The following is a 57,671-nucleotide window of genomic DNA, read 5'->3' on the forward strand; positions in this document are numbered from 1 at the left end:
GTCCGCGTGGTTGTCCCACCCACCCAGCCCTTTGATTCCCCACGGGCTCCGCCCGCCCCTGCCATCACCGTGGTCACCCGAACGAGGCGGCAGCTTGATCCGCGTGGTTCTTCCACCCATGGAGACGAACTGCTTGAGGACGGGCATTCGATTCAGGTTGTGGGCTATGGGGTGCTGCGTTCTGTGGTGACCTGGTCTTGAGTGAGGAGTTTGGTGGGTGCGAGTTGGAGGGCGCGGATGCCTGCGCTCAGGACCAGGGGGACGGCTAGGGCTAGGGCCATTGATAGGACGGCGGCGCCTGAGTCGTTGACCAGCATGCCGACTACGCCGCTGACCAGGGCGCCCAGTAGGCCTGCCTTCAGCATGGGGGCTCGTTCGAATGCCACTGGGAGCACGCCGGCGGTGGCCGCGCCGGGGCGGAGCAGGGCGAAGATGAGGAAGGCGAAGGCGGCGATGACGACGGGCATCAGGTTGGGGCTGAGGAGTGTGTGCAGCATCGCTTCCAGTTTGCGGGTGATCACTGGCAGGAAGGTGCCGTCGATCACCTGGCCGACGAAACGGCCTAGGTGGGTCTGCGAGGCTGGGGGGCGGCGGTAGTCGAGGTAGGCGATGGCCATGACGATCACGCCGCCCGCGATGCAGAACGCGCCCAGTTTGATGATCGACACGCGCTTGCCGGCCACGATCAGCGTCGCCACAGCGATGCCGGGGACGAAGGCGATCACTCCGCCGAAGTCGCTGCCGACTCCAGGCCAGCCGTCCAGAATCATGGCGAAGATGCCGAGACTCGCCACCAGGACGACGGCCAGGGTTCGCCGTCCGTGTCGTACCAGTGTGTCGGCGGCGGCTGTGGCGACCAGCAGGACGGCGGTGGCGAGTAGCGCGAACGGGATGTTGCCGAGGCCGTAGTAGCGGGCGCCCACCACGCCGGTGTAGCCCATCACGCCGTTGAGCTGGAGGTGGGTCCCGGTCAGCAGGTCACCGAGCAGGATCGTGGCCGTCACGCCCGCGACAACCCCCAGCGGAAGAAGGACGTTCTCCGCCGAAGCCGAAGCCGAAGCCGAAGCCGAAGCCGAAGCCGAAGCCGAAGCCGAAGCCGAAGCCGAAGCCGACACCGAAGCCGAAGCCGAAGCCGAAGCCGACACCGAAGCCGAAGCCGAAGCCGACACCGGGACCGAAGCCGACACCGGGACCGAACTCGAGGACGGGCCCGACGTCGGGGCGGATGCGGAAATCCGAATCGGCTCAGATGCGGGAATCGCAGTTTGAGTGGGGCTGGGGCGGCGGGTTAGTAGTCGGGGCAGGGTGAGGGCGATGGTCGCGAGGGCTGCCGCGAACGTGATGATTCCGGCGGCCAGGGTCAGGGTGGGGGCTGCGGTGGCGGCCCAGGGTGTGAGGTTGATGAGGTAGGTCGCGGCGGGGATGGACGCGAGGGCGACCGCCGCGATCCGGACCGCGCCAAGGCCCTTGCGGCGGCGGAGCAGGAAGAAGGCGGAGGCGTAGAAGAGGACCTGCAGGACGGCCAGGCAGGTGAAGAAGATTCCGCCCATGTCGCGGATGGTCTGACCGGCGACGTCGGCGGTGCGGAGCCGCTCGACGGCCTTGTCCAGGGCGATCGGCTCGCCGGGGCGCCAGGCCTGGCCGATGGCCGTCGCCGGGATGTCGGCAGCGGTCCAGCCCGCGCTGAGGAGCAGGCTCGTGGTGAGGTCGGGCAGGATGACCATGTCGTCCCGGTGCGTCGAGGCCGCCCCCAGCAACCGCGTCGTGCCCGCCCCCGGCGGCTGCGTTGAGACCGTTTCCGGCAACGGCGTCGCGGTCGTCCCTGGCGGCTGTGTTGAGGCGCCCTCCGGCAATGGTGTCGCGGTCGTCCCTGGCGGCTGTGTTGAGGCGCCCTCCGGCAATGGTGTCGTGGCCGTTTCCGGCGGCACCGGGAGCAACCCGGGGGGCAGCATCGTGACCTGTGGCGACGGGATGCGCATCATGGCGACCCGCAGATGCGGTACGGAACCATGATCGGACAACCCGGCCACCAGCACCGTGAAGGACGATGGCAGCCCGGCCAGTACGGTCCCCACCTGGGTGTCGGCCGTGCGGACGGCGGCGCGTCTGGCCTCGGGGGAGAGCTTTTCCGCCGTCCTGGTGAGCTTTTCGCCGTCCAGGTAGGGCCGGACCAGGCTGTCCACGTCAACGGCGAGGAGCTCGCAGCGGGACCAGTCGGTGACTCGGTCCACGGACGGCTCGTAGAAGTCGACGGCGCCGTTCTCGTCGGAGAGGGCCAGGGCCGCGCCGGGTCCCACCGCCATCGTGCAGCGATCCAGGTGCCGGATGCGGCCGACGGTGCCCGCGGTCGGCACCCCGGCCACCAAGGCGAACCAGCCGAACTCGCGGAGCGCGGGTTCCCGCAGGCTGGTGTCGGGTTCCGGCGGCAGTCCGCAGCGGGAGCCCACCGCCGACCGTACGCCGGCCGAGACGGTCAGCCACCCGTCGTACGGGCAGGTGACGCTGCCCACAGTACGCACCGAGAGCGAGCCGACGGCGCTCTGCCCGGCGAGCCGCCACAGGTTCGGAGTGTCGGCGGCGTTGACGTCGCTCCACATCAGCCCGGGCACCCCGATCAGGGCGACCCGCCCGGCATTGACGGGATTCGCCCCGGCCGGTGCGGCCGTGAACGCCAGGCCGTACAAGATGACGGCCAGCCCGACCAGCGCGCGCCTCACCGAATGACCTCCCCGAACTCGTGAACGGCAAGGGGCACCGTAGGGGCAACCGACCCCCGCCGTCCAGGCGGCGCCGCGCGGGCGCCCGATGAGGTTAGGGAAGGGTGATTTTCACGGTTGCCGGAGCGCTCTCGTTGTGCAGGCGGTCGAGCGCGGTCACGTGGAAGAACCCGCCCGTTCTGAGCTGGTACGCGGGGCGGGCGCTCGCCGGGATGACCGCGACCAGATTGCGCCCGTCGGCGGTGGCGCAGCTGTCCTGCTGGGAGGTCCGGTAGACGGCGTAGGCCCGCGCGCCCGGCTGGGCCTGCCACACGAGCGCGCCGCCGACGGCCTTGAGATCCTCGGGCGCGGCCGGGGTGCTCTTCGGCAGCCCAGCGATCAGCGGCAGCAGCGCGGGACGGGCGTAGTGCTCCTCCTCCAGCCGATCCATCACCTTGAGCGGATTGCCCCGGACCTGCGACGCGCTGAAGTACACATCCCCCTTCACCTCCGGATATTTCCGGTTCAGTGCCAGATGCGCTGGCATCTCACCCGCCTTCGACCAGGCGCCCGCCGTCCCGACCTGATACAACGCCTGCCCGATGTAAAGATCGACCCCGGTCCCGCGCACGGCCTTCGCCCACCACGGCACGAGCACCTTGTAGTCGGCCACCGCCAGCCCCCGCGGCCAGTAGAGCTGCGGCGTCAGATAATCCACCGACCCCGCCTTGATCCACGCCTTCGGATCCGCATAAATCTGGTCATATGCGGACATGCCGCGCGTGTTCGATCCGCTCGGGTCATCGGACTTGTTGCGCCAGATCCCGAACGGGCTGATCCCGAACTTCACATACGGCTTGGTCGTGCGGACCGCCTTCGACACCTGCGCGACCAGCTTGTTGACGTTGCTCCGCCGCCAGTTCGCCAGCGACTTCCCATCCCCATATTTCCGGAAAGCCGCCGTGTCCGCGAACTTCGCCCCACCCCCCGGATACGGGTAGAAGTAGTCGTCGAAGTGCACCCCGTCCACGTCATACCGCCGCACCACATCCTTGATCACGCGCGTGACATGGTCCCGCACCTGCGGCAGCCCCGGATTGTAGTAAAGCCGCCCCTCATGCTTGACCGTCCACTCCGGATGCACCCGCGCCGGATGCCCCGCGGGCAGCTTCGCCGTCTTGTCGTCGTACGCCGCCCGATACGGGTTGAACCACGCGTGGAACTCCAGCCCCCGCTTGTGCGCCTCGTCCACCAGGAACGGCAGCGGATCCCACCCCGGATCCTTGCCCGGCGTCCCCGTCAGGAACTTCGACCACGGCTCCAGCGACGACCGGTAGACCGCGTCCGACGCGGGCCGCACCTGCAGGAAGACCGCGTTGAAGTTGCGCTTCACCGCCGTGTCCAGCAACTTCACATACTCGCTGCGCTGCCGGTCGGGGCTCAGCCCGGTCTTGGACGGCCAGTCCAGATTGTGCACGGTCGTGATCCACATGCCCCGCAACTGGCGCTTGCCGGCCTCGGCCGCGCACGTCGCCGGCGGCACGTTCTCGCCCGTGGCGGTCCCCGGCGTCAACGCGTACGCCACCGAGGCCGCGGACGCGGCGACGGTCGCGACGGCCAGAACCTGACCCACCTGACGTTTCACTGAGCTCACCAAGCCTCCTCGGAGAACGGCTCCTCAGTGTTGCATCGGCGCGGCCATGCTTTGGCCGGAAAAAAGAAATCGACTCGTGATGCGCATGTGACGAAAGGCACCTATGAGCATTGCCCGATCGCCGGCCGCGCGAAACGGCCGGCGTTCGGAAACCCCTTAATCCTCGGTGCTCGCGACTTTGTCCGCGAGATGGGACGGCAGCGGCTCATAACGGAGGAAACCGCGATGGAATGACCCGGTTCCATGCGACATCGACCGTAGATCTATCGCGTATCGCGTGATCTCCAGCTCGGGCACCTCGGCCCGCACCAGGGTGCGCCCGGTGCCCACCGCCTCGGTGCCGAGCACTCGCCCGCGCCGGGAGGACAGGTCCGACATGACGGCGCCCACGTACTCGTCGGCGACGAGCACCGACACCTCGTCCACCGGTTCGAGCAGCAGCGCCGGGACCTTCGCGGCGGCCTCCCGCAGGGCCAGCTGCCCGGCGATCTGGAACGCCATGTCGGAGGAGTCCACCGAGTGTGCCTTCCCGTCGTACAGGGTGACCCGGATGTCCACCATCGGATACCCGGCGACCACGCCGCGGTCCATCTGGGCCCGCACGCCCTTCTCCACCGACGGGATGAACTGGCGCGGCACCACGCCACCGACGATCTTGTCCACGAACTCGAACCCGCCGCCGGACGGCAGCGGCTCCACCTCGACATGGCAGACCGCGTACTGCCCGTGCCCGCCGGTCTGCTTCACGTTGCGGCCCATGCCCTGCGCCCGGCCGCCGAACGTCTCGCGCAGCGGCACCCGCAGCTCGATCTTCTCGACCTCCACGCCGTGCCGCTTGGCCAGCCGGTCCAGCAGCACGTCGGCGTGGGCCTCGCCCATGCACCACAGCACCAGCTGCCGTGTCTCCGGGTTGTTCTCCAGCCGCAACGTCGGGTCCTCGGCCACCAGCCGGGCCAGCGCCTGCGACATCTTGTCCTCGTCGGCCTTGGACTTGGCCCGGATCGCCACCGGCAGCAGCGGCTCCGGCATCTCCCAGGGCCGCATCAGCAGCGGCCGCTCCTTGTCCGAGAGCGTGTCGCCGGTCTCGGCGTGGGCCAGCTTGGCCACCACGCAGACGTCCCCGGCCACGCATTTGGCGATCGGCCGCTGGGTCTTGCCGAGCGGCGAGGTGAGCGCGCCGATCCGCTCGTCCAGGTCGTGCTCGCGATCCGGCACGTGCCCGGATACGTGCACGGTCATGTCCGGGCGCAGCGTCCCGGAGAACACCCGCACCAGGCTGATCCGCCCCACGTACGGATCGGAGGTTGTCTTCACCACCTCCGCCACCAGCGGCCCGTCCGGGTCGCAGGACGGGACGGCGACCGGCTTGCCGTCCAGCGTGGTGACCTCGGGCAGCCGGTGCTCCGGCGGGCACGGGAAGCCCTGCGTGATCACTTCCAGCAGCTCGAGCAGCCCCACCCCGGGCGCGACCGCCAGCACCGGGTGGAATCCGGCCCGCGCGACGGCCTTCTCCAGGTCGTCGATGAGCACCTTGGTGTCGATCTCCTCGCCGGAGAGGTAACGGTCCATGAGGGACTCGTCCTCGCTCTCCTGGATGATCCCCTCGATCAGCTCGCCGCGATACTGCTCGATCAGCTCCAGCTGCTCTGCGTCCGGCTCCCGTTCGGTACGGCTCCCGCCGCCATAGTCGAAGAAACGCTGCGACAGCAGCCCCAGCAGCCCGGTGCCGTTCACCGGCAGGTAGAGGGGGGCGACGCCGTCGCCGAAGGCGTCCTGGCAGGAGGCGAGCACCTCGTCGAAGTTGGCCCGCTGGTGATCGATCTTGGTGATGACGACCGCGCGGGGCATGCCGACGCCCGCGCATTCCTCCCAGAGCATCCGGGTGAGCCCGTCGATGCCCTCGGCGGCCGACACCACGAACAGCGCCGCGTCCGCCGCGCGCAGCCCGGCCCGCAGGTCGCCCACGAAGTCGGCGTACCCGGGCGTGTCCAGCAGGTTGATCTTGATTCCGTTGTGGACCACGGGAGCCAGGGACAGGTTGACCGAGCGCTGTTGCCGTACTTCGACCTCGTCGAAGTCGCTCACCGTGGTGCCGTCCTCGACCCGGCCGGCCCGCTGGATGGCGCCCGTCGCCGCCAGCAGCGCCTCCACCAGGGTCGTCTTGCCCGCTCCGGAGTGGCCGACCAGCACGACATTGCGCACCATGTCCGCCCGATCGGCCGTGGGTGCCCTGCCCGCGGCCCCTGATGTCCCTCCGCTAACTCTTTCCGCCACATCGCCTCCCGGGTCTGAGAAGGTCGCGAGCGGTCGTTCCAGCCCATACGCGCACGTCGCGGGCCGGAGCGGCCGCCCCCGGCCGCAGCTGCGCGCCCTTCCGCACCCCCGGTACTTCAGGCGCGTGTAACCCACCCTTTACCGATGTGCCCCAGATCACAAGACCCTTGCTGTGATTGTGGGTCCCCCCGGATGCCCTACGATCGGACCGCGATGCTGAACGTCCTACGCCCTGTGATCGCCCGAGTCATGACCCCGCTGGGCCGGGTGCTCGCCAAGCACGGCGTCTCGCCGAACGTGATCACCGCGATCGGGACCGCGGGAACCGTCGCCGCCGCGCTCTGGTTCTACCCGCGCGGGCAGCTGGTCTGGGGCACGCTGGTCATCACCTTCTTCGTCTTCGCCGACATGCTGGACGGCGTGCTCGCCCGGCTGACCGGCAGCGGCTCCACCTGGGGCGCGTTCCTCGACTCGACCCTGGACAGGCTCGGCGACGCCGGCATCTTCTCCGGGCTTATCATCTATTTTGTCCTGTTTGACCAGTTTATCCTCGCAGGGGTTGGGCTCTTCTGCCTGGTCTCGGGGGCGCTGGTGTCGTACGCGAAGGCGCGGGCCGAAGGGCTCGGGATGACCGCCAACGTGGGCATCGCCGAGCGCCCGGAACGGCTGCTGATCGTGCTGGTGGCGGTGTTCTGCGACGGGCTCGGGGTGCCGTATCTGCTGGCGGTGGCGCTCTGGGCGCTGGCGGCGGCCAGCGCGGTCACCGTCGGCCAGCGGATGGTCAACGTCTACCGACAGGCGGTCGCCCATGACGCTCACTGACCGGATCGTGGCCGCGGCGTACTCCGTCGGCTGGTCCCTGGTCAAACTCCTCCCCGAACCCCTCGCGGCCCGGCTGTTCCGGGCGATCGCCGACGTGATGTGGCGGCGGCGCGGCAAGTCCGTGCTCCGGCTGGAGTCCAACCTGGCCCGGGTGACCGGCCGGGACAAGACCGACCCCTACCTCCGGGAGCTGTCCAGGGCGGGCCTGCGCTCGTACTTCCGGTACTGGATGGAGGTCTTCCGCCTCCCCGCCATGGATCACCGGCGGATCGTGGAAAGCACCCACGTCACCGACGAGCACCACATCTTCGACGTGCTCGCGGCCGGGCGCGGCATCGTGATCGCGATCCCGCACACCGGCAACTGGGACGCCGCCGGAACCTGGCTGATCGGCCGCGGGCACTCGTTCACCACCGTCGCCGAGCGGCTCAAGCCGGAGTCGCTGTTCGAGCGGTTCGTCGCCTTCCGCGAGGGTCTCGGCATGGAGGTGCTGCCTCTCACCGCCAAGGGCGGCGGCACCGCGCACGCCTTCGGCACGCTGGCCAAACGGCTGCGGGAGGGCAAGGCGGTGGCGCTGCCCGCCGAGCGCGACCTGACCGCGACCGGCGTCGAGGTGGACTTCTTCGGGGCCCGCGCCCGGATGGTGGCCGGGCCCGCCCTGCTGGCCATCCAGACCGGCGCGGCATTGGTGCCCGCGATCCCCCTGTTCGAGGGCAAAGAATGGGGGCTCCAGGTGTACGAGGAGATCCCCGTGCCCGCCGAGGGCACCCGGCAGGAGAAGGTCGCCGCGATGACCCAGCGCATGGCGCACGCCTTCGAGAAGGGCATCGCCGAGCGGCCCGAGGACTGGCACATGCTGCAGCGGCTCTGGCTGGACGACCTGGACCCAAGGTGAGGGTCGGCATCGTCTGTCCCTACATGTGGGACGTGCCCGGGGGAGTGCAGGCCCACGTCCGGGACCTGGCCGAGGCGCTGATCGAGGACGGGCACCGGGTCTCGGTGATCGCCCCGGCGAGCGACGACGCGCCGCTGCCCGCGTATGTGGTGTCGGCGGGGCGGGCGGTGCCGGTGCCGTACAACGGGTCGGTGGCGCGGCTGACGTTCGGGTTCCTGTCGGCCAACCGGGTGCGCAAGTGGATCAGGGAGGGCCGGTTCGACGTGCTGCACGTGCACGAGCCGGCCGTGCCGTCCATCGGGGTGCTGGCCTGCTGGGTCGCCCGCGGCCCCATCGTGGCCACCTTCCACGCCTCCTACCAGCGCTCCCGGGCCATGTCGGTGGCCGCGCCGATGCTGCAGAGCGCGCTGGAGAAGATCACCGGCCGGATCGCCGTCTCCGACGCGGCGCGCAAGACGCTGGTCGAGCACCTGGGCGGCGACGCCGTGCTGATCCCCAACGGGGTGACCGTCAGCCGCTACGCGGAGGCCGAGCCGCTGCCCGGCTGGGGGCCGGACGGCGACGTGATCGGCTTCCTGGGGCGCATGGACGAGCCGCGCAAGGGCCTGCCCGTGCTGCTTGAGGCGTTCACGAAACTCGCTCAGGAACGCCCCCGGCTGCGGCTGATGGTGGCCGGGCCCGGTGACGCCGAGGACGTCTACGCCCGCGTGCCCAAGGAGCTGCACCCCAGGATCGGCCTGCTCGGCCTGGTCAGCGAGGCCGACAAGGTCCGCGCCTACCACTCGGTGGACATCTTCTGCGCGCCCAACCTGGGCGGTGAGAGCTTCGGCATCGTGCTCACCGAGGCCATGTCGGCGGGCGCGCCCATCCTGGCCAGCGACATCCCGGCGTTCCGGCGGGTGCTCGGCGAGGGCCAGGCGGGCGCCCTGTTCGCCACCGGCGACGCCGCCGCCCTCGCCCGCGAGGCCGCGCGGCTGCTGGACGACGCGGCGCTGCGCGCCAAGTTCTCGACCGAAGCCCGCCTGGCGGTCCGCAAATACGACTGGTCCACGGTCGCCCGCGATGTGCTGCGGGTGTACGAGACGGTCGTCGGGGCGCCCGTCATCGTGGAGGACGACGCCTGATGACGACCACGCTGATCCTGGTCGTGGGCGCCATCGTGCTGCTCACGGCCGTCTACATCTCCTGGCGGGCCGGACGTCTGGACCGGTTGCACATCCGCCTGGAGACCGCCCAGGCCGCCCTGGACGCCGCCCTGCTGCGCCGCTCGGCGGTCTGCCTGGAACTGGCGGGGTCCCGGCTGCTCGACCCGGCCACCTCGCTGGTGCTGGCCGCCGCCGCCCACGAGGCCCGTACGGCCGGCCCCGACGAACGCGAACACGCCGAGAGCGACCTCTCGCGCACCTTGCGGGCGGTAGTCGACCAGGAGCGGTTCCTGGAGAAGGTGCACGCGCCGGAACTCCTGGAGGAGCTCGACAGCGCCGTCGCCAAGGTCCTCTACTCGCGCCGCTTCTACAACACCGCCGTCGGGGTCACCCGGATCGCGCAGCGCCGCTGGCTGGCCCGCACGCTCCGGCTGGCCGGGCACACCGACTTCCCGCGCTTCTTCGAGATCGACGACGCGCCCCCGGTAGCCCTCGCGACCGAGTAGCGATTTACCCGCTCTGGCCGATTTCCCAGACAGCCCGGGTAAGCTCTTGCCGTTTCATATCGGGAGGAGACTGTTCGGTGCGGGCAAAACGGGTCATCGGTGCCGCGCTGGCGTCGGGTTTGGCGCTTCTGGCCGCCGCGTGTTCCTCCTCGGACGACCCGCCCGGCAGTCAGCCGCAGGCGGCCAGCGTCACCGAGTCCCCGACCGCCCCGCCCGAGCATCCGTTCACCGGGATGCCGGTCGCGGCCCGCCGCCCGGTGCTCGCCGTCAAGATCGAGAACACCTCGTCGGGCAAGCCGCAGATCGGCGTGGACAAGGCCGACATCGTCTACGTGGAGCAGGTCGAGGGCGGCCTGACCCGGTTGATGGCGATCTTCTCCTCGCGCCTGCCCAAGGAGGTCGGCCCGGTCCGCTCGGCCCGCATCTCCGACCTGCACATCCTGCCCATGTTCGGCAAGCCCGCGCTGGCCTACTCCGGCGTGCAGACCAAGATGATCCCGTTCGTGCAGGAGGCGTCGCTGTTCGACGTCTCCGACAGCGCGGCGCCCGGCGCGTACTTCCGCTATCCGGGCAGGTACGCGCCGTACAACCTGGTCGGCACCCCGAGCAAGCTGCTGCGCCAGGCCGGGAAGGCGACGAAGGCCAAGGACATCGGCTTCGCCTTCTCCGACGAGCCGCCCGCCGGGGGAGTCCCCAAGAAGAGCTACAGCGTGCGCTACCCGGCGGCCAGGTTCACCTTCGGCTGGAGCGAGGCCAAGAAGCGCTGGCTGGTATGGCAGGACGGCGCGAAGGACATGGCGGCCGGTGGCGCCCAGCTCGGCGCGGCCACCGTGGTCGTGCAGTACACCAAGACCGAGCGGTCCCAGTTCCACGACGTGAACGGCAGCTACACGCCGCTGGTGCACTCCACCGGCAAGGGCACCGGTATCGTGCTGCGGGACGGCCAGGCGTACAAGGTCAACTGGGAGCGGCCGAGCGAGGAGGAGGGCACCACGTTCACCACCCCCGACGGCGAGCGCATGACCTTCGCCCGCGGTCCGGTATGGGTGGTTCTGGCGTCCAGGAAGCCGATCCAGCCGTAAGGACACCTTGTCCAAGGTTTCCGGATACCTCTGACAAAGTGGAGCGTCCGGGAGGGCACTGCCCGACGCCTAGGATGGAAATGTCCCGCTTACCAGCAGTGTGAGGTATCGCCGTGTCTACCCCTGAAGTCTCCCCGTCCGTCGGCACCGCCCGCGTCAAGCGCGGCATGGCCGAGATGCTCAAGGGGGGCGTGATCATGGACGTCGTCACCCCGGAGCAGGCGAAGATCGCCGAGGACGCGGGCGCGGTCGCGGTCATGGCGTTGGAGCGCGTGCCCGCCGACATCCGCGCGCAGGGCGGCGTGTCCCGGATGAGCGACCCCGACATGATCGACGGCATCATCGCCGCGGTGTCGATCCCGGTCATGGCCAAGGCCAGGATCGGCCACTTCGTGGAAGCCCAGGTGCTGATGTCGCTGGGCGTCGACTACATCGACGAGTCCGAGGTGCTGACCCCCGCCGACTACGCCAACCACATCGACAAGTGGCGTTTCACCGTGCCGTTCGTGTGCGGCGCGACCAACCTGGGCGAGGCGCTGCGCCGGATCACCGAGGGCGCGGCCATGATCCGCTCCAAGGGCGAGGCGGGCACCGGCGACGTCTCCAACGCGGTCACCCACATGCGGACCATCCGGGGCGAGATCAAGCGCCTCACCTCGCTGCCCGAGGACGAGCTCTACGTGGCGGCCAAGGAGCTGCAGGCGCCGTACGAGCTGGTCGCCGAGGTCGCGAAGACCGGCAAGTTGCCGGTGGTGCTGTTCACCGCGGGCGGCATCGCCACCCCCGCCGACGCCGCCATGATGATGCAGCTCGGCGCCGAGGGCGTCTTCGTCGGCTCCGGCATCTTCAAGTCCGGCAACCCGGCCGAGCGCGCCGCCGCCATCGTCAAGGCCACCACCTTCCACGACGACCCCGACGTCATCGCCAAGGTCTCCCGCGGCCTCGGCGAGGCCATGGTCGGCATCAACGTGGAGGAGATCCCGGCCCCGCACCGGCTGGCCGAGCGCGGCTGGTGACTCACGTGAAGATCGGCGTGCTCGCCCTGCAAGGGGACGTGCGCGAACATCTGCGCGCCCTGGCCTCCGTCGGCGCGCACGGCATGTCGGTACGGCGTCCCGAGGAACTCGAAGCGGTGGACGCCCTGGTGATCCCGGGCGGCGAGTCCACCACGATCTGGAAGCTCGCCGTCGCCTTCGACCTGCTCGAACCGCTCCGGGCGCGGATCAAGGAAGGGCTGCCCGCCTTCGGCTCCTGCGCCGGGATGATCATGCTGGCCGACCGCATCCAGGGCGGGATCGACGGCCAGCAGACCCTCGGCGGCATCGACATGGTGGTCCGCCGCAACGCCTTCGGCCGCCAGGTCGACTCCTTCGAGGCCGACCTCGACTTCGCCGGGCGCGGGCCGCTGCGCGCGGTGTTCATCCGAGCCCCCTGGGTGGAGTCCGTGGGCGCCGATGTCGAAGTGCTGGCCCGCGCTGGCGATAGGATCGTCGCGGTCCGTCAGGGGCCGTTGCTCGCGACGTCCTTCCACCCGGAGCTCACGGGTGACGCGCGGGTCCATTCGTATTTCGTTGAGATGGTAAGGGAGCTCTAGGCGATGTCCGGCCACTCCAAATGGGCGACGACGAAGCACAAGAAGGCCGCGCTCGACTCCAAGCGCGGCAAGCTCTTCGCCAAGCTCATCAAGAACATCGAGGTAGCGGCCAGGACCGGCGGTCCCGACCCGGAGGGCAATCCGACCCTCTACGACGCCATCACCAAGGCCAAGAAGAGCTCGGTCCCCAACGACAACATCGAGCGCGCCCGCAAGCGCGGCGGGGGCCTGGAAGCCGGTGGCGCCGACTGGCAGACCATCATGTACGAGGGCTACGGCCCCAACGGCGTCGCCGTCCTGATCGAGTGCCTCACCGACAACCGCAACCGGGCCGCCTCCGAGGTCCGGGTCGCGCTCACCCGCAACGGCGGCTCGCTGGCCGACCCCAACTCGGTGTCGTACATGTTCAATCGCAAGGGCGTCGTCATCGTGTCCAAGCTGGTCTCCGAGACCAAGGCGGGCCGGGTCGAGCTGACCGAGGACCAGGTGCTCGACGCCGTTCTGGACGCGGGCGCGGAAGAGGTCAACGACCTGGGCGAGTCCTTCGAGATCGTGTCGGAGGCGGCCGATCTGGTGCCGGTGCGCAAGGCGCTGCAGGAGGCGGGCATCGACTACGACTCCGCGGAGAGCAGCTTCATGCCGTCCATCAGCGTGCCCGTGGACGAGGAGGGCGCGCGCAAGGTGTTCCGCCTGATCGACGCGCTGGAGGACTCCGACGACGTGCAGAACGTGTGGGCGAACGTGGACGTCTCCGACGAGATCCTGGAGAAGCTGGACGCCTGAAATTCGTTCGCTCCGGGGTCGCCGGGCGGAATACGGTGGGCGGTTGTGGAGATTCGCGATCTGACCGAGGCCGACCTGGACGCCGTGCTGGACGGCCGTAAGCGGGCCTTCGGGCCCCTGTCCGACAGCTCGGCGGCCCTCTGGCGGAGGTGGGTCCTGCCGTTCCTGGCGGCGGGGCGTTACCTGGGGGCGTTCGACGGGACGCGGCTGGTGGGGACCGCGCGGATCAATCCGTACACGCAGTGGTGGCACGGGTGGCCGGTGTCCATGGGCGGGGTCGCCAGCGTCACCGTGGCGCCGGAGGATCGCGGCCGGGGGGCCGGGCGGCAGATCGTGCTGGCCGCCCTGGAGCGTTGCGCCGAGCTCGGGCACGTGGTCTCCGCGCTCTATCCGGCCGCCACGCACCCGTACCGGCGGCTGGGCTGGGAGCACGCGGGCGCTCAGCCGATCGCGACCATCCCCGCCGAGGCGCTGCGCGCCATCGCCGCCACCGAGCCGGTCAAGGTCCGCCGGATGGGCCCCGACGACGTGCCCGAGCTGATGTCGGTGCTCTCCCGCGTGTACGCGGGCACCCGCGCCAGCGGGCCGATCTCCGCCGACGAGGGCACCTGGCGGCTCTGGCTCGACGACGATGACGACTTCTGCTACCTCGCCGACGACGGGTTCGTGTACTACCGCTGGTCCGGCGAGGACATCGAGGTCGACAACCTGGTGGCCGGGTCCGAGGCCACCGCCCGCGCGCTGTGGTCCCTGGTCGGCTCGCACGCCACCGTCGCCAAGCGGGTCAAGGCCGCGGTCACGCCCGACGACCCGGTCTTCTGGCTGCTCGCCGACCGCAAGCACGACACGGTTGAGCAGCACCGCTGGATGTTCCGCCTGATCGACGTGGCCGCGGCGGTCGCCGCGCGCGGCTACCCGGCCGCCGTCACCATGGACGCCGTCGTCCAGGTCCAGGACCTGCAGCGTCCGGGCAACTCGGGCGCCTGGCGGCTTGAGGTCGCCTCCGGATCCGGTACGGCTACCCGCTCCGATTCCCCCGGAGGACCCAGCCTCGCCATCGGCGGCCTTTCCGCGCTGTACGCCGGGATCCCCACCGCGACCCTGCGGCGGGCCGGCCTGATGACCGGGCCCGCGGAAGAAGATGAGGCGCTGGATGCCGCGTTCGCGGCCAAACCGTACATGATCGACTACTTCTGATCGTGTCCCGCGTGCTTGCGCGGCCCCGGTGGAGTAAAGTCTCCGCCGAACAGGTGTTCGGTGGAGTGGGGGTCTGGGCGTGCTCAGGGTGTTGGGGGTCGATCCCGGGCTGACCCGGTGCGGGCTGGGCGCCGTCGAAGGACGGCCGGGCACACCGCTCAGCCTGGTGGCCGTCGGCGTGGTGCGCACCCCCGCGGACGACGACATCGGCGCCCGGCTGGTCGCCGTCGAGACCGGGATCGAACGGTGGCTGGACGACGTGCGGCCGGACGCGGTCGCGGTCGAGCGGGTCTTCGCCCAGCACAACGTGCGCACCGTGATGGGCACCGCGCAGGCCGCCGCCGTGGCCATCCTCTGCGCGGCCAGGCGCGGGCTGCCCGTCGCGCTGCACACCCCCTCCGAGGTCAAGGCCGCCATCACCGGCAGCGGCACCGCCGACAAGAAGCAGGTCGGCCTGATGGTGACCCGGCTGCTCCGGCTCGACGCGATGCCCAAACCGGCCGACGCCGCCGACGCCCTCGCCCTGGCCATCTGCCACCTCTGGCGCGGCGCGGCCCAGAACCGCCTCGCCGACGCCCTCGCCCGAGCGAAGGGGAAGCCGTGATCGCATCCGTCTCCGGCCGGGTCACCGCCCTCGCCCCCGACTCCGCCGTCCTCGAGGTCGGCGGCGTCGGCATCCTCGTGCACTGCACGCCCGGCACCCTGGGCACCCTCCGCACGGGCGAGGCCGCCCGCCTGTTCACCTCGCTGGTGGTCCGCGAGGAATCCCTGACCTTGTACGGCTTCGCCTCCGACGACGAGCGCGTGGTCTTCGAGATGCTGCAGACCGCCAGCGGCGTCGGCCCCCGGATCGCGCTGGCCATGCTGGCCGTGCACACGCCGAACGCGCTCCGCGTGGCGGTGGCCGCGGCCGACCTCAAAGCGCTCACCATGGTCCCCGGCATCGGCCAGAAGGGCGCCCAGCGCATCGTCCTGGAACTCAAGGACAAGCTCGGCACGCCCGAGGAGGCGGTCAACGCCGCCATCAACGGGGGGCGGCGCGCGCCCTGGCGGGAGCAGGTGCACTCCGGCCTGATCGGGCTGGGCTACTCCACCAGGGACGCCGACGAGGCGGTGGCCGCCGTCGCCCCCGAAGCCGACCTGGAGACCGCGGCCGGGCGCGCCCCGCAGGTAGCCGTGCTGCTCAAGGCCGCGCTCAGATCGCTGAGCGTGCGATGATCGCCCGGCGTGGGATGGCCCCTCTGTGCTGGCGTTCCGCCGGTGGTGTGAATCTTTCAGGCGGGGGGCGGTCGTGAGTTTCGATCGGGAGCTGGTCTCGCCCGACGCCGAAGGCGACGAGCGGGTCATCGAGGCCGCCCTGCGCCCCAAGCGGCTGAGCGAGTTCATCGGCCAGGCGCGGGTGCGCGAACAGCTGTCGCTGGTGCTGCAGAGCGCGCTGCTGCGGGCCAGGCCGCCGGACCACGTGCTGATGAGCGGCCCGCCCGGCCTGGGCAAGACCACCCTGGCGATGATCATCGCGGCCGAGCTGGGCGCCCCGCTCCGGGTCACCTCGGGCCCCGCGCTGGAACGCGCGGGCGACCTGGCCGCCATCCTCTCCACCCTCAGCGACGGCGAAGTGCTCTTCATCGACGAGATCCACCGGATGGCCCGCCCCGCCGAGGAGATGTTGTATCTCGCGATGGAGGACTTCCGCGTCGACATCGTCGTCGGCAAAGGCCCAGGCGCCACCGCCATCCCGCTCGACATCGCGCCGTTCACCCTGGTCGGCGCCACCACCAGGGCCGGGCTGCTGCCCGCGCCGCTGCGCGACCGCTTCGGCTTCACCGCCCACATGGACTTCTACGAGCGGGAGGAGCTGGAGCGGGTGCTGTGGCGCTCGGCCCGGCTGCTCTCGGTGGACCTGCCCGGCGAGGCCGCCGAGGAGATCGCCGGCCGCTCCCGGGGCACCCCGCGCATCGCCAACCGGCTGCTCCGCCGGGTCCGCGACTTCTCCGACGTCCGCGCCGAGGGCCTGATCACCCGGGAGATCGCCTCCGCCGCGCTCAATCTTTACGAAGTCGACGCCGAAGGTTTGGACCGGCTCGACCGCGCCGTCCTCACCGCGCTGCTGCGCCGCTTCGGCGGCGGCCCGGTCGGCCTGTCCACCCTGGCCGTCGCGGTGGGGGAGGAGCCGGAGACCGTCGAGGTCGTGGCCGAACCCTTCCTGGTCCGGCAGGGTCTGCTGGCCCGCACGCCGCGGGGCCGGGTGGCGACCGCCGCCGCGTGGACGCATTTCGGCCTCGTGCCGCCGCCGGGCGCGTTCGGCGCCCTCGACGCGTTCGGGGTCGCCGATGAGGAGTAGTTTCCTCCCTTCGTGACCGGGCACGGGGGCTCGCTGTGGGCGAAAGGCGTACACGGATGCCATAGGGTGTGCTACGGATCACAGATCGGTTGCAAGGGCGTGAAACCCGGAACTTTCCCGCGCGCCTAAACGTGGGTTCGTTGCCGGGCTTCTCACCGCTCGCCTACACTGCGTGGCTTGGCTGGCTGTGTAGGCTGACGTGCTGAGCGGCACATTGGCGGCACTCAGCGGCCTGGCCCGGGCAGGCGTACACCTGTGTGACCTCCGGCGCGTTAGGCCGGTCATCTCGTACCGAAGGAGAGCCCCGTGGAAGGGCTTGCGCAGTTCCTCCCGATCATCCTGTTGATCGTGGTGTTCTACTTTCTGCTCATCCGTCCGCAGCGTAAGCGGCAGCAGGAGCAGGTCGCGATGCAGAACTCCCTCACGGTGGGCTCTCGCGTCATGACGACGACCGGTCTGTTCGCCACCGTGGTCGGTTTCCTGGACGACGACGTGCTGCTGGAGATCGCGCCCGGCGTGGAGACGCGCTGGATCAAGGCCGCCATCGGCCGCGTGATCACCTCGGGCGAGGAGCCGGAGGATCCCGATGAGGTGGACGCCGACTCTGACGCCGAGGACGCAGTGGATGAGGAAACGGTGGTAGACGCCCCTGAGAAGGGGGATCAGAGTACCAAGAAGTCCTGACTCACCTCATTGAAGACCCCTTGACCGAAAGACTGACCACCAGTGGCCCCACCGACAAGTAGCCAGATCAAGCCCGGACGTACGCTCCTGGTGCTGCTGGCGATCATCCTCGCCATGGGCGCGGCGACGATCCTGCAGAAGGCGTTCATTCCGAAGTTCGGCCTGGACCTGGCCGGCGGCACGACGGTGACCCTGTCACCGGAGACGCTGGACAAGAAGGCGCCGCCGGAGGAGAGCCTCAACCGGGCCGTCAACATCATCCGCGACCGCGTCAACGGCACCGGCATCTCCGACGCCCAGGTCGCCAAATCCGGCAGCAACATTCTGATCCAGATCCCTGGGGCCGGTCAGGAACAGGCGGAGAAGCTGGTGACCACCGCCGAGCTCCGGTTCCGCCAGGTGCTGGCCATCGGTCCCGCCCAGGACACGCCGGCGCCGCTGCCCAGCGCGGCTCCCAGCGGATCCCCGGCGGCTTCTCCCGCCGGTTCGCCGCCCGCCGCTTCGTCCGAGCCGTCCGCGAGCGCCAGCCCCGCGGGCCGTGCCCTCTCCAAGGCGCTCACCGCGCCGTCGCCGAGCGGGACCGCCCAGCCCGAGCCCAGCGCGTCGGCCAGCCCGGGCGCGAGCACGGAGCCGTCGCCGCTGGCGACGAGCAGGGCCACCACCCCGCCCGCGGACGACCCGCTGGCCGGGCAGGACCTGAGCGGCATCGACCCGGCCGTGCTCCAGCAGTTCAGGGACCTGAAGTGCTCGGCCACCAACTTCGGCCAGGGCAACCAGGACGACCCGGACAAGCAGTACGCGGCGTGTGACACCAGCGGCCAGATCAAGTACATCCTGGACAAGGCCGCGGTCCGGGGCACCGAACTCGCGGACGCCTCCGCGGGCACCGACCCGACCACCGGCGAATGGATCGTCCAGGTCGACTTCAAGAGCGCGGGCGCCACCCAGTTCGCCGACATCACCCGCCGGATCACCACGCTGCCGCAGCCGCGCAACCAGCTGGCCACGGTGCTGGACGGCGCGGTCATCGTCGCGCCGACCATCAACGAGGCGATCCCCGGCGGCCGGGCCCGCATCTCCGGCGGCTTCACCCAGGTGACCGCCAGCGACCTGGCCGACCAGCTCAAGTACGGCGCGCTGCCGCTGAAGTTCAACACCAGCTCGGTCGTGTCGGTCTCCTCGACGCTCGGCGCCGACCAGCTGCGCGGCGGCCTGATCTCGGGCGCCATCGGCCTCGTGATCGTCATGCTGTACCTGCTGCTGTACTACCGGGGCCTCGGCCTCGTCGGCATCGCCAGCCTCGGCGTCGCCACGGTCGTGACCTACCTGTCGGTCGCCGTGCTGAGCGAGAACGCGGGCTTCCGCCTGTCGCTCCCGCACATCATCGGCCTGGTGGTCTCGATCGGCATCACCGCCGACTCCTTCATCGTCTTCTTCGAACGGATGCGAGACGAGATGAAGGAGGGCCGCCGCTCGATGCGGGCCGCGGTCGAGGTGGCCTGGCGGCGGGCCCGCCGGACCATCCTGGTGGCCGACGCGGTCATGTTCATCGCCGCCGTGGTGCTCTACTTCCTGGCCGTCGGCGACGTGGCGGGCTTCGCGTTCGCGATGGGCCTCACCACGGTCATCGACGTCGTGGTGGTGTTCCTGTTCACCAAGCCGCTGATGTCCCTGGTGGCGCGCACCAAGTTCTTCTCCAAGGGGCACAAGCTGTCCGGTCTCGACGCCGAACGCATGGCCCGCTCCGAGTCTCAGACCATGCAGGAGGCATGATGCCGGGCGTCATCAGCCGCCTCTACCGCGGCGACATCAACATCGACTTCGTCGGCAAGCGCAAGATCTGGTACGGGCTTTCGGCCTTCCTGCTCGTCTTCTCGATCGTCGGGTTGATCGTCAACAACGGCCTCAACCTGGGCGTGGAGTTCCGGGGCGGCTCGGTCTTCGACTTCGCCAGGACGCCGACCTCGTCGGTGGAGTCGGTCCGCGCCACCATGAGCGACGCGGGCGTGCACCAGATCATCGTCCAGGAGGCGGGCACCGCCAACTGGCGGGTCACCACCGAGAGCCTGTCCACGGCCCAGGTGAGCGAGGTCCAGCAGGCCGTCGCCACCGAGTACGGGATCGCGAAGAACCAGGTCAGCTCGCAGGTGATCGGCGCGACCTGGGGCGGTGAGGTCTCCGAGAAGGCCGTCATCGGCCTGATCGTGTTCATGGTCGCGATCATGCTGTACCTGACCATCGCGTTCGAGTGGCAGATGGCCCTGGCGGCCATCGTGGCCCTCGTGCACGACCTGGTGATCACCGCGGGCGTGTACGCGTGGTCGGGCTTCGAGGTGACCCCGGCGACCATGCTGGGCTTCCTCACGATCCTCGGCTACTCGCTGTACGACGCGGTCGTGGTGTTCGACATGATCAAGGAGGTGACCGGGAAGCTGGGCACGTCGGCGAAGATGACCTACACGCAGGCGGCCAACAACGCCCTCAGTCACACCCTGATCCGGTCGCTGAACACCTCGCTGGTCGCGATCCTGCCGGTGGCGGCGATCCTGTTCATCGGCACCACGCTGCTCGGCGCGGGCACGCTGAAGGACCTGTCGCTGGCGCTGTTCGTGGGCATGCTGGTCGGCACCTACTCCTCGATCTGCGTGGCGACCCCGATCCTGGTGTCGCTCAAGGAGCGGGAGCCGCAGTGGCAGGCCCTGGCCCGCCGGGTCGCCCAGCGCGAGGCCTCGGAGGCCAAGCAGTCCACCTCCAAGACCACCGCGAAGGCCAAGACGGAGCCGGTCGGCGCCGCCAAGGCCAAGCCCAAGAAGTAACCTTCCGCTCGCTCGGACACCCCGCGATCCCTGCCAGGGACGCGGGGTGTCCTGCGTTTAAAGCGTGCTGTGTTCATGGCCGATCCTTCGGATCGGCGGGCTTGGCCGCCTTCAGCCTGTGTCTTCCCTCGTCACTCCGGCCGCTTCGCGACCTGCGTTCCTCAGTCCAGACACAGGCGCGGCCAAGCTAAGGTGGGCGGGTGACCGATTGGATCTCACTGATCAGGGACATTCCCGACTATCCCAAGCCGGGCATCCTGTTCAAGGACATCACCCCGCTGCTGGCTGACCCGGCCGCCTTCACCAAGGTCGTCGACGGCCTGGCCGCCGGATACGCGTTCGACAAGGTGGTCGGCATCGAGGCGCGCGGCTTCATCCTGGCCGCCCCGGTCGCGATCCGCTGTGCCGCGGGTTTCGTCCCGGTGCGCAAGAAGGGCAAATTGCCTGCCGAGACACTGGAGGCGTCCTACGATCTGGAGTACGGCTCCGCCACCGTCGAGATCCACACCGACGCGCTCGCCCCCGGCGAGCGGGTGCTGATCGTGGACGACGTGCTCGCCACCGGCGGCACGGCGGCCGCGACCGTGGACCTGGTCCGGCGGACGGGAGCGCAGGTGGTCGCGGTCTCGTTCCTGATGGAGCTGTCCTTCCTCTCCGGCCGGGAGAGGCTGCCCGACCTGGACGTGCGGTCCCTGGTAACCGTCTGATCCCGAGCTCAGAGCCACCACCGATAGACTTGGGGCCTGGACTCGACGTGTAAGGAGTCTGAGTGCCCCGTGATGTGGTCGCCCCCGGCAGCGTGTCCTCCGCCGCGCCCGCGGAGCCCGCGCCGGTGGAGCCGCGCGCGGCCGTGCCGGACCGAGCGGCTGAACGTGCGGCGGAACGCGCGCCGGACCGAGTGCCGGAACGTGCGCCGGAGCGTGCTCTTGGAAGTGAATCCCGCCCGCGTGACGTTGGAGTAGACGACGGGGAAAGGACCGGGGAGAAGACCGGCGACAAGCCCGCGCCGGCCGTGCGACGCAGGCTCGCGCGGTTCGGGGGGCAATGGGGGGCGATGAATCCGGTTCTAGAGCCTTTGTTCAAGACGGTGCGGGCCAGCCACCCCAAGGCCGACCTGCGCCTGATCGAGCGCGCCTACGACGTGGCCGCCTTCCACCACCGCGACCAGAAGCGCAAGAGCGGCGACCCGTACATCACCCATCCGCTGGCCGTGGCGACCATCCTGGCCGAGCTGGGCACCGACGACGAGACGCTGTGCGCCGCCCTGCTGCACGACACGGTGGAGGACACCGCCTACAGCCTGGACGAGCTGCGCGGCGACTTCGGCGAGAACATCGGGCTGCTGGTCGACGGCGTGACCAAGCTGGACAAGGTCAAGTTCGGCGACGCGGCGCAGGCCGAGACCGTGCGCAAGATGGTCGTGGCGATGTCCCGCGACATCCGGGTCCTGGTGATCAAGCTCGCCGACCGGCTGCACAACATGCGCACCATGCGGTACATGCCCGAGCACAAGCGGCAGCAGAAGTCCCGGGAGACCCTGGAGATCTTCGCGCCGCTGGCGCACCGGCTGGGCATGAACACCATCAAGTGGGAGCTGGAGGACCTCGCGTTCGCCATGCTCTACCCCAAGCGCTACGACGAGATCGCCAGGATGGTGTCCGAGCGGGCCCCGCGCCGCGACCTGTTCCTGCAGGAAGTGATCGAGAACGTCTCCGGCGACCTGCGCGAGTCCAAGATCAAGGCGGCCGTGAAGGGCCGCCCCAAGCACTACTACTCGATCTACCAGAAGATGATCGCCCGGGGCGTGGCCTTCGACGACATCTACGACCTGGTGGGCATCCGCGTCCTGGTGGACACGGTCCGCGACTGTTACGCCGCGCTCGGAACGATCCACGCGCGGTGGAACCCGGTGCCCGGCCGGTTCAAGGACTACATCGCGATGCCCAAGTTCAACATGTACCAGTCGCTGCACACGACGGTGATCGGCCCGGAGGGCAAGCCGGTCGAGCTCCAGATCCGCACCCGCGCCATGCACAACCGCGCGGAGTACGGCGTGGCCGCCCACTGGAAGTACAAGGAGGAGATGGTCACCTCGGGCCCGGCCAAGGTCAAGGAGGTCAACGACATGGCCTGGCTGCGGCAGCTGCTCGACTGGCAGAAGGAGACCTCCGACCCGGGCGAGTTCCTGGAGTCGCTCCGCTTCGACCTGTCGGTCTCGGAGGTGTTCGTCTTCACCCCGCGTGGCCAGGTGGTGGCCCTCCCCGACGGCGCCACCCCGGTCGACTTCGCCTACGCGGTGCACACCGAGGTCGGGCACCGATGCATCGGCGCCCGGGTGAACGGGCGGCTGGTGCCGCTGGAGTCCCGGCTCGGCAACGGCGACACCGTGGAGATCTTCACCTCCAAGTCTCCGGACGGTGGCGCGGGCCCGTCCCGGGACTGGCTGAAGTTCGTCAAGAGCGGCCGGGCCCGCAACAAGATCCGCCAGTGGTTCTCCAAGGAGCGCAGGGAGACCGCGATCGAGGCGGGCAAGGAGGCCATCGGCCGGGCCATGCGCAAGCAGGGCCTGCCGCTGCAGCGCCTGATGTCCGGGGAGGCGCTGCTGGCGCTGGCCCGCGATCTGCGCTACCCGGACGTCTCCGCGCTGTACGCGGCCGTCGGCGAGGGGCACATCGCGGCCCAGAGCGTCGTCCAGAAGCTCGTACAGGCGCTAGGGGGCGTCGAGGGAGCGGAAGAGGACATCGCGGAGGCCTCGGTCGTCACGCGGCTCAAGGGGCGTCCCAGGGCCAATTCCAACGCGGGCGTCATCGTGGCCGGCGACCCGGACGTCTGGGTGCGGCTTTCCCGCTGCTGCACCCCCGTGCCGGGCGACGAGATCGTCGGCTTCGTGACCCGCGGTCACGGCGTCTCCGTGCACCGGGTGGACTGCGCCAACATCGGCCAGTTGCGCGAGCAGCCCGACCGCCTGGTGGAGGTCGCCTGGTCCCCGGGCGACGACTCGGTCTTCCTGGTGGCCATCCAGGTCGAGGCCCTCGACCGGCCCAGGCTGCTCTCCGACGTCACGCGGACGCTGTCGGACCAGCACGTGAACATCCTGTCCGCGTCGGTGACCACGTCCAGGGACCGCGTCGCGGTCAGCAAGTTCACCTTCGAGATGGGCGACCCCAAACACCTGGGCCACGTCCTGAAGGCCGTCAGGACCATCCAGGGCGTCTACGACGTCTACCGGGTCACCTCATAAGCGACATAGCGAAGCCCCCGCACCGGAAGCGCGGGGGCCTGCCACGAAATTTCCCGAAATATCAGGAGAATTCGGCCAGCGTCCGCTCGGCCTCCTGCAGCCAGGACCGGCGGGCCGCGATCGACTCCTCGGCCTCCTTGGCCGCCTTGCTCCCGGGCTGCGCCTTCGCCAGGCGGTTCTCCAGCTGCTCGATCGACTTCCTGAGCTGGTTCACCGTGTCCTGGGCGCGCGCCCTGGCCTCGGGGTTGGAGCGGCGCCACTGCTCCTCCTCGGCCTTGCGGACCGCGTCGTCCACCTTGCGCAGGCCGCCCTCAAGCCGGTCCCGCTGCTCGCGCGGCACCGGTCCGACGGCCTCCCAGCGCTCCACCAGCGCCCGCAGCGCGTTCCGCGCCGCCCGCACGTCGGTGATGGGGAGGATCTTCTCCGCGTCCACCAGCAGCGCCTCCTTGGCCTCGGCGTTGGCCGCGAACGAGGCGTCCCGCTCGGCGAACACCGCTGACCTGGCCTGGAAGAACAGGTCCTGGGCGCCCTTGAACCTGTTCCACAGGTCGTCCTCGGCCTCCCGGGAGGCCCGCCCGGCCGACTTCCACTGCCGCATCAGCTCGCGGTAGGCGGCCGCGGTGGCGTTCCAGTCGGTCGAGGTGGCCAGCGCCTCGGCCTCGGCGACGATCCGCTCCTTCTGCCCGCGCACCTGATCGCGCTGCTCGTCCAGCGAGGAGAAGTACGCCTTGCGGCGCTTCGCGAACGCCGTCCTGGCCGCCGACAGCCGCTTCCACAGCCCGGCCTCGGTGGCGCGGTCGATCCGCTCGGCCGCCTTCCACTCCTCCACCAGCTGCCGCAGCCGCTCGCCGCCGGACTTCCAGTGGGTGGCGTCCTCGGCGATGCGTTCCGCCTCCGCGACGATCCGCTCTTTTATCTCCTTGGCCTGCGACCTGGCCTGGTCCCGGGCCGCCCGGACCTCCTCGCGGCGCTTGCCGACCAGTTCCGACAGCGCCCCGAGGCGATCGTTGAGCGAGCCGAGATCGCCGACCGCGTGCGCCTCCGCGACCGCCTCGCGCAGCTTGAGGATGCTCGCCTCGGCCTGTGCGGGCGGCAGATCGGTGCCCCTGACCCGCTGTTCCAGCAGCTGGACCTGCCCGGCCAGCTCCTCGAACTTGCGGTGGAAGTAGGCCAGGGCCTCTTCCGGTTCACCGGCCTGCCAGGACCCGACGGCCCGTTCTCCCTCAGCCGTACGCACGTAGACGGTGCCGTCGTCGTCTACCCGGCCCCACGGGTCGGTGGTCACCGTGTCCTCCCGCACTCGAATCAGCCTCCAGGGCGCAAACGGCCCTTGGTTGTATTACGTCAGCTCTTGCCGGTAATTGTCACGTCTTTGATTTCGACAGCCGTCTTCGGCGGGCCGTCGCCGCCGCCGCCGTCGACCCCGTCCTTGGCCACCTTGTCCACCAGGTCCAGGCCCTTGGTGATGGTGCCGAAGGGGGTGTAGGCGTCCTGCAGGGCGGTGTCGGTCTCGTCGCCGTACACGATGAAGAACTGGCTGCCGTTGGTGCCCGCGCCGCTGTTGGCCATGGCCAGCACGCCGCGCTTGTAGCTCGCGCCGTCCAGGTTCTCGTCGGTGAAGCGGTAGCCGGGGCCGCCGCTGCCGGACGCCGTCGGGTCGCCGCACTGGAGCACCTTGATGCCCTCGGTGGTCAGGCGGTGACACTTGGTGTCGTTGAAATACTTCTTCTCCGCCAGGAACTGGAACGACCCCACCGTGCAGGGCGCCTTCACCCCGTCCAGGGTGGCCTCGATGACGCCCAGGTTGGTCTTGATGGTCATCGTCGCGGGCTGCGCGGCCACCTTCGCGGGCGGCTGGCCGACGTCCTTGGCCGCCTGGCCGTCCGCCAGGTACTCGCAGGTGCCGGTGGCCGGGTCGTACGCCTTCGGCCCGGCGGGCGCGCTCGCCGAGGGCACCGCCGTGTCCGTGGGGCTCGCCGTCGTCGCGTCGTCGCCCTCGCGGGTCAGCAAGGTCGCGGCGGCCACGATGCCGCCGATCACCACGAGCACGCCGACGGTGGTGCCGATGGCAGCGGTCCGCTTGGCGGCGCGCTCCCGCTGGATGCGCGCGGTCTGCTGGCGCTCGTAATGCTCGCGCGCGAGTTGCTTCTGGCGGTCCTTACCGCTGACCACTTCGTCCTCCCGACTGTCCAAGAATGACTATTGAGGTGGGCGAATCGTATCGGCACACAGGTATTAGTTCGCAGCCCGCCGACCCGCACCGGTACCCTTCGGTTACATTCGCTCGCGCAATCCTTGAGACATCGAGGCCTTTCCGTTGTTGATCGCCGCGTTCCCCGCTGGGTCCTTTCAGGCAAATTGTTATGTGATCGCGCCCGAGGCCGGCGCCGAGTGCGTGGTCGTCGACCCAGGTCAGGACGCTGTCGGGGAGCTGGACGAGGTGCTGCGCGAGCACCGGCTCAAGCCCGTCGCGGTCGTGCTGACGCACGGTCACCTCGATCACGTCTGGTCGGTCGCGCCGGTCTGCGGAGCCCGGGACATTCCTGCATGGATTCATCCGGACGACCGTGAACTGCTCACGGATCCGGCCAAGGGGATCTCGGCGCAGGCGAGCCAGGTGTTCGGCGGGCTCCAGCTGAGCGAGCCGGACGACGTGCGCGAGCTGACCGACGGCGCGACGCTGAAACTCGCCGGCCTGGAGCTGACCGTCGATCACCGCCCGGGCCACACCCGGGGTTCGGTGACGTTCCGGCTGCCCCCGGCCGAGGAGATCCCCCCGGTCTTGTTCTCCGGCGACCTGCTGTTCGCCGGTTCCATCGGCCGCACCGATCTGCCGGGCGGCGACGACTCGGCCATGTTGCGCAGCCTCGCCGCCACGATGACGCTGCCGGACGAGACGGCCGTGCTGCCCGGCCATGGACCACAGACGACGATCGGCCGCGAGCGCGCCGTCAACCCCTACCTTCAGGAGTTGCCGCCCGCGCGTGGCCCGCACAGGGGACTCTAATGAGCTTTCAGGCGCCCAAGGGCACCTTCGACTGGATGCCGCCACGTTCCGAGCGCGTGCTCGCCGTCCGCGACGCGCTGGCCGCGCCCGCCCGCCGGGCCGGGTACGGCTACATCGAGACGCCCGCGTTCGAGGACACCGGCCTGTTCTCCCGCGGCGTCGGCGAATCCACCGACATCGTGACGAAGGAGATGTACACCTTCGAGGACAAGGGCGGGCGTTCCATCACGCTCCGCCCGGAGGGCACCGCCTCGGTGATGCGGGCCGTGCTCGAGCACGGCCTGCCCGGTGGCCCGCTGCCGGTCAAGCTCTGGTATTCGGGCAGCTACTACCGCTACGAGCGGGCCCAGAAGGGCCGCTACCGGCACTTCTCCCAGGTGGGCGCGGAGGCCATCGGCATCGAGGATCCGGCCGTGGACGCCGAGCTGATCACGCTGGCGGTGGACGGGTACGCCGCGCTCGGGCTGAGCGGGGTGCGGCTGCTGCTCAACTCGCTGGGGTGCGCGGAGTGCCGTCCGGCCTACCGGGCCGCCCTGCAGGACTTCCTGCGCGGGCTCGACCTGGACGAGCAGACCCGGCAGCGGATCGAGATCAACCCGCTCCGGGTGCTGGACGACAAGCGCCCGCAGGTGCAGGCGCAGCTGACCGGCGCGCCGCTGGTCACCGACCACCTGTGCGGGGCCTGCAAGGCCTACCACGAAGAGGTGCGTACGCTGCTGACCGCCGCCGGGGTGAAGTACACCGACGATCCCCGGCTGGTGCGCGGTCTCGACTACTACACGCGCACCACCTTCGAGTTCCTGCACGACGGTCTGGGCGCCCAGTCGGCGGTCGGCGGCGGGGGCCGCTACGACGGGCTGAGCGAGATGATCGGCGGGCCGCCGCTGCCGAGCGTGGGCTGGGCGCTCGGGGTGGACCGCACGGTGCTGGCGATGGAGGCCGAAGGGCTTTTCGACGCCGAGCCCGCCACCGTGGACGTGTTCGCGGTGCCGCTCGGCGAGGAGGCCAAGCGGGTGGCGTTCGGCCTGGTCGTGGAGTTGCGGCGGGCCGGGCTCTCGGTCGACATGGCCTTCGGGGGGCGCGGGGTGAAGGGGGCCATGAAGGCCGCCGACCGCAGCGGTGCCCGGTTCGCCCTTATCCTCGGGGATCGGGATCTGGCGGCGGGGGCCGTACAAATGAAGGATCTCACCACTGCTGAGCAGACCGCGGTGCCGTTCGCCGAGGTCGCCGACACCCTGAAAGGGAAACTCTCGTGATCCGCACCCACGAAGCAGGAACGCTTCGTCGCGAGCATGCCGGCCGGCAGGTGACGCTGGCGGGCTGGGTAGCGCGCCGTCGTGACCACGGTGGCGTGGTGTTCATCGACCTGCGCGACGCCTCAGGTTCGGCCCAGGTCGTCTTCCGCGAGGAGGACGACGCGCACGGGCTGCGCTCCGAATACTGCGTGAAGGTCGTCGGCGAGGTGCGGGTCAGGCCGGAGGGCAACGAGAACCCCGACCTGCCGACCGGCGAGATCGAGGTGGTCGCCTCCCAGGTCGAGGTGCTGAGCGAGGCCGCGCCGCTGCCGTTCCCGATCGAGGGCAACGCCGGCGTCTCGGAGGAGGCCCGGCTGCGCTACCGCTACCTGGACATCCGCCGCCAGCAGGTCGGCGACGCGCTCCGCACCCGCTCCAAGGCCACCTACCTGGTGCACGAGGTCATGCGGGAGCGTGACTTCGTCTACGTGGAGACGCCCAACCTGACCCGCTCCACGCCCGAGGGCGCGCGCGACTTCCTGGTCCCGGTGCGGCTGCAGCCCGGCAGCTGGTATGCGCTGCCCCAGTCGCCGCAGCTGTTCAAGCAGCTGCTCATGGTGGCCGGCCTGGAGCGCTACTACCAGCTCACCAAGTGTTTCCGCGACGAGGACCTGCGCGCCGACCGGCAGCCCGAGTTCACCCAGATCGACATCGAGATGTCCTTCGTCGACCAGGACGACGTGATGGAGCTCGGCGAGGCCATCATGGCCAGGGTCTGGCAGGACACGGTCGGCTACACCATGCCGCGCCCGCTGCCCCGCCTCACCTACGCCGAGGCCATGGCCAGGTACGGCTCCGACAAGCCCGACCTGCGCTTCGGCTGCGAGCTCACCGACCTCACCGAATACTTCGCCAAGACCACCTTCCGGGTCTTCCAGGCCGAGCACGTCGGCGCCGTCGTGATGCCCGGCGGTGCCGCGCAGACCCGCAAGGAGCTGGACGGCTGGCAGGACTGGGCCAAGTCGCGCGGCGCGCGCGGCCTGGCCTACGTGCTGGTCCAGCCGGACGGCTTCGGCGGCCCGGTCGCCAAGAACCTGTCGGAGGAGGAGATCTCCGGCCTGGCCGCCGCCACCGGCGCCCAGGTCGGCGACGCGATCTTCTTCGCGGCGGGCCCGGCGCGCGCGGCCCGCGACCTGCTGGGCGCGGCCCGCCTGGAGATCGGCCGCCGCTGCGGGCTGATCGACGAGTCCCAGTGGTCGTTCCTCTGGGTGGTGGACGCCCCCATGTTCGAGGAGGACGGCGAGGGCGGCTGGACCGCCGTGCACCACCCGTTCACCGGCCCCAAGCCGGAGTGGGCCGACGACTTCCAGGACCATCCGGGCGAGGCGCTGGCCTACGCGTACGACATGGTCTGCAACGGCATGGAGATCGGCGGCGGCTCGATCCGGATCCACCGCGCCGAGATGCAGGAGCGCGTGTTCGGCGTGCTCGGCATCTCCAAGGAGGAGGCCGAGAACAAGTTCGGCTTCCTGCTCGAAGCCTTCAAGTACGGCCCGCCCCCGCACGGCGGCATCGCCTACGGCTGGGACCGGATCTGCATGCTGCTGGCGGGCGGCGACTCGATCCGCGACGTCATCGCCTTCCCGAAGACGGCCTCCGGCTTCGACCCGCTGACCGGGGCGCCCACCCCGATCACGGGCGAGCAGCGCAAGGAGGCGGGCGTGGACGCCAAGCCACGCGCCCAGGAACTGGTCTGATCCACCCGCAAAGCCCCGGCGACCGCGTGTCGCCGGGGCTTTGCTTTGTAAAGGAGTCCGCGCGCGGCCGCCAGGGTCGTCCTGGGGCTCCAGGCGGTGTCGGGCAAGGTAATGGCCCCAGAGATGGCTGTTCAGGGCTTTAGGGGCGGTTCTGTGGCGTTCAGGGCAGGTAGCCGACGCCGCCGAGGAAGCCGGCCTTGCTCCAGTCGGGGGTGACGTCGTACTCCGGCCGCCACGCCTCCACCGGCACCAGGCCGGGTTCCAGCAGCTCCAGGCCGTCGAAGTAGGTAAGGATCTGGTCCGATGTTCTGGGCGTCAGGTTGCCCGTCTTGGTGGCCTTGTAGGTGCTGGTCACCGAGATCTCTTCCTCCTTGCTGACCCGCCCCGCGTGCCCGTGCGAGATCACCAGGTAGCTGCCAGGTGCCAGCCGCTCCCGAAGCCGGGCCACGATCGAGGCGGCCTCCTCGTCGTCGGCCACGAAGTGCAGCACAGCCAGCAGGAGTAAGGCCACCGGCTGGCCGAAGTCGATCCTGGCGGTCACCTCCGGGTGGTCCAGGATGGCCTTCGGCTCGCGCAGGTCGGCCTGGACGACCGTGGTCAGCGGGTTCTCGGCCAGCAGGGCGCGGCCGTGGGCCAGCACGATCGGGTCGTTGTCCACATAGACGACGCGGGAGTCGGGGGCGGTCTGCTGGGCGACCTGGTGCACGTTCTCCCGGGTGGGCAGGCCCGAGCCGATGTCCAGGAACTGGCGCACCCCCGCGTTGGCGATGAGCCGGACCGAGCGGGACAGGAAGGCGCGGTTGTCACGGGTGAAGTCCCGCACGTACGGCATGATCGAGAGCACGTGTTCCGCGGCCTCGCGGTCGGCGGCGAAGTTGTCCTTGCCCCCGAGGTAGTAGTCGTACATGCGCGCCACGCTGGGCACATGCGGGTTGATCACCCATGACGGGGCCTGCTCGTGGTCGGTCACGTCCTCGCCTTCCGGCGTCGCTCCGCCCCCTGCCGGTGGCGAGTCTGGAGGGTCTCGTGACACGCGTGGGGCCCGCGTTTCACGACATTTCCGTGCATGGTACGGCTCGCGGCACCATTGGTGCGAACCGTACCAGACACGAAATGTCAGAACCGGATCGGCAGCGCGGTCAGGCCGCGCACCACCGCACCGGTGATCTTGTATTGGATCTCCTCGGGGGCTACCCCGAGCTCGATCCCGGGCAGCCGCTCCAGCAGCGTCCCGATGGCGATCTGGCCCTCCAGCCGGGCCAGCGGCGCGCCCAGGCAGAAGTGGATGCCGTGCCCGAAGGCCAGGTGCCGGTTCTCGGTCCTGGTGATGTCCAGCCGGGACGGGTCGGCGACCGCGGCGGGGTCGTGGCCGGCGGCGCCCAGCGAGATGTGCACCATGCTGCCGCGCGGGATGGCCACCCCGCCGAGCTCCAGGTCCTCGGTGGAGAAGCGGGGGGTGGACCGCTCGACCGGGCCGTCGTAGCGCAGGAACTCCTCGATCGCCGACGGCAGCAGGCCGGGATCGTCGCGCAGCAGCTTGAGCTGGCCGGGGTTGCGCAGCAGGGCCAGCATGCCGTTGCCGATCAGGTTCACCGTGGTCTCGTGCCCGGCGATCAGCAGCAGCGTCAGGGTGGAGATCATCTCCTTGTCGGTCAGGCCGCCCTCGTCCTGGATCGCCAGCAGCGCGCTGATCAAGTCGTCGCGCGGCTCCGCCCGCCTGGCCTCGATCAGCTCGGTGAAGTAGGCCCGGGTGTCCCGCGCGGCCGCCGCGCGGGCCTGCTGCTGCTCCTCCTCGAACCGCGGGTTGATCAGCAGGCCCGACCATTCGCGGAACAGGTGGCGGTCCTCGGGGCGGACCCCCAGCAGCTCGCAGATGACGATGATCGGCAGCGGGAAGGCGAACTCGTCCAGCAGCTCGGCCCGGCCGTTCGGCTCCATGGCCGCGATCAGCTCGTCGGTGATCTCCTGGATCCTGGGCCGGAGCGCCTCCACCCGGCGGGGCGTGAAGGCCTTGGACACCAGCCGGCGCAGCCGGGTGTGGTCCGGCGGGTCGACCGACAACATGTTGGAGTCGAGCAGGATGTCGTCGTCGACGGCGACCTTCCGGAAGTACTCGCCGTAGACGGTGATGTCCTTGGACAGCCGCGGGTCGGCGAGGGCCGCCCGGCCGAGCTCCTGGTCGATGACCACGAACGCCTGGAAGCCCGGGGGGAAGTCGATCGGGTGGACCGGCCCGCGGGCCCTGATGGCGCCATAGGCGGCGTACGGGTCGGCGGCGAACTCGGGCGTCAGGACGAACTCAAACGGCAGTTTCTCCGGCACTTGCCGCTCCTACGCTAGGGGTCAGATGGAAGCCATCATGATCCCCCAATTCGGGTGGCGTGTCCGGCGGACCCGCCACCCGGAGGGAACTAGCGCACCACGACCGTCTTGATCTTGACGGGGATCTTCGGCGCGTTCGAGCCGCCCTCGTCGCTGGTGATGTCGATGCCGTCGGGCGCGGTGTTGACGCCACCCGCGACGATCTTGTCGACGATGTCCATGCCCTTCACCACCACGCCGAACGGCGTGTACGCGGCGGGCAGCTGGGCGTTCTCGTTGCTGAAGGAGATCGCGAACTGGCTGCCGTTGGAGTTGGCCGCGTCCCCGCCCTGCGCCATGAAGACCACGCCGCGCACGTACTGCGGGCCGAGGTTCTCATCCGGGAACAGGTAGCCGGGCCCGCCGGTGCCGTCGGTCGCGTTCTCCCCGTCGCCCTTGGCCTGCGGGTCGCCGCACTGGAGCAGGTCGAGCCCGTTGGTCTCGGCGGTGACCAGCCGGTGGCAGACCGTGTTGTCGAAATACTTCTTGCTCGCCAGGAACGCGAACGAGTTCACCGTGCACGGCGTGTACGGCGTCAGCTCGATCACGATGTCACCGTGGTTGGTGCGCACCGTCATGGTCTTGGCCTTCAACGCGGCCTTGGTCGGCTTCTTGGGCGGGAAGCCGACGAACTTGGCCGGGCTGCCGGAGTCGTCCTTGCGGTACTCGCAGGTCACCTTGGCCGGGTCGACCGTGGGGGCGGCGCTCTGTTCCGGGAGCTCCGACGGGACCGCGGAGGGAACCGCCGAGGGAGGCAGCGACGAGGGAGCGCCGGACTCGGCTGGAGCCGTCGTCTGGGCGGCTGTCCCCGCGTCGGAGCCGCTGCAGGCGGTGAGGGCCGCGAGCGCGATGACCAGCCCGACGCCGAGGATGGTGCCGCGCTTGGCCCCGCGGTTACGCAGGGCCAGCTGCTTCTGCCGAATGGTGTCGGACACCGCTATACCTTCCGTTTTTCGATATATGACCAGTTCGATGCGCAACTCTAGCCGCGATTTCGTTCGCTTCGCGTAAGCAGGAGTCTCAGCCGCACCAGGGGCCCCACGCGGCACGAGCTATGCCATTGCCGGGGGCGCGATTAGCATTGTGTGGGTGTCGAGTGGGTCATACCTCCGCTTTCCCCACATTCACCGCGACCTTCTGGCTTTTGTCGCCGAGGATGATGTCTGGATCGCTCCGCTGGGCGGTGGCAGGGCCTGGCGGCTGACCATCGACCGGGTCCGGGCGAGCCATCCGAGGATCTCGCCGGACGGCGCCCGGGTGGCCTGGACGAGCTGGCGCGACACCGATCCGGAGGTGCACGTCGCGCCGGTCGAGGGCGGGCCCGCGACGCGGGCGACCCACTGGGCCAACTACCGCACCCGGGTGCGCGGCTGGGCCGATCCGCAGACGGTGGTGGCCACGGCGGCGCACGACCAGCCGTTCCACTTCTGGACCATGGCGTACACGGTGCCGGTGGCGGGCGGGTCCGGCACGCGGCTGCCGTACGGTCCGGTCTCGGATCTGCAGCTGGCCGGCGGGCGGACGCTGCTGCTCACCGGCTCCGCCAGCCACGACCCGGCGCACTGGAAGCGGTACCGGGGCGGCGGGACCGGGCGGCTGTGGCTGGACGGGACCCGGGTGCCGCTCGCCGTGGAGGGGCAGCTGGCCGCGCCGATGCTGGTCGGGGAGCGGATCGTGTTCCTGTCCGACCACGAGGGGGTGGGGAACCTCTACTCGTGCGCGCTGGACGGCTCCGACCTGGTCAAGCACACCGACCACCACGATTTCTACGCCCGCCAGGCGGCCACCGACGGGGAGCGGATCGTGTACGCCAGGGCCGGCGAGCTGTGGCTGCTGCCCAGCCTGGACGCGGAACCGGAACGGCTGGAGGTGACGCTGGGGGGCGCGGGGCGGGGGCGGCAGCCGTACCCGGCGTATCCGCATGTCCGGAATCTGGCCTGTGACGCGACCGGGCGGGCGAGCGTGGTCGAAGTGGCCGGAACGGTGCACTGGCTGACCCACGAGGACGGGCCCGCCCGCGCGCTGTCGTCCCGGCCGGGCGTGCGCGCCCGCCTGCCGATCGTGCTCGGCGGCCATGAACCGCCCGAGTCCAAGGACGACGAGAAAAAGGACGAGGAAGAGGCCAAGGAGAACGGGGAGGAGCCGGACGAGAAGAAGAAGCTCGGCAAGCGGATCAACGGCCCGGCCGCCTGGGTGACCGACGCGGCCGGGGAGGACGGCATCGAGCTGGCCGAACCCGGCGGCACGGTCCGGACCATCGCCGCCGGGGAGCTCGGCCGGGTGGTCGGCCTGGAAGCCTCCCCGGACGGCTCGATGATCGCCGTGTCCTGCCACGACGGCCGGCTCCTGCTGATCCGGGTGGAGACGGGCACCATCACCGAGCTCACCCGCACCGCCAACGGCCGGATCACCGGCATGGGCTTCGACCCGCGCAGCGAGTGGCTGGTCTGGTGCCACCCGGTGAGCGGCTTCTCCAGCGCGATCAGGATGGCCCGCCTCCCGGAGGAGGGCCAGGAGATCGCGGTCGTGGAGGTGACCGACGGCAGGTTCACCGACACCTGGCCCGCGTTCACCCTCGACGGCCGCCATCTCGCCTTCCTGTCCCGGCGCGGCTTCGACGCCATCTACGACGCGCACAGCTTCGACCTGGCGTTCCCGCTCGGCTCCCGCCCCTACCTGCTGCCCCTGTCGGCGGGCACGCTGTCCCCGTTCGCGCCGTCGGTCCTCGGCCGCCCGGTGGAGAGTCCCAACGGCGACTCCCCGGTCGAGATGGACATCGAGGGCCTGGAGGGCCGGATCGTGGCGCTGCCGGTGCCGGAGGCCCGCTACTACGGCCTGCGCGCGGTCAAGGGCGGCCTGGCCTGGCTTCGCTGGCAGCCCGGGGAGAGCCCCACCCTGGAGCGCTTCGACCTGGACAAGCGCAAGTGCGAGGAGCTGGCCGAGGGGATCGGCCGGTTCTCGGTCAGCGGCGACGGCGCCAAGATCGTGGTGCTGGACGGCCACGAGGTGCGGGTCATCTCCGCCACCGGCAAGAACGGCGACGGTGTCACCGTGGACCTGTCCAGGATCCGGGTCGAGGTGGATCCGGTGCGGCGGTGGCGGCAGTCGTACGCGGAGGCCGGGCGGATCGTCCGCGACCACTTCTGGGTCGCCGACATGGCCGGCGTGGACTGGCCGGGCGTGCTGACGCGGTACCGCCCGTGGCTGGACCGGATCGCGGGCGGCGACGACTTCGCCGACCTGCTGGCCGAGGCCGTCGGCGAGCTGGGCGCCTCGCACGCCTACGTGTACGGCCGGGCCTGGGGCTCCGGCCGGTATGTCGGCATGCTCGGCGCCGACCTCGCCCCCGACACCGACGGCCTGTGGCGGATTCGCCGCATCTACCCCGCCGAGCTGTCCGACCCGCACGCCCGCTCCCCCCTGCAGGGCACCGGCGTACGGCCGGGCGACGCCCTGCTGGCCATCGACGGCCACCCGATCGACCCCCGCAAGGGCCCCGCCGAACTCCTGGTGGACACCGCGGGCCGCGCGATCGAGCTCACCGTCGAATCCGGCGACAAGATCACCAGAATCGCGGTCGTCCCGGTCATCGACGACGTCTACCTGCGCTACCACGCCTGGGTGGGCGACCGCCGCGCCCGCGTCCGGGAACTCTCCGAGGGCAGGCTGGGCTACCTGCACGTGCCCGACATGGGCCCGTCCGGCTGGGCCCAGCTGCACCGCGACCTGTCCCGCGAGCTCACCATGGCGGGCGTGATCGTGGACGTGCGCGGCAACCGCGGCGGCCACACCTCCGAGCTGGTCGTGGAGAAGCTGTCCAGGCGGATCGTCGGCTGGAACATCTCCCGCCGCTACGAGCCGGAGAGCTACCCCAGGGACGCGCCGCGCGGCCCCGTGGTCGTGCTGTGCGACGAGGAGACCTGCTCGGACGGCGACGTCATCACCGCCGCCGTGCAGTCGCTCGGCCTCGGCCCGGTGGTCGGCGCCCGCACCTGGGGCGGCGTGATCGGCATCGACGGCTGGCACCTGCTCGGCGACGGCTCGGCGATCACCGTCCCCGGCTACGGCTACTGGATCGAGCGGTACGGCTGGGAGCTGGAGAACCGCGGCGCGACCCCCGACGTGGAGGTGCTCATCACCCCCGCCGACTGGGCCCGCGGCACCGACCCCCAGCTCGACACCGCGGTACGGCTCGCCCTGGAGGCCCTGGCGGAACGCCCGGCGGGCGGGCCGCCCGACCCGGCGACCCGCCCGTTCCGCGGCCGCTAGCCGACCGGCACCGGATCCTTTTCTGACTTCCCCTCCCGGAGCCCGAACCGGTCGTGCAGGCGGCGCAGCGGCCCCGGGGCCCACCAGTTCCAGCGGCCCAGCAGCGTCATCGTGGCGGGCACCAGCAGGCAGCGGACCAGCGTGGCGTCCACCGCGATGGCGATGGACAGCGCCAGGCCCAGCTCCTTGATGCCCAGCATCCGCCCGGCCGCGAAGCCGCCGAACACCACCACCATGACCAGCGCCGCCGAGGTGATGATCTTGCCGGAGCGCTGCAGCCCGACCACGACGGCCCGGTCGTTGGGCAGCCCGGCGTCGTGGAACTCCTTGATCCGGGCCAGCAGGAACACCTCGTAGTCCATGGAGAGCCCGAAGGCGAACATGAACACCAGCACGGGGACCCAGGTCTCCAGCCTCCCCGCGGGCGTGAACCCGAGCAGGTCCGCCAAATACCCATCCTGAAATATCAGGACAATCGCGCCGAAGGCGGCGCTGAGCGACAGCGTGTTCATGATCAACGCCTTGATCGGCACCAGCACGGAACCGGTGAGCAGGAACAGCATCACGAACGTGCCGAGCGCCACCACCAGGATCGCCCACGGCAGCCGCTCGGCCATCTCGCCCCTGAAGTCCATCAGCCCGGCCGCGCTCCCGGTCACGTACGCGGTGAAGGCGGGGCGGTGGGCCCGCAGCCAGGTCACCGCGTCCTCGGCCAGGTCGTCCCGCCCGGTCCCGACCGTGTACACCTCGGCCGCCGCCACCCCGGGCGCCAGCTGCCGGGCGGGCGTGATCCCCGACACGTACGGGTATCCGTGCAGCGTGTCCAGGTAACCCTGCAACTCGGCCCGGGACGAGCGCGCCACCAGCTGGATCGGCGCCCCACCCTGCTCGGGGAAGCGCTCCGCCATCAGATCGGCCACCTGGCGGCTCTCGAAGCTCTTGGGCAGCAGCTCCGCACCCCCGTTGCCGAATCGCACGCCCAGGAACGGCAGCACCGACACCACCAGCGCCAGCCCGACCACCCCCGTGGTCAGGAACGGCCACCGCTGCACCCATCGGGCCAGCCGGGCGAACCGTCCCTCGTCGGGCTCCGTGCGCTGCGGCCTGATCCGGCCGCCGAGCACGCCGAGCAGCGCCGGAGTCAGCGTCAGCGAGGCCAGCACGGCCACCGCGACCACGCTCACCCCCGCCGCGCCGATCGCGTGGTAGAAGGGCGACTGGAACACGAAGAGCCCGGCCAGCGACACTCCGACGATGACCGCCGAGTAGCCGATCGCCCGTCCGGCGGTCGCCGCCGCGCGTTCTATCGCCCCCGCGATCTCGTGGTTCGCGCGCTCCTCCTTGTAACGGCTGACGTACAGCAGCGCGTAGTCCAGCGAGAGTCCCAGGCTGAGGACCGTGGTCACCGGGACGATGTTCGGGTCGAGGTCGCCGAGGGCGGAGAATCCGTACAGGGTGAGCAAGGCCCCCGCGATCGAGCAGAGCGCGCCGAGCACCGGCACGCCCGCGGCCAGGAATCCGCCGAAGACCAGCACCATGACCACCAGCGCGGCCGGGATGGCGATCAGCTCGCCGCGCGTGGTGTCCTGGGCGACCTGCTGGTTCACCTCCCGGTTCACCAGCGACCCGCCGCCCGCCAGCACCCGCAGGCCGGGCGCGGAGATGGCGTGCAGCCGTTCGGCGACGCGATCCACGGTCTGCGTGGTCTGCTCGGAGGACAGATCGTTGATCAGGTCCACGATGATCAGCCCGGCGTTGCCGTCGGTCGAGGTCAGCCGCTCGGTGTCCCACGCGGAACGGACCTGGTGCACGCCTGGGATGAGCTTGAGGTCGGCCACGGCGGCGGTGGCCTGGCCGCGGACGGCTTCCACCGGCGGGCCGTCCAGCAGGCCGGTCACCCGGCCGCCGGTGGGGGAGTGCTCGTCGATCAGATTGGCGCCCCGCACTGATTCGAAGACCGGGGAGGCTCGCTGGGGTTCGAGGCGGTCGAAGACCTGGCTGCCGAACCCGAAGCCCGCCAGGAGCAGCCCGGTCCACAGCAGGAGGACCAGGCGGCGACGGCGGAAGCAGAGGCGACCGAGGGCAGCGAACATGGTCACGAGTCTGGCGTCGCCTGGAGAATGCCACATCCGCCGAGAGGAGGATCACTTATCCGGACTTTCCGATCTTTCTGAGAACCTGTTCCGGATCACATCCGTATCAAGGGGAGACATTCCAAGGAGCGCCCCCATGTTCGACGAAATCCTCGGTCTTCCGCTGCACCCGCTGGTCACCCACGCGGCGGTGGTCTTCTCCCCGCTGCTGGCGGTCCTGTCCGCCGCGTACGCCCTGATCCCGCGCTTCCGCCCCCGGCTGGACTGGGCGGTCGCCCTGCTCGCCGTGGCCGCCCCCGTCACCGTCTTCGTGGCCAAGGAGAGCGGCGAGGCGTTCAAGACCCGGCTCTTCCAGGACCAGACCCCCGAGCCGGTGGCCACCCACGAGTCCTTCGCCAACCCGCTGCTGATCGCCTCCATCGCCCTGGGCGTGCTGGCGCTGGTGCTGGTCTACGCGGCCAACCGGTCCACCCGCCAGTCCGCGATGATCGTGGGCGCGCTGACCGTGGTCGCGGCGGCCGTGGTCGGCTACTACGTGTTCCGGGCCGGGCACTCCGGCGCGACCGCGGTGTGGGGAGGCTGAGCTAGGCTCCCCATGTGGAGAGCTTGTTCGACGCGGCGGCGAGGGACGCCACTCCCGAGCCGCTCGCCGTCCGGATGCGGCCGCGCACCCTGGACGAGGTGATCGGCCAGCGGCACCTGCTCGGCTCCGGCACGCCGCTGCGGCGCCTGGTCGAGAGCGAGGCGCCGATGTCGCTGTTCTTGTGGGGGCCGCCCGGCACCGGCAAGACCACCCTCGCCTACGTCGTCTCCAACGTGACCAAACGCCGGTTCGTGGAGGTCTCCGCGGTCTCCGCCGGGGTCAAGGACGTCCGGGCCGCCATCGACGCGGCCCGGACCGAGCTGGGCATGACCGGCCGCCAGACCGTGCTGTTCGTGGACGAGGTGCACCGCTTCAACAAGGCCCAGCAGGACGCGCTGCTCCCGGCCGTGGAGAACCGCTGGGTCACCTTCATCGGCGCGACCACCGAGAACCCGTTCTTCTCGGTGATCTCCCCGCTGCTGTCCCGCTCGCTGCTGCTCACCCTGGAGTCGCTCGGCGACGAGGACGTGGCCGAGGTCGTCGGCCGCGCCCTCACCGACCCGCGCGGCCTGGCCGGGCGCGCCACCCTGCACCCCGACGCCCTGGCCCAGCTGGTACGGCTGGCGGGCGGCGACGCCCGGCGCTCGCTCACTTACCTGGAAGCCGCCGCCCTGCTGGCCGACGACATCACCGTCGAGGTGGTCGAGAAGGCCGTGGACAAGGCCGCGGTCCGCTACGACCGGCAGGGCGACCAGCACTACGACGTGATCAGCGCGTTCATCAAGAGCATGCGCGGCTCCGACGCCGACGCCGCCGTGCACTACCTGGCCAGGATGGTCGAGGCCGGGGAGGATCCGCGCTTCATCGCCCGCCGCATCGTCATCTTCGCCTCCGAGGACGTCGGCCTGGCCGACCCCACCTGCCTGCAGGTCGCGGTCGCCGCCGCCCAGGCGGTCGAGTTCATCGGCCTGCCCGAAGGTAAGATCAACCTCGCCCACGCCGTCATTCACTGCGCCCTGGCCCCCAAGTCCAACGCGGTCGTCAAGGCCATCGGCGCGGCCTCCGACGACGTGCGGCGCGGCGCGATCGGGCATGTCCCCGGCCACCTGCGGGACGCCCACTATGGCGGGGCCAAGAAGCTCGGCCACGGCGACGGCTACAAGTACCCGCACGACTTCGACCACGGCCTGGTCAAGCAGGACTACGCGCCGGAAGAGCTCCGCGACCGGCGCTACTACGAGCCCACCACCCACGGCGCGGAAGCCCCGGTGGCCGAGCGCTGGGCCAAAATCCGAGCCTTCCTGCGTGGAACGTAATCACGGCCTGCGCGGGGCGTGACCACCCGGTTCACGGGCAGAGCGCGATAGGGTCTTGCCATTCCAGCCAGGATCATCTAGGAGGCCGCATGCTCACCGCGGGAGAGGTCGCGGGCCTGATCGTCGCCCTGTTCTGGGCGATCCTCGTCTGCTTCCTGGCGTTCGTCCTGGTCAAGCTGGCCCGCCTGCTCGTCGAGACCACCAAGATGGTCTCCGAGCTGGGGGAGCGCGTCGGGCCGCTGCTGGAAGACGTCAGCTTCACGATCAACGAGACCAACCGGCAGCTGGTGGCCGTCGAGGCGATCGCCGAGAACATGAAGCACGCCAGCGGCGACATGGCCAAGCTCACCGGCGTCGCCTCCTCGATCGTGGCCGGGCCGATCGTCAAGATCTCCTCGATCGCGCACGGCGTCAAGGCCGCGCTGACCCGCCGCCGCCCGCGCATGATCGGCGGGAGGAAATCGTGATCCGCCGGTTGTTCTACATGGCGCTGGGCGCGTATCTGGCCACCTGGGTGCAGCGCAGGCTGCGCGCGCTCAAGCCCGACCACGTCGCCCGGCGGGCCGCCGACCAGCTCAGGGGCTTCGCCGCCGACGTCCGCGACCAGGCGTGGAGCCGGGAAACCGAGTTGCGCGCCCGCTACGGGCTGGACAGTGTAAGTACGACACAACAACTACCACCGAACGTAAGGGATGGCCGCTGATATGGAGTCGGCAGAGATCGCCCGCCGCTTCCTGCGCTTCTTCGAAGAGCGCGGGCACACCGTCGTGCCCTCGGCCAGCCTGATAGCCGAGGATCCGACCCTGCTGCTGGTCCCTGCGGGCATGGTGCCGTTCAAGCCCTACTTCCTGGGACAGCGCACCCCGCCGGCCAAGCGGCTGGCCAGCGCCCAGAAGTGCGTGCGCACCCCGGACATCGACGAGGTCGGCAAGACCACCCGGCACGCCACCTTCTTCCAGATGCTCGGCAACTTCTCCTTCGGCGACTACTTCAAGGACGACGCGATCCCGTTCGCGTGGGAGCTGCTCACCAAGCCCCAGTCCGAGGGCGGCTTCGGCTTCGCCGAGGACAAGCTCTGGGTGACCGTCTACCTGGACGACGACGAGGCCGCCGACATCTGGCACAAGAAGGTCGGCGTGCCGAAGGAGCGCATCCAGCGTCGCGGCATCATCGACAACTTCTGGTCCATGGGCGTGCCGGGCCCGTGCGGCCCCTGCTCGGAGATCTACTTCGACCGCGGCCCGGACTACGGGGTGGACGGCGGCCCGATCGCCGACGAGAACCGCTACCTCGAGGTGTGGAACAACGTCTTCATGCAGTTCGAGCGCGGCGCGGGCGGCGCCAAGGAGGACTTCCCGATCCTCGGCGAGCTGCCCAGCAAGAACATCGACACCGGCATGGGCCTGGAGCGCATGGCGGCGATCCTGCAGGGCGTCGACAACATCTACGAGATCGACACCACCTACAAGATCCTCGATCGGGCCGCCCAGCTCACCAAGACCAGCTACGGCCGCGACCCGCGCGCCGACATCAGCCTGCGGGTCGTCGCCGACCACGTGCGCACCGGCACCATGCTGGTCGCCGACGGCGTGCTGCCCAGCAACGAGGGCCGCGGCTACGTGCTGCGCCGCATCCTGCGCCGCTCGATCCGCAACCTGCGCCTGCTCGGCTCCGGCGAGGATCGCTACATGCACGAGCTCACCGGCGTCGCCATCGATGTCATGGGCGAGCAGTATCCCGAGCTCAAGGCCGACGCGCCGCAGATCCACGGCGTCATCGACGCCGAGGAGGCGTCCTTCCTGGGCACCCTGCGCACCGGCACCGCGATCTTCGACGTGGCGGTGGAGGAGACCAAGCGCAAGGGCTCGGCCACCTTCTCTGGCGCGAAGGCCTTCCAGCTGCACGACACCTACGGCTTCCCGATCGACCTCACCTTGGAGATGGCCTCCGAGCGCGGCCTGAAGGTCGATGAGGAGGGTTTCCGGCGGCTCATGAAGGAGCAGAAGGACGCGGCCAAGGCCGACGCGAAGGCCAAGAAGACCGGCAACGCCGACATCTCCGTCTTCGGGCAGCTGCTGGAGAAGACCGGCAAGGTCGACTTCCTCGGCTACGACCACGTCAGCGCCGAATCCGAGATCGCCGGCATCCTGCTGGACGGCGTCTCCGTCCCCGCCGCCGGGGCGGGTAGCACGGTCGAGATCGTGCTCACCCGCACCCCGTTCTACGCCGAGGGCGGCGGCCAGCTCGCCGACCAGGGCGTGATCAGGACCGACGGCGCCCAGGTCGACGTGGTGGACACGCAGACCCCGCTGGCGGGCGTCATCGTGCACCGCGGCAAGGTCAGGACCGGCGAGATCCGGGTCGGCGACCAGGCCATGGCGGAGATCGACGTCGACCGCCGCCGGGCCATCTCGCGCAGCCACACCGCCACCCACCTGGTGCACCGCGGCTTCCGCAACGCGCTCGGCGAGACCGCCGCGCAGGCCGGTTCGGAGAACTCGCCTGGCCGCTTCCGCTTCGACTTCACCGCGGCCGGGGCGGTGCCCCCCAGCGTGCTCCGCGACGTGGAGGACGAGGTCAACGCGATCCTGATCAACGACCTCAAGGTCAACGCCTTCCACACCACCCAGGCGGAGGCCCGCGCCATGGGCGCGCTCGCCCTGTTCGGCGAGAAGTACGGCGACACCGTCCGCATCGTCGAGGTCGGCGACTACTCCCGCGAGCTCTGCGGCGGCACCCACGTGGCCAGCTCGGGCCAGCTCGGCCTGGTCAAGGTGCTCGGCGAGGCGTCCATCGGCGCGGGCGTGCGCCGGGTGGAGGCCCTGGTCGGCCTGGACGCGTTCCGCTTCCTGGCCCGGGAGAGCGTGCTGGTCGCCCAGCTCAGCGAGCAGCTGAAGGCGCGCCGCGAGGAGCTGCCCGAGCGCATCGACGGCATCCTCACCCGGCTGCGCGCGGCGGAGAAGGAGCTGGAGCGGCTGCGTTCCGCCCAGGTCCTCGCGGTCGCGGGCGAGCTGGCCGCCGGCGCCGCCGACCTGAACGGCGTGGCTGTCGTGGCGCATCGCGCGCCTGCTGGAACTACCCCCGATGACCTGCGTAAACTCGCCCTGGACGTGCGCGGCCGGTTCCCGGCTGAACGCGCCGCGGTGGTTGTCGTGGCCGGAGTTCCCTCCGATCGGCCGGTCGTCGTCGCCGCTGTCAACGAGGCGGGGCGCGGACGCGGGCTCAAGGCGGGCCAGTTGGTCGGCGTCGCCGCCAAGGCGCTTGGGGGTGGCGGTGGCGGCAAGGACGATGTCGCGCAGGGTGGCGGAGCCCGGCCGGAGGCGATCGGCGACGCGCTGCGCGCCGTCGAGTCGGCGATCTCCGCGGCGATCGCGTGAGCGTGCCGTGAGACGTGGCGTCCGGCTCGGGGTGGACGTCGGCTCGGTCCGGATCGGGGTCGCCCGCAGCGACCCCTCCGGCCTGCTGGCCACCCCGGTCGAGACGGTCCGGCGCGGCAAGGGCGATCTGGACCGGCTCGCGGCGCTCGCGGCCGAGCATGAGGCGATCGAGGTCGTGGTGGGCCTGCCCACCACGCTGTCGGGCCGGGAGTCGCACGCCGCCTCGGCCGCGCGGGACTTCGCCGCCCGCCTGTCCGTACGGCTGGCGCCGATCGAGGTCCGGCTGTACGACGAGCGCCTGACCACGGTCACCGCGACCCAGGGCCTGCGCTCCAGCGGCGTCAAGGCCAGGAACCAGCGCGACATCATCGACCAGGCGGCGGCGGTGGTACTGCTCCAGGCCGCCCTGGACACCGAACGCAGCACAGGAAGACCACCCGGCCACCCTCTCGACCCGCCCCCCGGTGGAGAAACGCGCAGCGGGACCGAGCGGTGACCCCGCTGGACGGGGACGACAGCCCGTTCCTGCTCTCCCGCGACGACGGCAAGCCACCGAAAAAGCGCGGCAACCGGACCAAGGTGATCGTCGTCACCGGCACGGCGGCGGTCGCCGTCGCCGGGATCGTCGGGGCGCGCCTGGTGCTCGGCCCGCTGCTGGCGCCCGACGACTTCGAGGGCACCGGCACCGGCGCGGTGACCGTGGAGATCAAGCCGGGCCAGACCGCCGGGCAGATCGCCGAGACCCTCTCGGAGGCCGGCGTGGTCGCGACCGCCCGGTCCTTCGTCCGGGTGGTCCGGCAGCGCGACAAGGAGAACAGCCTGCGGCCGGGCCGCTACCGGCTCAACCGGGGCATGGCCGCCGGCGCCGCCCTGGACCAGCTGGTCAGCGGCAAGGCCCGGCTGATCAAGAAGGTCGCCGTGCCGGAGGGCATGCGGGTCAACGAGGCTTTGGCCAGGCTCGCCACCGGCTCCGGCATCCCGCTGGCGCATTTCCAGCGCGCCGTCGCCCAGCCGCTGGGCCTCGGCCTCCCGCAGTACGCCAAGGGGCAGGTCGAGGGCTTCCTGTTCCCCGCCACGTACGAGATCGAGACCGATACCACCGCGCAGAGCCTGCTCACCGCCATGGTCGCCAAGTACCGGCACATGGCCGAGCAGATCAGGCTGGAGGAGAACGCCGCCAAGCGGAAGCTCACCCCGCTGCAGGCGCTCACCGTGGCCAGCATCATCCAGGCCGAGGGAGGCCGGGACGAGGACTATCCGAAGATCAGTAGAGTGATCTACAACCGGTTGGCCAAGGGCGCCAAACTGGAGATGGACTCGACCGTCCTCTACGCCCAGGGCCGGCATTCCCTCCGAGTCTCCGCGAAGGACATCAAGGTGAGCTCGCCGTACAACACCTACCGGCACACGGGTCTGCCGCCGGGGCCGATCGGAAGCTCGGGGGAGAAGGCGTTGCACGCCGCCCTGCATCCGGCCAAGGGTGATTGGTACTGGTTTGTCACCACCGATCCAGGACGTAGAATCACGAAATTCACTGACAAGGAAGCTGAGTTCGTGAAATATCGGGAAGAGCTGAACAGATACCTCGGGGCCGACTAGGCCACCGGTTCACCGCCCATGACCTCCCCCGATGTCGCGGGCGGCCGAGCCGAGCGACCAATCCGACCCGCCTCCCCCCTCGGTTCTGCTCTCTCGCTTGACGCGGAGCGGGTCGGACCGGGAGATTGGCCTGCGCACTATGAACGATCTCGACATGGACTCGCTGCTGGGCGGCGCCGAGGACGAGGGGCCGTCCCGGCGGCGGTCCCGCGCTCCCTCCCGCCGCCAGCAGGCGCGCGGCCGCAAGCGCCGCCGCCGCACCCGCCGCAAGGGCGCGGCCGCCTCGATCATCGCGGTCGTGGTGATCGTCGGCATCCTGGGCGGCGGCGGATACCTGGCCTACAACTGGGTCCGCGGGGTCATGATCCCCAAGGATTACACCGGTCAGGGCACCGGTGAGGTGACCATCGAGATCGCCGAGGGCGCGTCGGCGGGCGAGGTCGCGCAGACGCTGGAGGAGCAGGGCGTGGTCGCCAGCGCGCGGGCCTTCGTCAACGCCGTCGACGCGGCGGGCAAGGGCGCCTCGCTCCAGCCGGGCTCCTACGTCATGCGCAAGCAGATGTCGGCCGCGGCGGCGGTCATCCTGCTGGATCCCGAGCACCAGGTGCTCAGGAAGGTCACCATCCCCGAGGGCAACCGGCTCAGCAAGATCTTCACCACCCTGGCCACCGCCACCGGCAAGTCCGTGGACGAGTTCAAGGAGGCCGCCCGCGGCGACCTCGGCCTGCCCGAGTACGCCAAGGGCAAGCTGGAGGGCTACGCCTTCCCGGCCACCTACCAGTTCCCCCCGAACATCTCGGCGAGCCAGATCCTCACCCGGATGGTCGACCGCTTCAACGAGACCGCCGCCAAGGACGACCTGGAGGCGGAGGCCGGCAAGCGCGGCTTCAGCCCGCACGACATCATGACGATCGCCAGCATCGTCCAGGCCGAGTCCGGCAGCCAGGACGACATGCCCAAGGTCGCCCGCGTCATCTACAACCGCCTGGCGCTCAAGCCGCCGATGCTGCTCCAGATGGACAGCACCCTGATGTACGGCCTCAACAAGTACGGCATCGCCGCCACCAACGCCGAGACCCAGAGCAACTCCAAGTACAACACCTACAAGTTCCACGGCCTCCCGCCCGGCCCGATCTCCAACCCGGGCGACCACGCCATCCAGGCCGCGCTGCACCCGGCCAAGGGCGACTGGATCTACTTCGTGACCACCGACCCGGCCAAGGGCATCACCAAGTTCACCGCCAGCGAGGATGAGTTCTGGAAGCTCCGCGACGAGTTCAACCGCAACAACCAATGATGATGAGGCGCGCCGCCGTTCTCGGCTTCCCGGTCACGCACTCGCTCTCGCCCGTGCTGCATCGCACGGCGTACGAGGCGCTGGGCCTGACCGGGTGGCGCTACGACGCGATCGAGTGCGCCGAGGACGGCCTGGCCCCCTTCGTCGCCGGGCTCGGCCCGGAATGGGCGGGCCTGTCGCTGACCATGCCGCTCAAGCGGGTGGTGTTCCCGCTCCTGGACACCGTCTCCGGCCTGGCCGTCCAGGTCGGCGCGGCGAATACGGTGATCTTCAGGGACGGCGCGCGGCACGGCGAGAACACCGACGTTCACGGCATCGTGCGGGCCCTGGCCGAGGCCGGGGTGTCCCGCCCCCGTTCCGCCACCATCCTGGGCGGCGGCGCGACGGCCGCCTCCGCCCTGGGCGCGTTGCGCGAGCTCGGCCTGGACGAGGCCGTGCTGGTGGTCCGCGACCCGGCCCGGGCCGGGGAGACCCTGGCGGTGGCCGACCGGCTCGGCCTGAGCGTGCGCACCCAGACCTTCGACAAGTTCGACGCCGAGGTGGACCTGCTGATCTCCACCCTGCCCTCCGGCGCGGCCGACGCCTTCGCGGGCGTGGCCACCCGGGCCGGCGCGGTGTTCGACGTGGTCTACTCGCCGTGGCCGACGATGCTGGTCTCGGGAGCGCGTAAGGTCATAGGCGGGTTCTCGATGCTGCTGCACCAGGCCGCGCGCCAGGTGGAGCTCATGACAGGCAGCACGATCGCCCCGGTGGAGGAGATGCGGCGCGCCGGGGAGGCCGAGCTGATCAGGCGCGGGGAATGAACCGGAGCTGTTCGCGGTTCATGGTAGTGTTGTAAATCGATCGGTCTGGCATACCAGCTGGACGCGCAAGCGGAGGTCCTCCTCCCACCTGATCGGCCGAGAGGCCGACGGGTCAAGGATCACATTGAGAGTTTTCGGACTCAGTGGCCCCGCATGCGTGACGTGTGGGGTCTTTTGTCGTTTCTTCCACACGGTCGAGCACTCAAGCGGAAGTCCCTTGGAGGTCCCATCAGCACCGAGCCCCGCATCAATGATCGTATTCGTGTGCCCGAGGTTCGCCTCGTCGGCCCGAACGGCGAGCAGGTCGGCATCGTGTCCATTCATGACGCGCTGAAGCTGGCCCAGGAGGCCGATCTCGACCTGGTCGAGGTGGCCGCCACCGCTCGTCCGCCCGTGTGCAAGCTCATGGACTACGGCAAGTTCAAGTACGAGTCGGCCATGAAGGCGCGCGAGGCCCGTCGCAACCAGGCACACACGATCATCAAGGAGATCAAGCTCCGGCCGAAGATCGACCCGCACGACTACGAGACCAAGAAGGGTCACGTCGTGCGCTTCCTCAAGGCGGGGGACAAGGTCAAGGTCACGATCATGTTCCGCGGGCGCGAGCAGTCCCGGCCGGAACTGGGCTTCAGACTCCTGCAGCGGCTCGCCGAGGACGTCACGGAGCTGGGCTTCGTGGAGTCGCAGGCCAAGCAGGACGGCCGGAACATGATCATGGTGATCGGGCCGCATAAGAAGAAGGCTGAGGCCAAGGCCGAGAAGGCGGCGGCCAGGGCACAGCGCGGCGATGAGTCAGCGGGTGATCCCCCCGTGGAAGCCGCCGCGAGCGAGTCGCAACCACAGCAGTAACACGCTGTGAAGTCGGGGCCGAGGCTGGTCTCGAACGAGTCAGGCATGCCGGTGACTCGGGCCCCGACAAGGCCCGGGGAACCGGCACGGGAACAAACGAGGGAGAGACGGCTCCATGCCGAAGATGAAGACGCACAGTGGTGCGAAAAAGCGGTTCCGGATCACCGGTTCCGGCAAGATCATTCGCCGGCGTGCCAACCGGAAGCACCTTTTCGAGCACAAGCCGTCCACTCGTACGCGCCGGCTGGAGAATGACATCGTCATCTCCGAAGCCGACCGCAAGAAGATCAAGAAGCTGCTCGCTAAGTAACCCCCGGGGAGATAGATACACATGGCACGCGTGAAGCGGGCGCTCAACGCCAAGAAGAAGCGCCGCGTCGTCCTCGAGCGGGCGAGCGGCTACCGGGGTCAGCGGTCCAGGCTGTACCGCAAGGCCAAGGAGCAGATGCTCCACTCGATGACCTACGCCTACCGGGACCGCAAGGACAAGAAGGGCACCTTCCGGCGCCTCTGGATCCAGCGGGTGAACGCGGCGGCCCGGGCCAACGGCATGACCTACAACCGGTTCATCCAGGGCCTGCGGCTGGCCGGCATCGAGGTGGACCGCAAGATCCTGGCCGACCTCGCGGTCAACGACAGCCAGACCTTCGCCACGCTGGTCGAGGCCGCCAAGAAGGCGCTCCCGGCCGACGTGAACGCACCGGTCGCCTGACCCATTACTCGCGGGAGGGGCTCACCGACGAGGTGGGCCCCTCTTCGTGTTGCGGCTAAAGTCTTCCCCGAACCAAGGGGGATCATGTCCGAGCTGACCAACATCAAGTCGCCCCGGGTGAAGGCCGCCCGGCGGCTGACCAAGCGCGCCTTCCGGGACCGGGACCGCGCCTTCCTGGCCGAGGGGCCGCAGGCCGTCCGGGAGGCCCTGGCTCTGGACGGGGTCACGGTCGAGCTGTTCGCCACCGCCGAGGCCGAGCTGCGGCACCCTGAGATCGTCACCACCGCCAAGCTGGCCGGGGTGCCGGTCTTCCGGGCCAGCGGCGAGGTGATGGCCGAGCTGGCCCAGACGGTCACCCCGCAGGGGCTGCTGGCGGTGTGCCGGTTCGTGCACGTGCCGCTGGAGCAGGCGGTCGCCGCCGACGCGCGGCTGGTCGCGATCCTCGCGCACGTCCGCGACCCGGGGAACGCCGGGACCGTGCTGCGCACCGCGGACGCGGCGGGGGCCGACGCCGTGGTGTTCACCGACGCGTCGGTGGATCCGTACAACGGGAAGTGCGTGCGGGCCAGCGCGGGGAGCATCTTCCACCTGCCCGTGGTGACCGGGGTGCCGGTGGGCAAGGCCGTGCAGGACCTGAAGGGCCGCGGGTTCCGGGTGCTGGCGGCCGACGGGTCCGGGCGGCGCACCCTCGACGAGGTGGCGCTGGAGGCGCCGGTGGCGTGGCTGTTCGGCAACGAGGCCTGGGGGCTGCCCGCCGAGTTGCTGGCGCTCGCCGACGAGGTGGTCCGGGTGCCGATCTACGGGCGCGCCGAAAGCCTCAACCTGGCCACGGCCGCCGCTGTGTGCCTGTACGCCTCCGCGCGGGTTCACCGCCAGAAGTGAACACTCGTGGAAGAGCCGCGTACCGACGCTGACAGAGTGCTCGGGAAAACCGCTATTGTCGGGCCTGACGGCTCATAGAGCAGGTGTGACGGGTACTCGATCAGTGACCCCCGGCTGGAGGCGGTCCCCTTTGCGTGGCGAAAACACCCATGACCGGGTGCCAGACCCGGCGAGTGTGATCGCTGTAGATGATCTCCCGGACGGTTTGGTGGCCGTGGACGGAGCCGGCACGGTGCTGGCCGTCAACCGGGCCGCCGAGCGGCTCACCGGGGTGTCCAGGGGCGACGCGGTCGGCGCCCACCTCACCGACGTGCTGCCGTTCCGCGACTCCGACGGCCACGACTGGTGGAAGTGGCTGGACCCGTACGGCGGCCTGTCCACCCGGACCCGCCAGGTGGAGCGCCCCGTCGTGCTGGACCGCCGCGAGCTGCTGGTCGCCGCCCGGTTCGTCCGCAGCCCCGAGCGCGGCGGCCGGGTGATCCGGGTGGTGATCACCCTGAGGGACACCGCCGCCCGCAGCCGCCTGGAGCGCAGCCGCGCCGACCTGGTCTCCACCGTGGCGCACGAGCTGCGCTCCCCGCTGACCAGCGTGAAAGGCTTCACCGCGACCCTGCTGGCCAAGTGGGATCGGTTCAACGACGCGCAGAAGCTGGTCATGCTGCAGACCGTCAACGCCGACGCGGACCGGGTCACCCGCCTCATCACCGAACTGCTGGACGTGTCCAGGATCGAGTCGGGGCGGCTGGAGATCCGCCGCCAGGTGGTGGACATCCCGGCCAGGGCGCGCCGGCTCATCGCGGGCCGGGTGGCGGCGGGGGAGCCGGAGGACCGGTTCGTGCTGACCGTGGCGGGGGAACTCCCAGAGACTTGGCTTGATCAGGACAAGATTGACCAGATCCTTGGCAATCTGCTCGAAAACGCGGTGCGGCATGGGCGGGGTAAAGTCACTATTGTCGTAGAACCCGTGGAGTGGGGAGTGGCCGTGTCCGTGCGCGACGAGGGCGAGGGTGTCGCACCCGAGCAGGTCTCGCGCGTCTTCCGCCAGTTCTGGCGCGGCAACGGCCGCCGCCGCGGCGGCACCGGCCTGGGCCTGTTCATCGTGAAGGGCCTGGTGGAGGCGCACGGCGGCGCGATCAGCGTGCAGCGCGCCCCCGGCGGCGGCGCGGAGTTCCGATTTACCGTGCCCGCCGGGGCCCCAGACTTCGCCTAGGGCTTCTCCGGTGGGCTCTCCGGCGCGCGCCGCGCACTAGACGCGGCGGGAATAGACTTTGCTCGCTCAAGCCCTGGATACGGAGCTCTCTCTTGTCTGATTACGACCCGGTCGAGGTGACGCCGCTGCACGCCGACGAGCTGGCGCGCGCGGAGGCCGACGCCCTCGCCGCCATCAAGTCGGCCGCGGATCTCGACGCATTGAAGCAGGTGCGGCTCGCCCACGCCGGCGACCGTTCCCCCATCGCGCTGGCCAACCGGGAGATCGGCGCGCTGCCGCCGGCCGCCCGCGCCGAGGCCGGAAAGCGCATCGGCGGCGCCAGGAAGGCGATCGCCGACGCGCTCGCCGCCCGGCAGGCCGAGCTGGAGGCGGAACGGGACGCCAAGGTCCTCATCGAGGAGACCGTGGACGTCACGCTGCCCTGGGACCGCGCCCCGCGCGGCGCCCGCCATCCGCTGACCACGCTCCAGGAGCGCGTCGCCGACTGCTTCGTCGCGATGGGCTACGAGGTCGCGGAAGGCCCCGAGCTGGAAGCCGAGTGGTACAACTTCGACGCGCTCAACATCGCGCCCGACCACCCGGCCCGCTCCGACCACGACACCTTCTTCGTCGAATCGGTCGAATCCGGAAAAGTCCTGAGAACGCAGACGTCGCCGGTACAGATCCGGGCGCTGCTCGCCCGCGACCTCCCGGTGTACGTGATCTCGCCCGGCAAGGTGTTCCGCACCGACGAGCTGGACGCCACCCACACGCCGGTCTTCCACCAGGTGGAGGGCCTCGCCGTGGACAAGGGCCTGACGATGGCCCACCTGAAGGGCACGCTGGACCGGTTCGCCGAGGTCATGTTCGGCGAGGGCATCTCCACCCGGTTCCGGCCGAACTACTTCCCGTTCACCGAGCCGTCCGCCGAGATGGACCTGCGCTGCTTCGTCTGCCGGGGTTCCTCGGCCACGCCGGGCAGCCCGCCGTGCCGTACCTGCAAGTCCGAGGGCTGGATCGAGTGGGGCGGCTGCGGCATGGTCAACCCGCGGGTGCTGGTGGCCTGCGGCGTCGACCCGTCGGTCTACTCCGGCTTCGCCTTCGGCATGGGCATCGAGCGCACGCTGATGTTCCGCCACAACGCCGAGGACATGCGCGACATGATCGAGGGCGACATCCGGTTCACCCTGCCGTTCGGACTGGAGGTCTGATGAAGGTCCCGCTTTCCTGGCTGCGGGAGTATGTCGATCTCCCCGCCGTCACCGCGCACGAGGTCGCCGACAAGCTCACCGCGGCCGGGCTCAAACTGGAGAACATCGCCTCGCACGGCCACGAGATCAAGAACGTGGTGGTCGGCCGGGTGCTGGAGATCGAGGAGCTCGCCGAGTTCAAGAAGCCGATCCGGCACTGCAAGGTCGACGTCGGCGAGGCCGTGCCCCGCGAGATCGTCTGCGGCGCCGTCAACTTCGTCGTCGGCGACGTGGTGCCGGTGGCGCTGCCCGGCGCGGTGCTGCCGGGCGGGTTCGAGATCGGCTCCCGCAAGACCTACGGCCGCCTGTCCGACGGCATGATCTGCTCCGAGGCCGAGCTCGGCATCGCCGAGTCCTCGCCCGGCATCCTGGTGCTGCCCGCCGACACGATGATCGGCGCGGACGTGGTCGAGCTGCTCGGGCTGCGCGACGACGTGCTGGAGCTGGAGATCACGCCGGACTGCGGCTACGCGCTGTCCATCCGCGGCGTGGCCCGCGAGGCCGCCACCGCGTTCGGGGTGGCCTTCCGCGACCCGGCCGCGATCGACTACCCGGTCGCGGGCGGCGCCTCGCACCCGGCCGCGATCGCCGACCCCACCGCCTGCGACCGTTTCGTGCTGCGCGCCGTCTCCGGCTTCGACCCGGCCGCGCCGTCCCCGCTCTGGATGCGGGTACGGCTGGCGCGTTCCGGCATGCGCCCGGTCTCGCTGGCGGTGGACGTCACCAACTACGTGATGCTGGAGCTCGGCCAGCCCCTGCACGCCTTCGACCGGGCCACCGTCCAGGGCGAGATCGTGGTGCGGCGGGCCGAGCCGGGGGAGACCCTGGAGACGCTCGACCACGTCGTGCGCAAGCTGCACGTCGAGGACATCCTCATCACCGACGACTCGGGCCCGATCTCGATGGCGGGCACCATGGGCGGCCTGGCCACCGAGATCTCCGCGGGTTCCACCGACATCCTGATCGAGGCGGCGCACTTCTCCGCCACCGGCATCGCCCGCGAGTCCCGCCGCCACAACCTGGTCAGCGAGGCCTCCAAGCGGTTCGAGCGCGGCGTCGACCGCGAGCTGCCGATGGCGGCGTCCTGGCGGGCGGTGGATCTGCTGTGCACGCTCGGCGGCGGTACGGCCGAGCCGGGTGTCACGCACGCCTCCGTCGAGGTCGCACCGGTCGCCATCACCATCCCGGCGGGGCATCCGGGGCGGGTGGCGGGGGTGCCGTACTCGAAGGAGACCGTGGTCTGGCGGCTGGAGCAGGTCGGCTGCGAGGTCGTGGACGGCGCGGTGGCGCAGGGCGGCGGCCACGGGGTGGCCGCGTCCGGCGTGGTGTCCGGCGGTGACCTGGCCGGGAAGCTGGCGGTCACCGGGGAGGACCCGATCACGGTCTACCCGCCGTCCTGGCGGACCGATCTGACCGACCCGAACGACCTCGCCGAGGAGGTCATCCGGCTGGAGGGCTACGACCAGCTGCCCTCGGTGCTGCCCGCCGCCCCCGCCGGGGCCGGGCTCACCGAGACCCAGCGGCTCCGCCGCCGGGTCGGCCGCGCCCTGGCCCTATCCGGATATGTCGAGGTTTTGTCGTATCCGTTCATCGGGGTGCGGGATCTGGACGGCCTGCAGCTGCCCGAGGGCGACGCGCGCCGCCGCGCCACCCGGCTGGTCAACCCGCTCAGCGAGGACGAGCCGCTGATGCGGACCACGCTGCTGCCCGGCCTGCTCAAGACGCTGGTCCGCAACGTGGGCCGCGGCTTCGCCGACGTGGCGCTGTTCGAGACCGGCCTGGTCTACCGGCCCAAGCCCGACGCCCCGGCCACCGCGCCCATCCTCAAGGTGGACCGCAGGCCGGCCGACGACGAGCGGGACTGGATCGAGGCCGCGCTGCCGGACCAGCCGGTCCGGGTGGCGGTCGTGCTGGCCGGGGAGTTCGACCGGTCCGGCTGGTGGGGCCCGGGCCGCGCCGCCTCCTGGGCGGACGCGATCGAGGCCGCCCGTGCGGTGGCCCGCGAGGCCGGGGTCGCCCTGGACGTGCGGGCCGACCGGCACGAGCCGTGGCATCCCGGCCGCTGCGCCGCCCTCTACGTCGGTGACACGCTGGTCGGGCACGCGGGCGAGTTGCATCCGCGCGTCGTGGAGGCTTACGGGCTGCCGCCGCGCACGGCCGCGATGGAGCTGGAACTGTCCCGCCTCACCCCGGCCGGGCCCGCGCAGACGCCGCCGGTGTCCACCTACCCGGTGGCCACCCAGGATGTGGCGCTGATAGTCCCGGCCGACACCCCGGTGACGGCGGTCGAGGCGGCGCTGCGGGCGGGCGCGGGCGAGCTGCTGGAGTCGATCCGGCTGTTCGACGTGTACGCGGGCGCGCAGGTGGGCGCGGGCAACAAGTCGCTCGCCTACACGCTGCGCTTCCGCGCGCCGGACCGCACGCTGACCGCCGAGGAGACCACCGCCGCCCGGGAGGCCGCCGTCGCGGTCGCCGCCGAGCGCACGGGAGCCCAGCTGCGCGGAGCATAACCAGGGCCGCCCGATCCCATCCGGGAGGAGAATCCCGGATGGGATCAGGCGGCGGCGGACTGCTCCCCCCGGCGAGCACGCTGCTCAAGCGCGTGTTCGTCGGTGCGGGCGTCGTACGCCCGGAACCTGGGCAGCAGCGCGCCAAGCGCGAGTACCCCGCCGACGCACAGCAGCCCGCCCGCCCCCAGCGAGAAACGTTCCCCGCCCAGGTGGGACATGAGCCCGGCCCTGCCGTTGCCCAGCATCGGCCCCGCCGAGTACGACAGCAGCTCGATCCCCGCCAGCCGCCCCCGGTACTCATCCGGGATGGTCTGATTCCAGATCATGCCCCGGAAGATGCCGCTGATCATGTCCGCGCCCCCGGCGAACACCAGGCAGGCCACGATCAGCCAGATGTTCGGCATGATCGCCGCGACGGCCACGCCCACGCCCCAGAGGGCCGCCGAGACGATCACCCCGAGGCCGTGCCGGTGCACGTGCGCCGTCCATCCCGACGTGAGCGAGGCGAGCACCGACCCGATGCCGCCCGCCGCCGCGAGCAGGCCGAGCGCGAACCGCTCGTTCTCGCCGCCGTAGTGCTCGGCCAGGAACGGGAAGAGCGCGTTGGACATGGCGAAGAACATCGCCGCCATGTCCACCAGGTAGGTGCCCATCAGGTCGGGCCGGCGCACCGCGTACCTGACCCCGTCGAGCAGGGACTCCAGCGAGGGCGGCGCCGCGTCCTCGGCCGGGGCGACCGTCGCCACCCGCACCAGCAGCGTCAGCGACAGCAGGAACGACACCACGTCGATGCCATAAGAGGTCGCGGGCCCGAAGCTCACCACGATCACCCCGCCGAGGGCGGGCCCCGCGATGCCCCCGATATTGCGGGTCATGCCCTGGATCGCGAAGGCCGCCCCCATCTGGTCGAGCTTGAGCACCCGGTTGATGACCGCCTGCTCGCTCGGCCCGCGCACGCTGTACAGCCCCGCGCTCAGCGCCCCCACCACGAACAGCACCCACACCTGCGGCTCCGGCATCAGGGCGTTCACCATGAGCAGCAGCGAGGCGCCGCAGAGCCCCACCTCGGAATAAATCATGATCTTGCGCCGATCCAGCGCGTCCGCGATGGCGCCGCCCCACAGCCCGCCGACCACCATCGGCACGAACTCCACCACACTGACCAGGCCCACCATCAACGGCGAATCGGTCAGCTCCTTCATCTGGTACGGCACCGCGACCAGCGTGATGAAGCTCCCGAACATGGTCACCAGCGAGGATCCCAGCAGCAGCCGGAAGTCACGCGATTCACGGATGGGGCTCACGTCCATGCGCATACGCCGCAGGAAGCCCAGGGAAGTTCGTGACACGAACGGCCATAATCGCCGGATCGGCGGCACGACCGCAACGCATTTTCGCGCTAGCGCGAGCGGCGGCAACAGTGGTCAGATGTCACACATCCACTCACACGCGGCCAAGGCAGAGTCCAAACTGTCAAACACCATGGGGCGGTGAAAACGTGTGCTGAGGACTTACCAGGAGATCCGTGACAAGGTTAACGAGCTCGCCCGGGAGTCCCTCCTGAATCAGTTGCCGGAGAGGGCGCGGCCGCAGTTTCTGGCCGAGTACGAGGCGGTCGCGGAGGCGGCGCCGGAGCGGCTTCAGGAATTCCTTCACCAGTGGTGGATGAAGGCGTTCGAATCCTGAGGGAGTCAGGTGCCCAGCACCTGCTGGCGGAGCCGGGTCTTGAGGATCTTGCCGCCGGGGTTCCTGGGCAGGTCCGATTCGTGGAACCAGATTCTGACCGGGATTTTGAACGGCGCCAGGGACTCCTTCAGGAAGGCCTGGAGTTCTTCCTGGGTGGCGGGGGAGCGGAGTTTAACGATCGCGCCGACCTGTTCGCCGAGCTCGTCGTCGGGGATGCCGATGACGGCGGCGTCGTCGATGGCGGGGTGTTCGAAGAGGGCGGCCTCCACCTCGGCGCAGTAGACGTTCTCGCCGCCCCTGATGACCATGTCCTTGGCGCGGTCGACGATGTAGACGAAGCCCTCGTCGTCGACGCGGGCCAGGTCGCCGGTGTGGAGCCAGCCGCCGACGATGGTCTCCGCGGTGGCGTCGGGGCGGTTCCAGTAGCCCATGATGACGATCGGGCCGCGCAGGCAGAGCTCGCCGACCTGGCCGCGCGGGAGTTCCGCGCCGGTGGGCTCGCAGATCCTGACGTCGACGACGGGCAGGGGGAGGCCGACGCTGCCGGGTCTGGCGAGGTAGCTCCTGCCGCTGTTGTAGATGGCGAGGGCGGTCGTCTCGGTCATGCCGTACCCGTTGGAGGGCGTGCGGCCGGGGAGGAGTTCGGTGAGGCGTTCGAGGAGTTTGGGCGGGGCGGGAGCGCCGCCGTACGAGACTCCGGACAGGGTGGAGATGTCGTAGGAGTCGAGCGAGGGGTGGGAGAGGAGCTGCCAGGCGTTGGTGGGCACGCCGCTCAGCACGGTGATCTTCTCACGTTCGATGAGCCGCAGGGCGGCCTCGGGGTTCCACTTGTACATGAGGATCAGGCCGTTGCCGCTGAACATGGTGGTGAGCAGGACGGCGAAGCAGCCGGTCGCGTGGAACAACGGCACGGTGAGCAGGGTGATCCGGCGCTGCTTGAGTGATTCGCCCGGATCTCTGCCGGCCAGGGCGACGCCGCGCGTCATCGCGTACGCGACGGTCATCGGCGCCTGGGCGAGGTTCCGGTGGCTGCCGAGGGCGCCTTTGGGGTGGCCGGTCGTGCCGGAGGTGTAGAAGATCGTGGCGGGGTCTTCGGGGCGGATGTCAGCGGGTGGAAGCACGACATCAGGTGAAATTTCGCCCAGGACCTCATGCCAGTCGGCCCC

At 70.3% G+C, this 57,671-nt stretch carries 49 protein-coding genes (1 of these 49 running past the window's edge); 38 read left to right on the forward strand and 11 right to left on the reverse strand.

What is annotated here, in order from left to right; genetic code table 11:
- Window positions 1-164 precede the first annotated feature (164 nt).
- The 3 genes from Amac_RS54555 to Amac_RS40660 form a co-directional block, all read right to left on the reverse strand.
- Window positions 165-2,717: a hypothetical protein gene (locus Amac_RS54555; protein WP_174900289.1), complete on the reverse strand. Its 2,553-nt coding sequence runs from the start codon at window positions 2,715-2,717 to the stop codon at window positions 165-167.
- Window positions 2,718-2,811: 94 nt separating this feature from the next.
- Window positions 2,812-4,350, reverse strand: coding sequence for a glycoside hydrolase family 10-like protein (locus Amac_RS40655; protein WP_246269030.1), 1,539 nt, complete (start codon window positions 4,348-4,350; stop codon window positions 2,812-2,814).
- A 156-nt stretch (window positions 4,351-4,506) separates the two neighbouring features.
- On the reverse strand, window positions 4,507-6,624 hold the full coding sequence (locus tag Amac_RS40660; RefSeq protein ID WP_155359764.1) for an elongation factor G-like protein EF-G2: 2,118 nt from the start codon (window positions 6,622-6,624) through the stop codon (window positions 4,507-4,509).
- A gap of 192 nt (window positions 6,625-6,816) precedes the next feature.
- On the opposite strand from Amac_RS40660, the gene pgsA reads away from it, so the two are divergent.
- The 17 genes from pgsA to Amac_RS40745 all read left to right on the forward strand — a co-directional run bounded on the left by pgsA (window position 6,817) and on the right by Amac_RS40745 (window position 23,730).
- Window positions 6,817-7,446, forward strand: coding sequence for a phosphatidylinositol phosphate synthase (pgsA, locus tag Amac_RS40665; RefSeq protein ID WP_246269031.1), 630 nt, complete (start codon window positions 6,817-6,819; stop codon window positions 7,444-7,446).
- Complete coding sequence (locus Amac_RS40670; RefSeq protein ID WP_155359765.1) at window positions 7,433-8,341, forward strand: phosphatidylinositol mannoside acyltransferase; 909 nt, start codon at window positions 7,433-7,435, stop codon at window positions 8,339-8,341. Before pgsA ends, Amac_RS40670 begins: the two co-directional genes overlap by 14 nt.
- Window positions 8,338-9,465 carry a glycosyltransferase family 4 protein gene (locus Amac_RS40675; RefSeq protein WP_155359766.1) on the forward strand — a complete coding sequence of 376 codons (1,128 nt, stop codon included), beginning with the start codon at window positions 8,338-8,340 and terminating at the stop codon, window positions 9,463-9,465. The genes Amac_RS40670 and Amac_RS40675 overlap by 4 nt, the downstream gene beginning before the upstream one ends.
- On the forward strand, window positions 9,465-9,992 hold the full coding sequence (locus tag Amac_RS40680) for a LemA family protein (protein WP_155359767.1): 528 nt from the start codon (window positions 9,465-9,467) through the stop codon (window positions 9,990-9,992). The genes Amac_RS40675 and Amac_RS40680 overlap by 1 nt, the downstream gene beginning before the upstream one ends.
- Before the next feature lie 77 nt (window positions 9,993-10,069).
- Window positions 10,070-11,074, forward strand: coding sequence for a DUF3048 domain-containing protein (locus Amac_RS40685; RefSeq protein ID WP_155359768.1), 1,005 nt, complete (start codon window positions 10,070-10,072; stop codon window positions 11,072-11,074).
- 107 nt (window positions 11,075-11,181) lie between these two features.
- Window positions 11,182-12,090, forward strand: coding sequence for a pyridoxal 5'-phosphate synthase lyase subunit PdxS (gene pdxS / locus Amac_RS40690; protein WP_218038478.1), 909 nt, complete (start codon window positions 11,182-11,184; stop codon window positions 12,088-12,090).
- A gap of 5 nt (window positions 12,091-12,095) precedes the next feature.
- The gene (gene pdxT, locus Amac_RS40695) at window positions 12,096-12,668 is read left to right on the forward strand and encodes a pyridoxal 5'-phosphate synthase glutaminase subunit PdxT (protein WP_174900290.1); all 573 of its coding nucleotides are present in this window, start codon (window positions 12,096-12,098) and stop codon (window positions 12,666-12,668) included.
- A gap of 3 nt (window positions 12,669-12,671) precedes the next feature.
- Window positions 12,672-13,451 carry a YebC/PmpR family DNA-binding transcriptional regulator gene (locus tag Amac_RS40700; RefSeq protein WP_155359769.1) on the forward strand — a complete coding sequence of 260 codons (780 nt, stop codon included), beginning with the start codon at window positions 12,672-12,674 and terminating at the stop codon, window positions 13,449-13,451.
- A gap of 45 nt (window positions 13,452-13,496) precedes the next feature.
- Window positions 13,497-14,648: a GNAT family N-acetyltransferase gene (locus Amac_RS40705; protein ID WP_155359770.1), complete on the forward strand. Its 1,152-nt coding sequence runs from the start codon at window positions 13,497-13,499 to the stop codon at window positions 14,646-14,648.
- Between the two features lie 79 nt (window positions 14,649-14,727).
- Complete coding sequence (gene ruvC, locus Amac_RS40710; protein WP_155359771.1) at window positions 14,728-15,252, forward strand: crossover junction endodeoxyribonuclease RuvC; 525 nt, start codon at window positions 14,728-14,730, stop codon at window positions 15,250-15,252.
- Window positions 15,249-15,866 carry a Holliday junction branch migration protein RuvA gene (ruvA, locus tag Amac_RS40715; protein WP_155359772.1) on the forward strand — a complete coding sequence of 206 codons (618 nt, stop codon included), beginning with the start codon at window positions 15,249-15,251 and terminating at the stop codon, window positions 15,864-15,866. Before ruvC ends, ruvA begins: the two co-directional genes overlap by 4 nt.
- Before the next feature lie 73 nt (window positions 15,867-15,939).
- A complete protein-coding gene (gene ruvB, locus Amac_RS40720; RefSeq protein ID WP_155359773.1) occupies window positions 15,940-16,989 on the forward strand; it encodes a Holliday junction branch migration DNA helicase RuvB in 1,050 nt (349 codons plus the stop codon).
- 306 nt (window positions 16,990-17,295) lie between these two features.
- Window positions 17,296-17,673 (forward strand): preprotein translocase subunit YajC, encoded by a 378-nt coding sequence (gene yajC / locus Amac_RS40725; RefSeq protein WP_155359774.1) that lies wholly within the window; start codon window positions 17,296-17,298, stop codon window positions 17,671-17,673.
- A 42-nt stretch (window positions 17,674-17,715) separates the two neighbouring features.
- Window positions 17,716-19,446, forward strand: coding sequence for a protein translocase subunit SecD (secD, locus tag Amac_RS40730; protein ID WP_246269032.1), 1,731 nt, complete (start codon window positions 17,716-17,718; stop codon window positions 19,444-19,446).
- Window positions 19,443-20,489: a protein translocase subunit SecF gene (gene secF / locus Amac_RS40735; protein WP_307729824.1), complete on the forward strand. Its 1,047-nt coding sequence runs from the start codon at window positions 19,443-19,445 to the stop codon at window positions 20,487-20,489. Before secD ends, secF begins: the two co-directional genes overlap by 4 nt.
- Before the next feature lie 200 nt (window positions 20,490-20,689).
- On the forward strand, window positions 20,690-21,196 hold the full coding sequence (locus tag Amac_RS40740) for an adenine phosphoribosyltransferase (protein ID WP_155359775.1): 507 nt from the start codon (window positions 20,690-20,692) through the stop codon (window positions 21,194-21,196).
- 347 nt (window positions 21,197-21,543) lie between these two features.
- A complete protein-coding gene (locus Amac_RS40745) occupies window positions 21,544-23,730 on the forward strand; it encodes a RelA/SpoT family protein (protein ID WP_155359811.1) in 2,187 nt (728 codons plus the stop codon).
- A 61-nt stretch (window positions 23,731-23,791) separates the two neighbouring features.
- Here Amac_RS40745 and Amac_RS40750 read toward each other — a convergent pair whose 3' ends face one another.
- Together Amac_RS40750 and Amac_RS40755 are read right to left on the reverse strand one after the other, a co-directional pair.
- Window positions 23,792-25,030 (reverse strand): DUF349 domain-containing protein, encoded by a 1,239-nt coding sequence (locus Amac_RS40750; RefSeq protein WP_246269033.1) that lies wholly within the window; start codon window positions 25,028-25,030, stop codon window positions 23,792-23,794.
- 44 nt (window positions 25,031-25,074) lie between these two features.
- Window positions 25,075-25,902: a peptidylprolyl isomerase gene (locus Amac_RS40755; protein WP_155359776.1), complete on the reverse strand. Its 828-nt coding sequence runs from the start codon at window positions 25,900-25,902 to the stop codon at window positions 25,075-25,077.
- Window positions 25,903-26,047: 145 nt separating this feature from the next.
- Between Amac_RS40755 and Amac_RS40760 the strand changes: the two genes are divergently transcribed.
- The 3 genes from Amac_RS40760 to aspS are packed head-to-tail and all read left to right on the forward strand — an operon-like array spanning window position 26,048 to window position 29,729.
- A complete protein-coding gene (locus Amac_RS40760; RefSeq protein ID WP_155359777.1) occupies window positions 26,048-26,737 on the forward strand; it encodes an MBL fold metallo-hydrolase in 690 nt (229 codons plus the stop codon).
- Window positions 26,737-27,993: a histidine--tRNA ligase gene (gene hisS / locus Amac_RS40765; protein ID WP_155359778.1), complete on the forward strand. Its 1,257-nt coding sequence runs from the start codon at window positions 26,737-26,739 to the stop codon at window positions 27,991-27,993. Before Amac_RS40760 ends, hisS begins: the two co-directional genes overlap by 1 nt.
- Entirely contained in the window at window positions 27,990-29,729 is a 1,740-nt protein-coding gene (gene aspS / locus Amac_RS40770) for an aspartate--tRNA ligase (RefSeq protein ID WP_155359779.1), read from the forward strand. Before hisS ends, aspS begins: the two co-directional genes overlap by 4 nt.
- Before the next feature lie 160 nt (window positions 29,730-29,889).
- Here aspS and Amac_RS40775 read toward each other — a convergent pair whose 3' ends face one another.
- From Amac_RS40775 to Amac_RS40785, 3 genes are all read right to left on the reverse strand, one after another.
- A complete protein-coding gene (locus tag Amac_RS40775) occupies window positions 29,890-30,699 on the reverse strand; it encodes an SAM-dependent methyltransferase (protein WP_155359780.1) in 810 nt (269 codons plus the stop codon).
- A 146-nt stretch (window positions 30,700-30,845) separates the two neighbouring features.
- The gene (locus Amac_RS40780; protein ID WP_155359781.1) at window positions 30,846-32,051 is read right to left on the reverse strand and encodes a cytochrome P450 family protein; all 1,206 of its coding nucleotides are present in this window, start codon (window positions 32,049-32,051) and stop codon (window positions 30,846-30,848) included.
- Window positions 32,052-32,140: 89 nt separating this feature from the next.
- A complete protein-coding gene (locus Amac_RS40785; protein ID WP_246269034.1) occupies window positions 32,141-33,025 on the reverse strand; it encodes a peptidylprolyl isomerase in 885 nt (294 codons plus the stop codon).
- Between the two features lie 154 nt (window positions 33,026-33,179).
- Between Amac_RS40785 and Amac_RS40790 the strand changes: the two genes are divergently transcribed.
- The gene (locus tag Amac_RS40790) at window positions 33,180-36,359 is read left to right on the forward strand and encodes a S41 family peptidase (RefSeq protein ID WP_155359782.1); all 3,180 of its coding nucleotides are present in this window, start codon (window positions 33,180-33,182) and stop codon (window positions 36,357-36,359) included.
- Here Amac_RS40790 and Amac_RS40795 read toward each other — a convergent pair.
- Window positions 36,356-38,452, reverse strand: a complete 2,097-nt coding sequence (locus Amac_RS40795) for an MMPL family transporter (RefSeq protein ID WP_170322915.1) — start codon at window positions 38,450-38,452, stop codon at window positions 36,356-36,358. The genes Amac_RS40790 and Amac_RS40795 overlap by 4 nt on opposite strands.
- A gap of 136 nt (window positions 38,453-38,588) precedes the next feature.
- Here Amac_RS40795 and Amac_RS40800 point away from each other — a divergent pair, with 136 nt between their 5' ends.
- From Amac_RS40800 to Amac_RS40875, 16 genes are all read left to right on the forward strand, one after another.
- Window positions 38,589-39,035 (forward strand): DUF2231 domain-containing protein, encoded by a 447-nt coding sequence (locus tag Amac_RS40800; RefSeq protein ID WP_155359784.1) that lies wholly within the window; start codon window positions 38,589-38,591, stop codon window positions 39,033-39,035.
- Window positions 39,036-39,109: 74 nt separating this feature from the next.
- Complete coding sequence (locus Amac_RS40805; protein WP_155359814.1) at window positions 39,110-40,351, forward strand: replication-associated recombination protein A; 1,242 nt, start codon at window positions 39,110-39,112, stop codon at window positions 40,349-40,351.
- An 89-nt stretch (window positions 40,352-40,440) separates the two neighbouring features.
- Window positions 40,441-40,818, forward strand: a complete 378-nt coding sequence (locus Amac_RS40810; RefSeq protein WP_155359785.1) for a DUF948 domain-containing protein — start codon at window positions 40,441-40,443, stop codon at window positions 40,816-40,818.
- Window positions 40,815-41,054, forward strand: a complete 240-nt coding sequence (locus Amac_RS40815; RefSeq protein ID WP_155359786.1) for a hypothetical protein — start codon at window positions 40,815-40,817, stop codon at window positions 41,052-41,054. Before Amac_RS40810 ends, Amac_RS40815 begins: the two co-directional genes overlap by 4 nt.
- A 1-nt stretch (window position 41,055) precedes the next feature.
- A complete protein-coding gene (gene alaS / locus Amac_RS40820) occupies window positions 41,056-43,728 on the forward strand; it encodes an alanine--tRNA ligase (RefSeq protein ID WP_155359787.1) in 2,673 nt (890 codons plus the stop codon).
- A 7-nt stretch (window positions 43,729-43,735) separates the two neighbouring features.
- A complete protein-coding gene (gene ruvX / locus Amac_RS40825) occupies window positions 43,736-44,224 on the forward strand; it encodes a Holliday junction resolvase RuvX (RefSeq protein WP_155359788.1) in 489 nt (162 codons plus the stop codon).
- Window positions 44,221-45,327 (forward strand): endolytic transglycosylase MltG, encoded by a 1,107-nt coding sequence (gene mltG / locus Amac_RS40830; protein WP_246269035.1) that lies wholly within the window; start codon window positions 44,221-44,223, stop codon window positions 45,325-45,327. The genes ruvX and mltG (Amac_RS40830) overlap by 4 nt, the downstream gene beginning before the upstream one ends.
- 139 nt (window positions 45,328-45,466) lie before the next feature.
- Window positions 45,467-46,624: an endolytic transglycosylase MltG gene (mltG, locus tag Amac_RS40835; protein ID WP_155359789.1), complete on the forward strand. Its 1,158-nt coding sequence runs from the start codon at window positions 45,467-45,469 to the stop codon at window positions 46,622-46,624.
- The gene (locus tag Amac_RS40840; protein WP_155359790.1) at window positions 46,621-47,427 is read left to right on the forward strand and encodes a shikimate dehydrogenase; all 807 of its coding nucleotides are present in this window, start codon (window positions 46,621-46,623) and stop codon (window positions 47,425-47,427) included. Before mltG (Amac_RS40835) ends, Amac_RS40840 begins: the two co-directional genes overlap by 4 nt.
- 153 nt (window positions 47,428-47,580) lie before the next feature.
- On the forward strand, window positions 47,581-48,276 hold the full coding sequence (gene infC / locus Amac_RS40845; protein ID WP_218041590.1) for a translation initiation factor IF-3: 696 nt from the start codon (window positions 47,581-47,583) through the stop codon (window positions 48,274-48,276).
- A 115-nt stretch (window positions 48,277-48,391) separates the two neighbouring features.
- On the forward strand, window positions 48,392-48,586 hold the full coding sequence (gene rpmI / locus Amac_RS40850; protein WP_155359791.1) for a 50S ribosomal protein L35: 195 nt from the start codon (window positions 48,392-48,394) through the stop codon (window positions 48,584-48,586).
- Window positions 48,587-48,607: 21 nt separating this feature from the next.
- Window positions 48,608-48,988 (forward strand): 50S ribosomal protein L20, encoded by a 381-nt coding sequence (rplT, locus tag Amac_RS40855; RefSeq protein ID WP_155346686.1) that lies wholly within the window; start codon window positions 48,608-48,610, stop codon window positions 48,986-48,988.
- A gap of 84 nt (window positions 48,989-49,072) precedes the next feature.
- The gene (locus Amac_RS40860; protein ID WP_155359792.1) at window positions 49,073-49,870 is read left to right on the forward strand and encodes a TrmH family RNA methyltransferase; all 798 of its coding nucleotides are present in this window, start codon (window positions 49,073-49,075) and stop codon (window positions 49,868-49,870) included.
- A gap of 130 nt (window positions 49,871-50,000) precedes the next feature.
- On the forward strand, window positions 50,001-51,080 hold the full coding sequence (locus Amac_RS40865; RefSeq protein WP_155359793.1) for a sensor histidine kinase: 1,080 nt from the start codon (window positions 50,001-50,003) through the stop codon (window positions 51,078-51,080).
- A gap of 92 nt (window positions 51,081-51,172) precedes the next feature.
- Window positions 51,173-52,270 (forward strand): phenylalanine--tRNA ligase subunit alpha, encoded by a 1,098-nt coding sequence (pheS, locus tag Amac_RS40870; protein WP_155359794.1) that lies wholly within the window; start codon window positions 51,173-51,175, stop codon window positions 52,268-52,270.
- The gene (locus Amac_RS40875) at window positions 52,270-54,819 is read left to right on the forward strand and encodes a phenylalanine--tRNA ligase subunit beta (protein WP_155359795.1); all 2,550 of its coding nucleotides are present in this window, start codon (window positions 52,270-52,272) and stop codon (window positions 54,817-54,819) included. The genes pheS and Amac_RS40875 overlap by 1 nt, the downstream gene beginning before the upstream one ends.
- A 44-nt stretch (window positions 54,820-54,863) precedes the next feature.
- Here Amac_RS40875 and Amac_RS40880 read toward each other — a convergent pair whose 3' ends face one another.
- Window positions 54,864-56,168 (reverse strand): MFS transporter, encoded by a 1,305-nt coding sequence (locus tag Amac_RS40880; RefSeq protein WP_246269037.1) that lies wholly within the window; start codon window positions 56,166-56,168, stop codon window positions 54,864-54,866.
- A 151-nt stretch (window positions 56,169-56,319) separates the two neighbouring features.
- On the opposite strand from Amac_RS40880, the gene Amac_RS40885 reads away from it, so the two are divergent.
- Window positions 56,320-56,505 carry a hypothetical protein gene (locus Amac_RS40885; protein WP_155359796.1) on the forward strand — a complete coding sequence of 62 codons (186 nt, stop codon included), beginning with the start codon at window positions 56,320-56,322 and terminating at the stop codon, window positions 56,503-56,505.
- A 5-nt stretch (window positions 56,506-56,510) separates the two neighbouring features.
- Here the strand turns inward: Amac_RS40885 and Amac_RS40890 are convergent, their stop codons facing one another.
- Window positions 56,511-57,671: the 3' portion of a class I adenylate-forming enzyme family protein gene (locus tag Amac_RS40890; RefSeq protein ID WP_155359797.1), read on the reverse strand. Its footprint extends 489 nt past the window's final position; 1,161 of the gene's 1,650 nt are visible here — the last part of the coding sequence; its start codon lies beyond the right edge, outside the window; the stop codon is at window positions 56,511-56,513.

Source organism: Acrocarpospora macrocephala, from assembly GCF_009687865.1.
In the GTDB taxonomy this organism is placed as follows: Bacteria; Actinomycetota; Actinomycetes; order Streptosporangiales; family Streptosporangiaceae; genus Acrocarpospora; species Acrocarpospora macrocephala.

Bases quoted from the DNA above. Each gene is read 5' to 3' on its own strand.
- pgsA (WP_246269031.1), top strand. From the start codon at position 6,817: ATGCCCTACGATCGGACCGCGATGCTGAACGTCCTACGCCCTGTGATC.
- Amac_RS40670 (WP_155359765.1), top strand. From the start codon at position 7,433: ATGACGCTCACTGACCGGATCGTGGCCGCGGCGTACTCCGTCGGCTGG.
- Amac_RS40680 (WP_155359767.1), top strand. From the start codon at position 9,465: ATGACGACCACGCTGATCCTGGTCGTGGGCGCCATCGTGCTGCTCACG.
- Amac_RS40700 (WP_155359769.1), top strand. From the start codon at position 12,672: ATGTCCGGCCACTCCAAATGGGCGACGACGAAGCACAAGAAGGCCGCG.
- secF (WP_307729824.1), top strand. From the start codon at position 19,443: ATGATGCCGGGCGTCATCAGCCGCCTCTACCGCGGCGACATCAACATC.
- Amac_RS40745 (WP_155359811.1), top strand. From the start codon at position 21,544: ATGAATCCGGTTCTAGAGCCTTTGTTCAAGACGGTGCGGGCCAGCCAC.
- hisS (WP_155359778.1), top strand. From the start codon at position 26,737: ATGAGCTTTCAGGCGCCCAAGGGCACCTTCGACTGGATGCCGCCACGT.
- Amac_RS40795 (WP_170322915.1), bottom strand. From the start codon at position 38,452: ATGTTCGCTGCCCTCGGTCGCCTCTGCTTCCGCCGTCGCCGCCTGGTC.
- Amac_RS40800 (WP_155359784.1), top strand. From the start codon at position 38,589: ATGTTCGACGAAATCCTCGGTCTTCCGCTGCACCCGCTGGTCACCCAC.
- Amac_RS40805 (WP_155359814.1), top strand. From the start codon at position 39,110: ATGCGGCCGCGCACCCTGGACGAGGTGATCGGCCAGCGGCACCTGCTC.
- Amac_RS40810 (WP_155359785.1), top strand. From the start codon at position 40,441: ATGCTCACCGCGGGAGAGGTCGCGGGCCTGATCGTCGCCCTGTTCTGG.
- alaS (WP_155359787.1), top strand. From the start codon at position 41,056: ATGGAGTCGGCAGAGATCGCCCGCCGCTTCCTGCGCTTCTTCGAAGAG.
- mltG (WP_155359789.1), top strand. From the start codon at position 45,467: ATGAACGATCTCGACATGGACTCGCTGCTGGGCGGCGCCGAGGACGAG.
- Amac_RS40840 (WP_155359790.1), top strand. From the start codon at position 46,621: ATGATGATGAGGCGCGCCGCCGTTCTCGGCTTCCCGGTCACGCACTCG.
- infC (WP_218041590.1), top strand. From the start codon at position 47,581: ATGCGTGACGTGTGGGGTCTTTTGTCGTTTCTTCCACACGGTCGAGCA.
- rpmI (WP_155359791.1), top strand. From the start codon at position 48,392: ATGCCGAAGATGAAGACGCACAGTGGTGCGAAAAAGCGGTTCCGGATC.
- rplT (WP_155346686.1), top strand. From the start codon at position 48,608: ATGGCACGCGTGAAGCGGGCGCTCAACGCCAAGAAGAAGCGCCGCGTC.
- Amac_RS40860 (WP_155359792.1), top strand. From the start codon at position 49,073: ATGTCCGAGCTGACCAACATCAAGTCGCCCCGGGTGAAGGCCGCCCGG.
- Amac_RS40875 (WP_155359795.1), top strand. From the start codon at position 52,270: ATGAAGGTCCCGCTTTCCTGGCTGCGGGAGTATGTCGATCTCCCCGCC.